Here is a 57,671-nt window from a genome sequence, read left to right as displayed (position 1 = left end):
CTACACCAGAAAAAGATAAAATAAGGGTATAAGATAATTTATCTTTTAATTTTTGTTTTAATTTTTCCTTGTTATCGATTTCTGGTTCGTAAACACCAGCTAAAATGGATCTAATAAAGAAGAATATCATATAACAGATAATGATACCAAGAGCTGTAGCCATTCTAGAAACGGTCTTTGTAAGTATACGCCCCTTATTATTAAATCTATGAAGGCTAGCAATAAAACCACAATTCCAGATTGGGCCCAAATTTTCATTTCAATTTGCTGAATTCTTTCATCTGAATGTGTACTGAGTGAAAACAAATTTTTTAGTTTTTCCATTCTATTTTTCCTCCCAAAATAATTCATCTAAAGTTTTATCGAGTGATTTAGCTATATCAATGCAAAGCTTTAAAGATGGATTATATTTATTAAGTTCAATAAGACCAATGGTTTGTCGAGTAACATTTACAAGCACAGCTAATTCTTGTTGAGTTAGCCCCTTTTCTGTTCTTACAATTTTTATTTTGCTTACTGACATTAAATACACCCCGTTTGTAAAGATAATCTTTATAGTTTCCATCTTATATTCTATATATTAAATTATAGTTAACATTAATGCAATATATATTTTGCATTAAGACGTATATAGATTGCGTTTATCCTTTCTTTTTTCCATTTCTATTATTTTTGTCTCTAAAACTATCTCACAAATATAAAAATACGCTATGCTTTCTGTAGAATCATTGGAAAGGATGGCGTTTTTGTATGTCTATTTCTGTCTCTGATGAATTACAACTATTTGCTCAAGAAGTTCAAAGCTTCTTATCTCCAAATATCTTACGAAATCTTGCTAGAGATGTTGGTTTTGTGCAACGAACCAGTAAGTACCAAGCAAAAGATTTAGTTGCTTTATGTGTATGGATGAGTCAAAATGTCGCTAAAACCTCTTTAACTCAGTTATGTAGCTGTTTAGAAGCATCAACAGAAGTACTTATCAGTCCGGAAGGACTGAATCAACGATTTAATGCCACAGCCGTGCAATTTCTACAACAAGTGTTAGCCGAACTTCTCAATCAAAAGTTATCTTCAACTAAGCTGATTTCTTCTCCATACACCTCTATTTTCAAACGTATCCGTATTTTAGATTCAACTGCATTTCAACTTCCCAATGTATTTTCATCTGTTTATCCAGGTGCAGGAGGATGCAGCCATACAGCGGGGATGAAGATTCAGCTTGAATATGATTTATTAAGTGGACAGTTCCTACATATTCATACAGGTCCGGGGAAACAACATGATCGGACCTACGGTTCTCTGTGTGCCCCAACTGCGGCAGCGAATGATTTATGTATTCGAGATTTAGGTTATTTTCATTTGAAAGACCTTCAATATATACAAGATAAAAAGGCTTACTATATCTCTCGTATTAAGTCAAATACACGTATTTATCAAAAAAATTCTACCCCTGATTATTTTCAAGATGGAAGAATCAAAAAAGGGACAGAGTATATACAGATAGATATGGAGGTCTTAATGAACTCTCTTCAGCCAGGACAAACATGTGAAATATTCGACGCTTTTGTAGGAATGACTGATAAAGTCCCAACTCGCGTGATTGTTCATCGGCTAACAAAAGAACAACAACAAAAACGATTACAAGATCAAACTGTAAGAGAAAAAAAGAAAGGAATGAAGTATTCTCCTCGTAGTAAACGACTCAGTGGTATCAATGTATATATGACAAACACCCCTACAGATATTGTCCCAATGGGACAAGTACATGATTGGTATTCTTTACGTTGCAAATTGAAATTTTATTTAAAACGTGGAAATCATTCTTTCACATTCATCATTGTAAAAAAATAAAACGAGAACGATTGGAATGCCATTTGTATGGACAATTGATTGCCATTCTACTCTGTTCCTCTATTATGTTTCAAATGCGGAAATTACTTCTCACAAAGAAGAAACAAGAGCTGAGTGAATATAAAGCCATATATATGATTAAAGATTATTTTCCTCTTCTGTTTCGATCCATACAAAAAGACACCCAAGAATTATCAAAGATTCTTCTTCGCCTGTTTAACCTCCTACAGCGAAACGGACGAAAATCGCATCGATACGAAAAGAAAACAGTCTTTGATATATTAGGTGTCGTATATAATTGCACTCTGTCGGCCAATCTAGCGGCCTAATAAAAAAATGAAACCCGTTAGGGTTTATTTGATATGCATAATTTCCAATAATCTATACTAGTTTTTTAGAAAAAGAAGAAGAGTTTTTCTGAAACTAACCTTTCCGAACCTTAGCTTGATAGCGATGTGGCGGTACCCCATACCCATCAAGCTAAGATTCTAAAGTACCCCCAAACAAAAATTTACTTATCTACAATTAGTTATGAAGATCCAGCTCATTTTGTACATCTAGCGGTTTATTCTTTGGTCCTTGTCTTACATTTGTATATAAATAAAGTATGTTCCATACAAAAACACCTCTAATTCCCATTATGTATAGGAAATCAGAGGTGTTTTTCAGTATATAAAACTTCGATTGTTCTATCATCACTTATTTTTTGAATAACGGTGCTATTTTGTCAATGCGGTTTGTCCAAATTCCACCTGTATAATCTTCAGGAAGGCGTTTTATATCTTCAGACGAATCAAATCCACTTGAAAATCCAAGCCCATTCCCTCCTACAACGATAACTCGAGTATCTGCTTTATCCATTCGATTAAGAAAACGATTTGGCCATCCCCAAAGCCAAGGAGCTACTTTATCTGGTATATGTAACTCTCCATGCTCCATGCTTGAAGGTATGTAGCCAGTCCATCCTATCGCAAGATAAGTCAGAAGATCCTTTTTCATGGTTGCTTTTGACATTGTTCGTAAACTAGGGAGACGATCTTTTATCGCAGCAATGGGTTTATCGCCGCCATATACAGTTAGTTGATCAAGGCGTTTCGCTGGAAGTTTCTTGAGGTAAGCAACCAATTGGATTCCCTCATTTTCATCATCACTTTTAATATGAATAAGAAAAGAACGATCTGGGAAATGGTTAAGTACTTCATCAAGTGTTGGCATAAGGTTAATCCCTTTGCCACGAAATGGGAACGTTTTACCCCCATCAGCTGTATAACCGTAACCAATATCAAGTGCTTGTAATTCTTTTGTTGTAAAATCTCTTGTAACACCTTTTCCATTAGTACGGCAATCAAGAGTCCAGTCATGAAAAATAACAAAATTTTCATCTTTAGTTGGTTGAACATCAAACTCTACTAGATCTGCTCCAGCTTTAAATGCCGCTTCCATAGATGGAATTGTATTTTCTAAATAAGGATGTTCAGGTTTATGTATACTTTCTGCTGTACATGTATCCCCCTCAATCCCTTCCATGCTAAAAGTCTGCGAAAGTCCTCGGTGAGCAAGAAGAATAGGAGTCTTTTCGTCCCTCTTAACAAAAAAAGAACTGTTATTTACATAAACAAATACGAATAGGATAAGAATTATCCAAATCGTTTTACGTTTTAATAACCTTTTTATTTTATTCATTATATTCTCCTCTTAAATATTGGTTAAAATGATTTAAATAATGTACTTTATTTAAATACTTGTAAATGTTATAGCCTATCTTATTCTTTTGCAATGGATAGGATTGGTAATTGTATATTGGTACTTGATATAAATTAGGAGCGACAGAAAGTATTTCGTAACTAGTATCCTAGCATAATTTAAAAAATGCCCCCCTCTAGATTTCTTTGGTATGCATAGTTTTGATGAACAAAAGTTCATTTTGTTTCCATTCTTAAGTTCATGGGCAAGTGGTGATTCCCATTGCTTTAAAGCTAAGTTTTTTCACTACTCATAAAGTAAAAAAGACGTGGGGTATGAACACGATTATAGGGATGAGGGGCGAATCTACAATTTAATTACAACTAAACAAAGAACTATTTTCAAGTTTTTTAATCAACATAGCCACTTTTTAGTACCAATTAGACCCTATTTAATAAGAAAAATAAGATTTCCAATACCCAATTAACATAATAATTTTTCTCGGGAGACAGCTCTCCCTCAAGCTATAACAAATAGATATGTCCTATTACACTACAATCATCGATTCAGTTTGTACAAAGTATGCAGTTCTAGAATTCCATGCTGTATTAAAGAATCTAATTAAACAACAGTTTAAATATTAAGGGCTGTTATTTGATTAAATTGTGGATATGATGATAGCTCAATAATAGAAATCAATTCAATAATCACTGAACCTTTAGTAAGAATAGTGTTGAAAGGTTTCTGTGAGAATACAAACTAAATGGGTATATAGGATATCCTATTATTTAAGAATCAATTTGCTATAGTTTTTATCGTTTTCCGACAGAAGACCCCTTCCCCAAAAATATGAATCTGAAACACCAATTTTAGGTGGGAGATAAATGTCGGTTGGCATTGGCCAACATGTTCGCTATCATTTTCTTGTACAGATTGCTCTTCGAAAACTGAAGATATGAGGTTGGTTGCAGAAAAACATTGCAACCGTAAAATCTTCAACGTTCTATCGCCCCATGCTTGCCGAATTTGTGAAAATTAAGCCAAAGTAGGTAGTGTGGTGAGTCAACGTACAAGATACTTATGTTCTCACCGTAGGGACTACGAGTATAGCCTGCTAAGATAACCGGTGTATACATCAGTGTTCGCAGGAATCTCCCACTTCAAACAGTCCGTAAGGACGTTAAGTAGTGAGTAATTCAATATCTGACAGTATCTTAATCATCTCATTGGAGAATAAGAGGCCTTCTAAATAAAAATGGATAATAAATTAATATCATACCCATAAATGAGCAGATTAAATAAAAAATAGCCTCATATTTTATTACTAGAGAAAAATTATTATCAATCTTTTTTTCATCACTTTTATATATCATTTTAAATAATACTCTATATAATAAATACCCAATAATTGTTCCCAGGGTGTTCATAGATAAATCATCAATATCTGTAATTCTACTATCTAGCAATTGACCTAACTCAATAGCCAATGAAAAACCGAATCCAGCATAGGCAGTATTTTTTATTGTTCTAAACTGTGGCCAAATAGTCGGCAATAAAAAACCTAATGGCATAAACAGTAAAATGTTTAAGACATAAGTAGTCATACCTTCAGAAGCAAATGGAATCAAGTTGATTTCATTTGCACGAATTAATGTTTCGTATCTCCCTATGTCCCATATAGTCCCTATCTGCGTCACCTTATACACTAGTGAAAGGTAGAACAGAAAAACATACACCCATAGAAAATGCCGAATAGATATATTTTTTTTCGTTTTAAAATAAAATCCAATTTGAAACACTATACAAAAAATAATAGTAAAAAAATAAGTATACAAATAACTAATTAAAACTCCTGAATACATTTAGAATCTCCTAACTTTACATTTTAATCTATAACTTTGTCATTTTTGAACATAATTCAAGAACAGGTGGTCACAATCACTCCACCAATATTATCTCCAGATATTTCATAATGTTCATCCGCTGGTATTTCAACTTCAAGTGTCTTGTTTTGAGACATGGGATAATATGAAATCGTATATTTTATCCTATCAATCCTAAAAGAAATGCACTCTTTTTCTTTTAAGTAATCCAGGTATTCTTCCAAAGCTAAATTCGTTTCTTGCATAATCGCACTGTGGGGCAAACCGACATAGCAAATATGCCAAGTTTCATATTGAATTCCTGTAACATCCGTTTTATCCGAGGGATAGCGTAAGATAAAGCCGTATTTCCAAGCATTTTTTCTATCCATTTTCCTTCAGGTGCTCGGTCCATTTTCGTTAAGCTTGATCCTACCCTACATCAAGTGATAAACCTGAATTATGTTCACTATAACCTGCTAGCAACGCATAATCAGCAACTGTTTTTTTGTAAAATCCACTTTGCTCATCAAAGTCACGATAGCCACTATTAATGAAAAATTGATTAACTCCTTTCTTTACAGCATTATTAATCATCTCTGAAGATTTTTTTGCTATTCCTTTTGATAGATAAATATTCTTATTAAGCAAACCGTATCTGTTTATCAATTCATTATGTTTAGATAAATTTACGATATCTGATTTCACACTTTCTTGGCGAATAGGGTATTTACTGTTGATTAAGAGCAGATTCCCTTGATAGATCTGTTCTTTTACAATCGCTTTCTTTTGGATACTTGAGGTGGTCCCTGTATTATCTATATTATCTTTGTGATTTTGATCATACTTTTAATCCTCTACTTTATTCTGAAAAAACAGTGATTTATTCATAAAAGCAAAACCTAAGCACAATAAAAATAACAATAAAAAACACCACTTCTTCTTTTTCAGTTTCCTCCTTAAGTAAGCGCCTTGATGATAATGTCACGCTGACTCAGCCCGTGGGATTTAGGATATGTAGCTCTTAACAATTACTTTCCGAAAAGCGATGCTAGATGTGGATGCTCTGCTCAGTGGTGTGTGCGGAAACATCCTAAACAGAAGATTGCTCATTTGATACAAACCGTAGCCCGATGCGGTAGTAAGTTTTACATTTTTCACCGCAAGCCCTCTCTTTCTATCCATATGAGGATATTTTAATCCACACATAACTTGACATATCCTTCTTTGACGAAACGAAAAAAGCTCGTTCTTACGGTTTAAGTCTACCGCATAAGAACGAGCCATTTTTTAATATTAAATTGTTAATTTATTAAGAAAAAGTAGAGATAACCTTAAGATTCTCTTAAGAAACAATGTTTTTTCTTAAGAACTCTCTTTATCAACCAAGTTTTGAAAGGCCGGAAGCTCTACCGTGAACGTCGTGGAATTATGATTACTTTCCGCGTAAATCTGTCCGTCATGCTGAACAATGATTTCTTTTGCAATCGCCAATCCAAGTCCCGCGCCGCCCGTATCAGAAGAACGGGCATTATCCAACCTGTAAAACTTTTCAAATATGGTAGCGAGCTTATCTTTTGGGATGTTTCCGGCGTTCTTGAAAACGATGGATACCACATCTCCGGAAAGGCTCGCCGTGATGTCAATGACGCTGTCGTCCTCGCTGTATGCAGCGGCGTTTTTTAAAATGTTGTTAAAAACCCTCGCCAACTTATCAGGGTCACCGAATACGGTCAAATCCTCGGAAGCATGGATGACCACCTGTTTTCCATTCGCGGCAAGCAGTGGATAAAATTCATCAGTCATCTGCACCAGCATATAGTATAGGTCTATATGTTTTTTCATGAGCGTAATCGTTTGGAGGTTATATCGCGTAATCTCAAAAAACTCGTCGATTAACTGTTCGAGGCGATACGCTTTGTCTAACGTGATATGCACATACTTTGCCTTTTGCTCTCTCGGCATGTCTGGTGCCTCATCAAGCAGGATCAGATAACCGATAACGGATGTAAGGGGCGTTTTAATATCGTGCGCCAAGTACATAACAACTTCATTTTTTCTTTGTTCGGCCATCTTTGCATCATGCTCTCGTTTTTCCAAAGTCCGTTTTAATGTGTTGAGCTTCTGTTCCATGAACTCCATTTCCGCAGAAAGCTCAATTTGTTTATCTTCGTTCTGAATAAGTATATCAATACTGGCATTTATCTCGTCAAAGTATTTTGCAAATTTTAAAAGCATGACGCGACATAGAATAAGAATACTAATGGCAACCGCCACATAAATAAAGATTTCTATATTGTTCCGTATAGTATACTGATAAATTATCATCGCGTCCCAGCGCTCTAAGTGATAACTGTTTTCCAAGAAACTTACGATCCACTCCCCAAGTGTCCCCTGGATAAATAGACGCAAAAACAACACGAACACAACTGCTGCCATAACAATCCCAAGGATATACAGATAGAGTTTTCGTTTTAGTTTGGAATAATCGATTTTTATATTCTTATTTTTATGTTTCAATTTTATAGCCAATCCCCCATACCGTTTTTATATACTTTGGATTATCAATGGTGTCGTTCATTTTTTCACGCAGATGTCGGATATGCACGGTGATGGTGTTATTGCTCTTGCTGAAATATTCGTCACCCCATATCTCATGAAATAGCTGCTCAGAGCTAACCACATTCCCCTTGTTTTCACAGAGGATGCGCAGGATTGAAAATTCGGTGGGGGTGAGGGATAACAGCTTCTCGTTTAGAAAACACTCATGCGTGTTTATATTAATGATAAGGCCGGAGTGGACAATTACATTTTTGTTCTGTGCTGTTACCCCATTGTATTTTTTGTATCGGCGTAACTGCGCCTTGACTCGCGCAATTAACTCCAGTGGGCGAAAAGGCTTCGTTATGTAATCGTCCGCGCCGATTGTTAGCCCTGTAATTTTATCTATCTCCGTATCTTTCGCCGTCAACATGATAATTGGATAGGTGTGCTTGTCCCTTATTTTTTGGCAGATATCGAGGCCGCTTGCTCCAGGAAGCATGATATCCAATATTGCAAGGTCTAGGTCAGTCTTGTCTATACATTCCAACGCTTCTTTGGCAGTATAGTATTTGAAAACCGTATAATTCTCGTTTTTCAGGTATAGCTCAACCAAATCGGCAATTTCGCATTCATCTTCTACGACAAGTATTTTATCGCTCATAAATATCAATCCTTCTTTATAAATTTGCTTTTCTCAATCCGAATCTTTTCCGAATAACGAGCCTATCATACCTACCACTTCAAGTAAAGTCCTATCTGAGTATATAGACACAACCGGTTACACAGAATAGATTTTCAGATTTAAATTTACTTCAAGGATAAGATATCTATCGAACTCAAAATTAAAAGGGGTACTGCCCTATCCCTATCAACATAACAAAACAAAATGTCCTTCTAAAATGAAAAAACATGCTAATCTTTCTGTAGAATCATAAGAAGGGATGGCGTTTTTTATGTCTGTGTCTGACGAATTACAACTATTTGCTCAAGAGATTCAAAGTTTTTCACCTCCAAATACTTTACGAAATCTTGCTAGAGATATTGGGTTTATACGACGAACCAGTAAGTACCAAGCAAAAGATTTAGTAGCTTTATGTGTACGAGTGAGCCAAAATGTAGCTATGACTTCTTTACCTCAGTTATCTAGCTGTTTAGAAGCATCAACAGAAGTACCCATCAGCCCTGAGGGACTGAATCAACGGTTTAATAAAACGTCCGTCCAACTTTTACAACACCTACTAGCTGAACTACTAAGCAAAAAATGGCCTCATCTATGCCGATTCCTTCTCCATACACTTCTATTTTCAAGCGGACTCGTATTTTAGATTCAACTACATTCCCCTAATTAATTTAATGTATTGGATAATAATACCGCTATCTACCTCATTGGCTAGATTATAATGGGGGCCGTACGTCTAATTATTATAAACAGGCTTTCTATATGCTAACCTTTTCTACCGCTTTTATTTGACGATACTAAGGCTTCCACATTGCTTCTTTTACTGCAATCTTGATATCGTTATCACTTAAGTTCTCTCTAGCAATAGCTTCTGCAACTAGCTGCTGCGAACATTCCATCTATCATAACGCTTGCACGTACAACAATTGTTCCAAGTCCTAGCTCTGGGAAAAAGAAAGCACCCGCATTATCCTTTCATTTTATATGCTTTTCTAAACTTCATGGAAATAAAAGGAATGAAATAACTGTTAAATTGGATGCTGGTTATAAGGAATATTCCAAGGGTACTTCATTTTAGTTTCCAAAGAAACTAAAATGAAGTATAATTATATACGTACAATAAATATCGTTTACAAATTTATTATTGTACACATTTTTGCATTAGCTCTTAATTACGAAAATAAATGGAGGGCATGAAATGGAAAATTATTATGATGTAGCGGTAATTGGTGGTGGTCCAGTTGGACTTATGACAGCATGTGAATTAGCTATTCAAGGTGTAAAAGTTGTCGTTTTAGAGAGAAGATTAAATCGGATAAGAAATTCTAGAGCACTCACACTTCACCCCCGCTCCTTAGAATTAATGGCTATGAGAGGTATTGAAAATCGATTTTTATCTAGAGGGAAGAAATCAGATACAAGCCATTTTGCTGCCCTAGATACAAGATTAAACTTTAAAAATTTAGATACTGATTTTCCATATACTCTTTTTATTCCCCAATCTATTACAGAAGAAATATTAGAAGAGCGTGCATTGGAATTAGGTGTAAACATTAAACGTGGTCATACTTTAAAAAATTTAAAACAGTATGATACATTCGTACAACTAGAAATAGAGCAAAGAGAAACAATATATGAAATAGAAGTTCCATATGTAGTAGGCGCTGATGGAGCAAGAAGCGTAGTTCGTGAGTTATCACATATACCGTTTAATGGAACAGATACAACAATTACTGCTATATTAGGCGATGTCATTTTAGAAGATGTACCAGATAACCCATTTTTATCTACATCTAATATAAATGGGATAATAATGATGGTACCTATTGCACCTAATGTATTTCGTTTTGCAATTGTAGATCCTAAGAATCAGACGATACCTGTTCATGTTGCTGTCACAGAAAAAGAGCTTATAGATAGTATTTATAGTATTACAGGTGAACATATTCAAATTAAAAGCTCAATATGGCTTTCTCGTTTTGGAAATGCAACCAAACTAGCAAATACTTATCAACATAAGCGTATATTCTTGGCAGGTGATGCAGCACATATTCATTTCCCTGCAGGAGGACAAGGTTTGAATGTAGGCCTACAAGACGCTTTTAATTTAGGATGGAAATTGGGACTCGCTATAAAACAAAAAAAATATGAAAGCCTATTAGAAAGTTATCATATTGAACGACATGCTGTGGGAAGACAATTTTTCAAGGAAGTACAAGCACAAGAACAATTAATGATAAACTTTTCAAATGCAGGTATAGAATTAAGAGAATTATTCTCGCATTTACTCACATACCCAGAGGTAAATCAAGATTTAGCTAAAAGAGTAAGTGGCTTAGGGGTTATATATTCCTCTATGCATACGAAAGAAAGGCATCCATTGATAGGGAAAAGATGCACAAATCTTACTATTTCTTCTCAAAATAAGAAAACTCATAAACTCTTTGAATTGATGCAAGATGGTAAATATATTTTATTAATACCTCCTTCTTATAAAGAAGAAATAGATAAAATGAACATTGATTCGCACATAAAGGTGGTTGTAGGTGAAATACAGGATTCTCAGTTAAAAAATATAGTTGTCATTTTAATTCGCCCCGATGGTCATATAGCTTACATTGAGTATGACGAAAGAGAAAAATGTAAAAAAACAGAAATAAAATTGAGTAATTTTTAAAAAAAACCCATTTATTAGCATAAATTTAGAGGTTTCTAGTATGAACTTTAAAACACTAGAATTTATAATGGCCCCCTCAACTATTAGTGGGGTCATTTTATATTAAATAAAGTGCATTGGAATCACTTTCTAACTAAATCTTTCTAATTAATTCTCTATTCCGGATATTAATACTGATATCTAGCCCGAATACTACATTCATATTTTTTTAACTCTAAATTTACCACGAATACTACACATTGCCTTCGAAATCCTTCATATATTCCAATAATATATGATATTGTTAATCAAGAGCATTCTCATCTGTTCCAATTGGTGATTTAAAAAAGAGTGAAAGATGTTCCATTATTTCTATTTTCCCTAACCAATTTTCAAAGTCAATCGTATCTGTGGTCGTGAAGTGTTCTTCTTTATTCACAAAACTTTTCCGATCAAATAAACGAATTGGGTAGTTATCGAGTACACCTCCGTCTACATAATAATCTTTATCCCATTCCACAGATTTAAAAAAGAATGGGGATGGACATCGAAATCCGCACAGCAACTACTAACGGGACATCAGGTGTCGTTTCGCGAGAAAACGTACGAAGCTGGTGTGTAGAAACGTTTGTTCCTTGGAAAAACACGTCTTTTCCTGTTTTGTCATACAACTGCTGAAAAGTTGTGTCCTTACTCCCTGTCCACTTTTCAACGATCTTTCCTACCCACTCAGTGAAGAAATCCCCTTTATAGATACCAAAACCATCAAAAAATAAACGAATGTTATCTTGTACAATCGAAAAATCATCATCTTTAAACGCTTTGAAATTCATGTCTTTGTGGATTTTTACAAGATCTGCGAATGGAATAGAAAGACCTAAAAGTAATGCAGTAATCGCTCCTGCTGAAGTACCCCCAAATCGTTGTATTCCTGGTAAAATCCCTTCTTCATTTAGTGCACGGATGGCACCTATATAAGCGCTTCCCTTTACCCCGCCACCTTCAAATACTAAGTTACGAAATGGATATGCCATTATATACCTCCAATAGAGAAATTTTCGATTTGTTATAGTATCGGAAGTATATTGAAATATATTCCAAATCGTATTAAGAAAGTTTCATGTCCTCCGATACGTATGGCCAAATTATCTTTATTCAATGGATGAATTGTTTGAAAGAGAAGGAATTTGCTTGGAATGGTAATTTAGTAGGATAGGAAACAGGAAACGGAGCGCATCTTTGGATACACTGACTAATATCCCCTTTTGAAATTGTATATAACGTAACTTCTTTTCCAATGCATCCTCCTAGTAAAATCACGAGTAAGAAATCAAGGAACAACCTACATTTCATAAAGCCCTCACTCTCTTTAACATGCAATCCAGTAAAATAATTTGTTTCAAATACGTAGAAATATGGTTTAACCAGTAATCAATGATCAGGTCTTCTTACCTTAAGTAAACCTAAATCTATTTGTCTTCATACAGAAAGAGATAAATAGCTTTGTTCCTATTCATGAAATAGTACAATATATGCAAAATTACATATCTAATTAATTGCTTTTAATGTTATATTTTAATAGCGATGAATGCTATTATTTCATAAGTTGTCAACAAGCGTTATGTATGTATGAGAAAAAGGAAGGAGCCAAATAGGCCCCTTCCTTTTTCTACTAATTAACTAAATTACTCTCTGGTAAAAATTTAAATAGTAATGCTCATTTACAGGCGTCTGATTATGCATTAAACATGCTAACTTTGCTTGCTGTCGGAAAAATTAATAATTCATCGATTACCCAACAATAGATAATATGGATAAAGAAAAAATACTAGAGAATATCACATTGTAGTAGTCTCTAGTATCTTTTCATAGTATTTTAGCGGCTATGCAATACGGAGGGATAAAAAAGGACCTCTTACGGAAAGATAAGAGGTCATCAAAAAGATAAAAATGTTGTATTTGAAACACGCGAGTTTCTAATTCACATCATAACACAATATATTCGTATATTCAATATATACATTAAAGATAAGGAATATTACATCATTGAAGATTACGGTGAACCAGGAGATAGTGTTGAAAATGAACCTACTTTGCGCAACATTTTCCCGAAAAAGTATGCGGATGTCGCACCTGCTAAGACATTTTGAATAATCTTTGCAGCTGCTACATCAACGGGTAATTTATTGTATTTCCAATCTAGAGAATCAATTGTCCAATCCCATACTTTTAAAACTAGTGAAATAGATCTTTTTAATTACATACTTAATTTATTTTTTAATGTCCAATATTTTTCTCCATTAGCTTCAAAAGAGAATTCTACCCATCCATTCGGATCTTCACGATAAATAAAGATGGTTGTTCCAGGAGTTACTGTACCAACTTTATTCTCCTCGACAGCTACATCTGGTCTACTTTTAATTTTTAATTTAAATGGATAAGGTACCTGATAGTAAGTAGCTGATGATACAACATTTGAGCTTGAACCGTCTGCATACATTTTATACGGAATTTCATTAGATAACGCGTCGACATCTAATGTTTCAGGATTCTTTGGTAATTTTTTTGCATATGTATAGTCTTCTACACGAAACGGTTTAATACGTTCCATAATACCCGCAATTTTCTTAGCCCAGCCTTTATCTGATGCATATTTCACGTTCATGCCAGTTAATGTTGACCCGTTATAATACATACCACTTTCTTCTAAATATCTTTCTCGTACATAATTAGCGTTATAAGCAATACTATCGCCGTAGCTTGGTAAATATTTCGCATATTTAAACGGATCTCCATCATATGCACGTAGACCGAATAAATTATGTTTTTGATATGCGATTTCTGATTTTCCGTATCCAGATTCTAAAATCGCATGCGCCGCTAAATAATGCGCACTCACGCCATATTGATTTTGCGCATTGATAAAATCTTGTCCATGTCCAACTAAGGGACTATCTGAATGATATTTTGCAATAAAACTATCAATCTCTTGAGCTGTAATTTTCGAAGCCACTGTTAAATTTAAATCTTCATATGAGGTAGCAGTAATAACCTCTTTTTCATCGTTTAAATTTTGTTGTAACATATCTGTTTTTGCAGTAAGTTGAGCAGCTTCAGCACGTGTTATAAATCTATTTGGTTGCCAACCGTTCTCGGTACCATTAGAAATTTTTAAATCTATTAAAATATTGGCATGTTTTTCTCCCCAATGCCCTTTTAAATCTTCAAATCTAACCTGCTCGTTATGATTTGCTGTGCTTTGTAGTTTATATGCATTTACTAGCATGGTAGCCATAGCAGCACGAGTTACTTTTCCGGATGGATTAAAGATTCCATTACCTTCACCTTTAACAATACCAGCTTTTTCAGCAGCAGCAATATAAGGAGTAGCCCAGTGATTTTGTGAATCTGTAAAAGATGGTTTTGCATTAGGATCAATTTGTATCCCTAAAACTTTTGTCATAATCTTTGTAGCCGAAGCTCTGTCTAAGGAATCATTTGAACCAAAAGTTCCATCTGGATAACCATTTAATACCTGTTTATCAACTAAATAGTTAACGGATTTATCAGCCCATGTAGGAACATCAGGGAATTTATGAGTATCTGCTAAAATATTAGAAGAATAGGATAATATAACTCCTGCAAGGATACCTGTTGCAATTAATTTATGCTTCATTAAAATAAACACCTCTACCATTGTATTTATCAAATTGAAATTTTCTATTTTTATATTTACATGTTTGTAATAATAATAAAATCGTATTATCACGCATTCAATTTAATGTAACGAGTATAGTTACTTATATACACAAGTGTCAATGAATTTCTTTTACAAAAATGCATAATCTTTACATTATTTTGCAATTGAATTATGTATAAATTTTGTAAAGGACCTTTTGATAGATTTTACCTGAATAAATCTCTTTAGTTGTTAATTTGCCAATCTTTCTTGTTTACTATTAATCAATTAAAAAAAGAATTTTTTTGTTTAAGAGCTACTTTAAAATCTTAAGTTGATGGATGTGTGAACGTACCGCTACTAAAATTCTTGCTTTTAAATCATTATTACTGTATTATATTTACGTATCAATATAAGGATTATATTATATAAAAAGGAATCAAATCTATAAGTAAGATTTAAATCCTTTTCGAAATCAAAAAGACTTTGTCAAAATCTAATATAATTTATGCTTGTCTTTTTAATATGTATCTAGTAAAAACATATTTTTTATCCATAGAATTCTGTTTTCAATGATAGGAATTAGTGTTCTAAACAAGAAACCGTACAAAGTGATCTGAAAAACCTGAGAGATATTGTATGTAGTTTGCTCATCTCCAGGTACTACAATAAAAGAGCCTTACCTTTCTAGGCAAGACTCTACTAGTTTAGTTGTATACTATTTACATGATAACTAAGAAACAGAAAACATATAACACCAAATAACAGCACCCTATTACTCCTCCTACAGCTAATACCTGTTTAACCCAACTCTTAAATTTTTGATTACTGTAAATCGCTTGCACTCTTTCCATATTTCCTCCTATTAAGCAGAACCCTTAAAGACTCTCACCTCGCTATAGTACCATTAAAAAATGAATAATAGAGATCTAATGTATAAATATGCAATATTGCATACGAAAATGTATTGTTATAATTGTAAGCGCTTACTATAATAAGGTTATAAAGATTTATTACATCTTAATACGAAAAAGAGGAGAGAATAATATGGAAATCGCAATGGCAGTTTTAAAATTTATAGGTGGAGCAATCCCATTAATTCAAGAACTACTAAAAGCATTTATGTAAATTCACTATTTAGCAATTATTTATAAAAATTATTATACAAATGATCTGTATATCAAAAATGAATTGGTTTACAGATCATTTGCGTGATCAAGGTCCCTTTAACATGACTAAGGGGCCTTTTTAAAATTTTTAAATAATTAAGGTTACGTCACATCACCATCAAGTTAGCAAAATAAAACGAAACTTTAACTTGATGGTGATGGGGTAACAGTTGTGATTTAGAGATAAGATCAGATTATACAAAGTTTTGCACGTCAGCGATACCGGAAATAAACTTCGCCTTTAGTAGCAAGAATCCCCAATAAAGATAGTCAACTTGCCTATTTAGGAATAAGAGTGTCAATTTAAATAATGCATTCTGAAACACTACTCTTCTTCTAAAATAGCGTAATAATATTCATCCCACCATTCATTCCCATGTGGTATACACTTCCTGAAATAGCCTTCTCTTCTCATTCCAATCTTCTCCATTACTCGATATGATGGGGTATTTTGTGGCTGACATGTAGCTATAATCCTATGTAATTTCATTTCCTTAAAGCCATATTCCAATGTAGCTTGTGCTGCTTCAGAAGCATATCCTTTATTGAAATATTTAGGATTGAACACCCAACCAATCTCATATGTATGCTCACCAAAATATTTATGAAAAACTATATGACCAATCAGAATATCTTTATGAATTAATACTACAGGAAAGTTCTTAGCGTTTTCACCAATGTTTTCATTCACAAAGTTTCTTGTATTTTCTTCAGTAAAAACCCCTTCAGGTATGTATTTCATAACATTGATATCTGATGTATACTCATGAACAGCTTGCCAATCTTTGAATTCAAATTTCCGTATTAATAATCTTTCTGTTTTTATAAACATTTACTTTTCCCCCTCAAAAAATTGCAACTATATTTTAAATCCACATTTAACCCTTAAAACAAAAAGAACTTGTAGGACTCTCTACAAGTTCTTTTTAGTTTAAGGTGAATATACGAGCCAAACAAACTATCTTACAGATTGACTGTAGAAACTTTAGGGGTAATGCTTTGACAAATATATTATATAACAAATATTAACATCCACAGGATTTATTTTTGAAAATTATGTGAATTAAGAAAGGAAGTAGTTTTTTCTTAGCTATTATTATTATTAACTGACGGTATCATTATATTTCATTCTGCAACTTATTTAGAAGAGCTATGTACATTTCGAAGAAGTTCTTCAATAAGTTTTGTTTTTTCATTTACCTTTGTGGCATATGTGAAATCACCATAACAATATGGATACCTAAAATTATTTTTATTTCCACCACAAGTATACATCGCTGGATTTTGATCAACTTTCATCTTAGAAAACTTTTTGGCTGAATCCTCCGAGTGTTGTTTAACTTCTTGACTAGCAACAAAATCAATATAACCTGGCCCCATATTATAGCTTTGAATAATTGTATCCATGCTAACATCCTTGTCCGTTCCATATTTGTACATTTTAGCAAAGTGTTTTACCCCTTGTTCAATGCTCAAGCTTGTCTCTTGAATTTCATTTGGCTTTAATCCAAGTGATTCGGATGACTGCATAGGATCGTTTCCCTCACCTCTACTCTCTTGGTACATAATTCCTAATAAAACTGCTGTTTTCTCTCCTAAATTATATTTTTCTAATTCTTTTTTCAAGGTAGATTCATATTGCAATACACGTTTTTCGGTGGCTAGCGCTTTATTTTTTTGAATATTGGTTTTATGATTAAAATATAGCATTCCAAGTATTATTCCTAAGCCTAAAATACTAATAAGGAACACTTTTATAATTTGTTTTTTACTTGTATCCTTCATATATTCCTCCTCGTATAAAAAATTTAATTTTTCAAAGGTAATTGGTTATTTACAAACTATGTAATGAACATCTATCTCCCGCCCTTTTTAGACTCAAACATCAATACTTTAAGGTTTTAAGTTTAATATAAAAATTTAAAGATAAGGTAAAGATAAGATAAAGATAAAATAAAGGGTATTTTTTAGCGTACTTTAAAAGATATTGCTACAAAGGGATATATGGGACAACTTGTTGATATGAATGGATTTAGTGATAATTGAAAGGTTATTGTACAAGTTATTAATTATGGAGACATCATTCCAGAAGATTTAATCCATCTTTTCAATATGCTTTATATAAAAACCACAACATAACATATAATAAAAAACGGCGAACCCTCCACCTAGGAGAATCCACCATCATAAATAACTGATTATTTCACACCTAGTTTTTTTGCTTTCTTAGGGATCCCGTCTTCCAGCACTTCCTCTCAAGCTGTTACACCTGGAATATGATGTGATTGCATTTGAAACAGGGCTTTGGGAAGCAGCAGCTGTTCAGCAAAATTTTGATAACTCAACCGCTACAGAAGCGATGAAACAATCCTTATACTCTGTATGGAAAACTGAGGAACTTGAACAATTATTTACCTATATGAAAGAACAAAAAGAAAAAGGAAAGCCACTCACATTAGCTGGTTTTGATATGAATTTGTTTTATAAATCTTCATTCCGCTCTTATGCAAAAGAATGGTTGCAAAAAGTAAATCCTGAAGTAAAGAGTGAATTTGATACAGCAGTGTCAGAGTTGATTGAACTGGATAGGTATTACAATAAAAATAAAACATATCCTTATGATCGGTTTAAAATGGAGATACAGCCCGTAATTAACAAGTTTGAAAAGGTTAGAATGTTTATTCAGAATCATAAATCTGAATTGATTCAAGTTACACCACATCCTACGTATGATGTGAAAGTCAGAGGTGGCATCTCCTCACCTCACCTAACCTGACAGACTATTCTTTTTATATCCGAGATCAAAAAATGGCACAAAACTTCGCATGGCTAACTGAAATGCAGTATGGAAACAAACTGGCCCCCTTTAACAAGTAATAATTTGTTCTGCACCCATGTTGATAATTCTTCTGGTAATCGGAATGTAACGGAACCATGTTGCTCTTTTATAATGACATAGGGATTGCGGAATTCTTCTTGAATGCCGATTCCAATCACTTGATACAATTTCCTGCACTGACTCGGAAACAATATATTTGGAATGTCTAATGGCTCAATTTCATGAAAAGAATGACGGAATCTCACATCCATTGCAAATACCATCACACCAACTCCCAGCTATACGTAAAACACAATTAGTATACCGATGAGATCTATGTTACGTGCAGAAATCCCCGTTTTCTCCCCAGACTTATCTACAAGAATAAAAAAGGAAACACAAGATATGTTCCCTTTTCACTATTTGTTTTCTACACTTTTAATTCCAATATTTCTAGATGCTGAATAGATCCGCCCCCTGGCAGGTAGACATCTTCCTCCTTCAGCAGGTATACGGAACTTTCCGTTTCTACTAGTGATGGAAGATTGCGCACGCCAAATAATAATACTTTTCCCCTATTGCCCAAATGACGTGGGGTATGCATGGAAATCGTAAGGTTGTTTATGCATGTAATTGTTCCTGTTCTTAAACATTTTCGGGTATCTATTTTTATTATGTTTTGCTTTTGTAGTATTTCTTATTTTTATTGTTTGATTGTTATAACTGGCATTTGCTCCTTGTCGGAAATTGTACTGTAACCATAATAAAGTAAAAAAAACAATAAAATAATTGTCCAAATAAATATAAAAACTTTATAACTATACTTCATATGAAAAACCTCATTTTCCCTATATAAGTGAATGTACATACACCCTATAAATCCAATCACATAAATTATTGGATATTTAAGTAATAGAGAATCATTAAGTATTAGAAATTGTTATTCATAAACATATCCAAGAATTCTTCAAAAAAAATATCATCTAGGCATTTTAACATTTCATCAAAATGCACAGATGATATTTTGTACGTTTAGCTTGGTAATGCTTTTTATGTAATGAATTCTTATCTCTATTTCACCTTAATGTTTATATGTACAAGAGTCTGTGTAGCAATTAGACTGTACTTTAAATATGTACTCAATTGTGTGTGGGAAAGGAAGCACATTTTATTTAAAGTGGTTACTTTAAAGCCCTTAATTAGTTGGTAGTCTTCTTCATTCAGACAAAAAGGAAATTTAAAGTGTGCACGTACTTTCAACTCAGACTTTTTACTACACACACTCCTATACACATAACAATATTTATAGTTTTTGTAACATTACGGAAATAACAAGAAATAATACCGAAACATTTATGATACAATGTAACAACTTAGTAACATTACTGTAACATAACGTGTATAATCGCACAATACTTTTTTAACTGAAAATCAATAAATTTATGTAAGTACCCATAACGTATTACATATTGTTTGTGAAACCTTTTAATGAACAAGTATAAGTGGATGGCGGGAATTGAACCCACATCAGAGGTTCTGGAGGCCCCTGTTTTACCCTTAAATTATACCCCCTCGTGGTCGGAATGACAGGACTTGAACCCGCACATTCAACGGCTACTAGATCCACAATCTAGCAAGTCTAGCATTTCGCCACAAACTCCATAAAAATAGAAAAAGACCACCGAATGTACTCGATTGTCTTTTTGCCATGCATATCTGCACAAAAAGTGTATACTTCAAACCCTTTAATATTTTTAGCTATGAGCATACTTATAAAACTCTAAAAACTATTTGATAATCTTTTAGAATCTAACTTTCTTTTAATACTATTTGCTATTTCTTCAATATTTTCATTTAGAAAGAAATGATTACCTTCAAAAGAATGAAAAGTACACGTTTTACTTGTGTATCGTTCCCATTTTATTACTTGATCATATGTAGTAAATTCATCATTTTCCCCATTAAATATAAGAAAATCAATATCACATGGTTGTGTATTTTTGTCATGAATATACGTCTCAACGATTTTAAAATCTGCTCTTAGAATAGGGAGAAAAATCTCCATTAATTCTTCTGATTGAAGTACCCCAGATGGCGTACCTCCCATTGCAATAACTTCTCTTTTAAATTGTTCGTTAGAAAGATTATATCGGATATTTTTTATTTTACTATTTGGATGGTTTCTACCGGACAAAACAAGAAATTCAGGTAATTCGTTATTAGAATCCTGTATTTTTCTGGCTACTTCATAGGCGATCAAACTTCCCATGCTATGCCCGAATAGAATGTAGGGCGAATCATCTATCTGCATAACTATTTTATTGTAGACATCATTTACTGCCTCTTCCATACTTTGGTACAAGTTTTCTTCAATTCTATATCCTCTACCAGCTAACTCTATCGGGACTACCTCAATATATGGATTAAAGTGATTTTTCCATTTTGCGTAACTAAACGCAGATCCCCCAGCATGTGGAAAGCAAAAAAATTTAGTCTTCTGCATTGATTTTCTCCTTACTTTCAAATTTGTATATATTTTGGCAAATTGCATAAATGTCTTTAATTATTATCTCTTGCGGAAATTCATCCCTTGTTGCACAAGCAGATAACTTATAATTTGGATCAATGTTATATTGTTTAAAGTAAAAGTTTTTAGGTATATTCTTGTATGAAATTAAAGTTCGTGATTCTTTTTTTATAGAGAATGAATTTAATGGGGTATAAAGCCCTTTTCCAATCGTTTTTATATAGCTTTCTTTTAATGTCCATAAATCAAAAAAACAATTAATTTGTTCATCAGAATTCATATTAGATATATCATAAAATTCATCCGCTGAAAAAAATTCTTTTGCTAATTTAAGAGCCTCTATCTCTGAAATCTTTTCTATATCAATACCCACATTAAAATTAGCAGTAGTACAAACCACCCATTCTCCTGAATGTGACAGATTAAAATGAAAGTCAGAAAAATTTTCAACAAAAGGTTTTCCATACTCATTATATTTAAATCTAATTTCTTCATTATTAATTTTATACTTTTGGCAGATTAGAGATCGGATTAGTAAATCCCCTATTAGGGTCCTATTAACGTCGCATGAATTTAATAAACGCTTCATTCGTTCTTTCTTCTCATTTGAAACCAAGTTACTAAGTTGCTTAAACAAATGACTTTCAATATTCTTTGGTATTTTCACAGCTTGAATTTGTATAATAAATCACTTCCTTTTTTAAAGAATTACTTCATATATGAACGTTACAGAAACTCAAATTAACTTTATTAAATTGCATATACAATAGAAAAGGTGCATATTTACATATCAATGAAAATATGCACCTTCCCTCAGTAATATCATCAGACATTCGCTTCTATTACAAAGATTTCTATGTCTCTACCAATTACTTTTTACATTATCCTCTTAAAAAGTAATACTCTTGATATGTTCATTATTGCCTACACTTTATTTGCAGTTATTGGGCTGCCCTTTTCGTTCATAGCGTTGCATCTTTTGCACTCTCTACTTTTCAGTTAATGAAAGGGATGTTTCTTTTATCCCTTCAAATTCATTTAATAGGTACTTAGCTATCTTTTCAACTGCGGGGAAGTCTACTATTTCCTCATGTGATCCAGGGACAGAATACTTATTTACTCTTCCTTTTAATAAAGGTCCCCAATCTGTAAACAACTCTTTTCCTTCCTCAGCACTAAAATAGAGAACTTCTCCAGAGTATGGTATTAAATCATGATCTGCCATTATGTTCAGGCATTTCCTATGAGCATTGATAACTTGCTTCAAATTCATAAGATCTGCATCAGGCGGGAGTACTCCTTCCATAATTAATCGCTCTACAAGCATATCTTGTTCATGGAAGAGGCCTTCCCCCCGCTCAGTAAAATCTCTAGAAATGAAATGCTCATATATATATGTGAGCATATCCTCCGTTGTTTTATAGTCCTGCTCTGAAGGTACTTTAGTATCCATTAGTATCAACAACTCAACTTCCTCACCTTGATTCTTTAGTACAGTTGCGATTTCATAAGCAATCGCACCGCCTAAAGACCATCCTCCAAGACGATATGGACCTTCTGGCTGAACACGTTTGATTTCTTCAATGTAAAGTTGAATTACTTCCGGCAAGGTCAATTCATCAATTTCTCCCTTTTCTATAAGAGGATTCTGTAAACCATAAAATGAACAATGGTTCTTAAGTAATCTTGCTAGTTGAATGTAACAGAATACATTCCCCATAAACGGATGAACACAGAAGAAAGGTCTTTTCTCTGATTCTTGTAGTGGAACCAGCGCTGATACAGATTTTGTCATATCATGCTTATCACGAATAAGGCATGCGATTCCTTCCAATGTTGGATTCTTAATCAATGTAGACACCTTAATCTCTTTTCCAAACTTCTCCTTAATTTTTGAAATCAATTTAATTACAAGGAGAGAATGTCCCCCTCTATTAAAGAAATCATCATTTACATAGACATCTTCTATCTGTAACACATCCTGCCAGATTTTAATCAACTGATATTCAATTTCATTCCTTGGAATGATTGGTGTAGACAAATTATTTTCTCTTTGAATTGTTAAACTGTTCAATGCCTTTCGATCAACTTTTCCATTCGGTGTAAGAGGGATCTTGTCTACCTTTATAAAGTATGCGGGAACCATATAATTCGGTACTTGTGTCTTGAGATATTCACGCCAGTCATGCATACTTCCATCTCCAACTACATAAGCAACCAATCTCTGCTCTCCTAATTTATCCTCTGTTACCAAAACTACTGCTTCTTTTACCAATGGATGCCTCTCTATACTCGCTTCAATCTCTTCAAGTTCAATACGAAAGCCCCTAATTTTCACTTGATTATCAATTCTTCTCAAGTAATCTAAATTACCATCAGGTAAATAACGAACCAAATCTCCCGTACGATATAAACGCTCTTCTTCATTAAATGGATGACGGATGAATCGCTCTGTTGTTAATTCTGGACGATTCAAGTATCCGCGCGCTATACCTGCACCACCAATATATAACTCACCTGTTACACCAACTGGAACAGGTAACAAATTTTTATCTAATACATAAGTTTGAACGTTCGGCAACGGACGTCCAATTGTAACTCTCTTACTATCTGTTTCGATATGATAACACGTTGCATCAACCGTACATTCTGTAGGACCGTATACGTTATAAAAATCAATTTTTTCAGTCTCTACTAGCTGTTTCCATAATGACGGCATGATTGCTTCACCACCGACTAATATCTTACTTGGTACATGAACATCAGCACTTGTTTCTAGTAATCCTCCATCTATAAGTAATTGAAGTAATGAAGGTGTCATATCAAACATTTCCAATTTATTCTCCCTAATATAAGACACAAATCGTTCCGGATTAGTGCGAACTTCACTTGGGATAATATATAAACTTGAACCATACAGCAGCATTTGTAATTGCTGAATAGATACATCAAAGGCAATTGACGCATTCAAACCGACGCGCATATTACTAGGTATGTCATGTGAGAAAACTTCTTTTTGTAAACCATAGGATAGGTTTATTACAGAATGGTGCTGTACTAAAGCCCCCTTTGGATTCCCTGTCGAACCAGAAGTATAGATAACATACGCTAAGTTTTCCCCTGTTACCTCACATATTGGTGAAAGTTTGCTTTCTTGAGAAAGCATTGCTTGGTCCCTATCTAGGCAAACTGTCTTGATGTCTTTAGGTATCCATCCTAGTAATACCTCATTTGTAACTAACACTCTAATTCCCGTGTCTTCTAAAATATATTGCAGGCGGCTTTCCGGATTCGATGGATCTAATGGAACATAGGCTGCTCCAGCCTTCCAAATTCCCATGAGACCAACAACCATCTCAACTGAACGCTCAAAGCAAAGGCCAACTAATGACTCTGTCCCAATTCCACATTTCTGTAAATGATGGGCTAATTGATTAGCTCTTTCATTCAGCTCTCGATATGTTAGTTGCTGTTTTTCATCTACCACTGCCAACGCGTCAGGCGTACGATTTACTTGCTCTTCGAATAGTTGATGAATTGCATTCTCACGTGGATAGGATATAGTATTATTATTCCATTCTTCCAATAGCTTTCTTTGTTCAGCTTCCGTAATATATACTAGCTCCGATAGATTTTGATCAATGTTTTTGAGCATTTGCATTAACACTTGGTGTAAATGACCCAGCATTCGTTCAATGGTTACTCTATTAAACTTACTACGGTCATACATTAACTTTAACGATAACTGGATTCCTGGAACTACAGCTAACCCTAATGGGTAGTGGGTTTGTTCTACCCCTTCCAATTCACCAATTTCCAGATTTTCTGAAGACTCCTCTTTCACTGGATAATTTTCAAACACATATAAACTATTGAACAGCGGTATTCCTCTAGGAACTTCACTCCACCCCTGAATCTCTGTCAAAGAAGCATACTCATATTGTCTTCTTTCTATCTCTTCCTCTTGTATCTTCTGCAACCAATCTATTAATTTTATATCATCCATCAATTGAATTCGCGTCGGTGACGTTGTAATGAAAGGACCTACGATGTTTTCAACATCAATAATCTCCGTAGAACGCCCTGAGCTTGTTACACCAAAAACAATGTCATTTTCTCCACTATATCGGCTCATGAGATATGCCCATGCACCTTGAATTACTGTACTCAAAGTAAGTTTATTGCGTTTCGCCCATCCTTGTAACGCTTGAGTCTGCTCTTCTGATAAATACGTAACCTTCTCTGTGTAACCTTTTTCTTCCTCTTTACTTTCTAAGCCCAGCAAAGTTGGCGCAGTAAAACCTTTTAGCTTCTCTCTCCAAAATTGTTCCGCCTGCTCCTTATCTTGCTCTCTTAACCATTGGATATATTTCTTATATGGTGAGGACTTAGGTAACTTCACAGCTTCTCCATTCATTCTCTTCTGATAGACTGTAAGTAATTCATTAAATACTAATGGTAAACTCCATCCATCCAGTAAAATATGGTGATGTGTCCAAACAATCCGATATTCTTCCTCACCTTCTTGAATGACTGTTACCCGCATCAATGGTGCTTCATCAAATTGGAAGGCTTGTTTTCGATCTAATGCCAAAAAGACTTTTCTTTTTTCCTCTATCTCTTCACTTGTCATTGTACGCCAGTCTTCTTTGTTCACTTTAAATGGGATATTTTCATACACCACTTGTACAGGTTCTTCAATTTCGTCCCATACAAATGCTGTACGAAAAATTTCATGCCGCTGAATTACAGATTTCCACGCCTGCTCAAAAGTAGGAATATCCATTTCCCCTTGAATCATAAAACTCAATTGCACTATATACGGTGCAACATGTTCATCCCCTTGATCATGCAATGTGTGGAAGATCATACCTTCTTGCAAAGGTGATAGTGGATATAAATCAGTAATCTGATTTTTCTTTCCACGATGCATTTTATTTAGTACATTTGTCAAACCTTCTTGGCTAAGATTAGCCATTGCAAAATCCGAAATGGTCAGTGCAGATTCTCTATCTGAAGATTGAATCAATCTACTCAGTTGATATAGCATATTCTGTGCAATACTTTGAATCGTTGATTTGGCAAATTGTCCAACATTGTATACCCAAGTGAACTGAAGTTTTCCATCCGTTACAACCCCAATTACATCAATTACATGCGATCGCTTGGAACCGGCAGCATGATCTAAACGCTTAAATTCGTTCTCTGGAATAAACATTGCATCGCTAGAAAACATTTGGTCAAATTGTCCAAGATAGTTAAAACTAATAGACGGTGTATATTGGGAGCTTAATGGCTCACACATTGTTGTGTTCATGTAACGCAACACCCCATAATCAACACCCTTATTAGGAATTTTGCGAACTTGTTCTTTAACTGCTTTTAATGCTGCAATTGGCGTATTAGCATTAGTAATATTTAAATGAACTGGGTAAATACTTGTAAACCATCCCACGGTTCTCGATAAATCAACATCTTCAATAATCTCTTCTCGACCATGTCCCTCTAAATCTACGCTTAATATCGGCTGCCCCGTACATGCTGCTGTAGCTTGTACCAATGCTGCTAATAATACTTCATTGATTTGGACACGGTGAGTGCTTAAAGTCTCTTGCAATAACATACGGGTCTCATTCTCGTTTAACACCACAGTAATTTCCTCAGTTACTGCGCTTACTGGATTACTTATAGTACCATCTACTGGCAGTATAACTACGTCTTGTTCAACCTGCTGCTCCCAGTAATGTAGCACTTCTTTTGATAGTTCAGTTTCAGCGTAATGATGTAATTTCTCCGACCATTCTTTAAAAGATGTACTCTTCATAGGTAATTGAATTTTTTGCCCTTGGACCGCTTGCGTATATGCTGTTTGCAAATCTTCCAATAAAATCCGCCAAGAAACACCATCCACGGCTAAGTGATGAATTGTCCAAAATAATCGACCAGTCTCCTCACCTTCATCAAAATACACCATTCTCATTAAAGGACCATCATGTAAATTCAATCTTTCTTGTGCAACATTAATCTCTTTTTGAATAACTTCATGCCAATCCGCTTCCGGCACTTCGTCTAATGAAATGACAGTCAGCATCAATTGTTCTTCAATTCCTTCATTCCACTGTTCCCAAGTCCCATTAGGTAAACGTTCATATCTTAAACGCAGGGCATCATGATGAAGTAGAAGGTTACGCGCTGCCTTTTCCAGTGATCCTATGTCCAATTTTTCTTTCGTTCTAAAGAACATGGATTGATTCCAATGATGTGGATTAGGATGATTTTGCGCAAAAAACCTTTGCTGAATAGGTGTAAGTATCGTCTCTCCAGTTATAATTCCTTGTTCAGCTTGTACACCTTGTTCTTCTTTGACTACTTGCGCTAACTCAGCAATCGTTTGGTGTTCAAATAGTTGTTTTGGTGTCAACTGTAAACCAGCTTGCTTTGCGCGAGAGACAATCTGAATGCTAAGAATTGAATCTCCACCAATTTCAAAAAAGTTATCATAAATACCAATACGTTTTGAACCTAGCACACGTTCCCAAATGATAGAAAGCTTATGTTCACGTTCATTTCTTGGTGCTGCGTAGCCTTCTTGTATTCCTTGATAATCTGGTATAGGTAACGATTTCCGATCAACTTTTCCATTTATGGTTAGCGGTAATTCTTTCATTTCGACAAAGTAGGAAGGTATCATATGGATTGGCAGTTTTGTTTTAAGATACTCTCGCCATTCTTCTACACTACCTTCGCCCACTACATAAGCTACTAACCTCTTATCTCCCGACTGATTTTCCCTAACTATTACAACTACCTCTTTTACCAAGTCATGCTCTTGTAAAGTCGACTCAATCTCCCCAAGTTCGATTCGAAATCCTCTAATCTTCACTTGATTATCCATTCTTCCTAAGTAGTCTATATTACCATCAGGAAGATATCTCACAAGATCGCCTGTTCTATATAACCTCTCGCCTTCTTTGAATGGATGAGAAATAAATCGTTCGGATGTTAACTCTGGACGATTCAAGTACCCCTTTGCTAGACCTACTCCTCCGATATAAAGTTCCCCCATCACACCAACTGGAACTAGCAACCTATTACTATCTAATACATAAGTTTGGACGTTAGGCAATGGACGCCCAATTGTTACTCTCTTACTATCTTTTTTGATATGATAGCATGTTGCATCAACCGTACATTCTGTAGGACCATATACATTATAAAACTGTATTTTATCAGTCTCTACTAGCTGTTCCCATAATGACGGCATAATTGCTTCACCACCAACCAGTACCTTACTTGGAACATGAACGCCATCGCACGTTTCTAACAATCCGGCATCTATAAGTAATTGAAGCAATGAAGGTGTTATATCAAAGATTTCTAACTTGTTCTCCCTAATATAAGCTACAAACTGCTCCGGATCACTTCGTACTTCATTCGGAATAATATACAAACTTGAACCATAAAGCAGCATTTGTAATTGCTGGATAGATGCATCAAAGGCAATTGACGCATTTAAACCGACATGCATGTTAGATGGTATCTCATGTTCGAAAACCTCTTTTTGTAAACCATGCGACAAGTTTAGTACAGAATGATGCTGTATCAAGACACCCTTTGGATTCCCCGTTGATCCTGAAGTATAGATAACATACGCTAAGTTTTCTCCTGTTACTTCACATTTTGGTGAAAGAATGCTTTCTTGTGAAATCATTGCTTGATCCCTATCTAGACAAACTATCTTGATTTCTTTAGGTATCCAGTCTTCCAATGACTCGTTCGTAACTAATACTTGAATTCCAGTGTCCTCCAAAATATATCGTAGACGACTCTCTGGATATGATGGGTCTAATGGAACATAGGCTGCTCCAGCCTTCCAAATCCCCATAATACTAACAATCATCTCAACTGAACGCTCAAAGCAAAGTCCAACCAATGATTCATTCCCAATTCCGCATTGCTGAAGATAGTGGGCCAATTGATTAGCTTTTTCATTCAGCTCTCGATACGTTAACTTCTGTTTTTCATCTACCACTGCTACCGCATCAGGTGTACGATTTACTTGCTCTTTAAACAGCTGATGAATCGTACTTTCCTGTGGATATGCTACAGCATCATTATTCCACTCCTCCAACTGTTTTTGCTGTAATCCTGACAATATAGGCAACTTAGCTAATGATTTATCAGGATTCTCCACGATTACATTCAACCAGTTCCCAAAATGTTCAGCCATGGATTCAATAGTTAAGCTGTCAAATAAATCAGTTCTATAAACAAAAGTAAGTAATAAACCCTCTTCCACTTCTGCAGCAGTTAAACTTAAATCAAACTTAGCGATAGGAGCATTACTTTCTATTACTTCTATATTTCTTCCATGTAGTTCTGGTAGCTTCTGTCCCGTATTTTGCAAAGTAAACATGGTTTGGAAAATCGGAGAATGGCTTGTATTTCGTTCAGGTTGGATAACCTCTACAATTTTCTCAAACGGAACATCTTGATACTCATACGCCTTCAATGCTTTTATCCTCACTTGAGACAACAACTCTTGAAATGCCGGAGCATTACTTAAATCAGCTCGATAAACCAATGTATTGACAAAGAAACCAATCAGCCCTTCAATTTCTCGATAATTTCGATTTGCAATTGGGCTGCCAACAATAATATCCGTTTGTCCCGTATAACGAGCAAGGAAACTTTGATACGATGCCAATAAGGTCATGAAAAGTGTGGCCCCTTCTTGACGACTTAGTTCGTTTAATTTATCCAGTAATGAGCGCGATAACAAAACATTATGAGTTAATCCATGGTGGGTTTGCACTGGCGGACACGGACGATCCATTGGCAACATTAAGACTGGTAACTCACCGGATAATTCTTCCTTCCAATACGCAAGTTGTTGATATAGTACTTCATCTTTCAACCATTCTCTTTGCCACTGAGCAAAATCGGCATATTGAACTGGTAGTGGTTCCAGCTCTGCTTGTTTTTCACCAATCGCATTCTCATAAAATGCCATCCATTCTTGAAGTAAGATTTCCATCGACCATCCATCTGAGATAATATGATGCATATTACACAGAAGAACCCATTCTTCTTCTGAAATTCTTATGAGTTTCCCACGGAACAATGGCCCTTTTTCTAAATCAAATGGAGATTCGACTTCAGTTTGAATCCATTGCTCCAACTTTCTTTCTCGCTCCTCTAATGAAAGCTTAGTTAAGTCCATTTGCAGAAGCGGACGGAAAACGTACGGTTGAATCCGCTGCATAGGATGGCCATCCTCTTCATAAAATACAGTCCGCAAAGATTCATGACGCTCTATCAACTGATTCCATCCCAACTCCAATGCCTCAGGTAACCAATTCCCTGTAAGACGGCATGCCATTGGCATATTATAAAGTGCACTATTAGGTGCAAATTGATCAATAAACCATAAGCGCTGTTGGGCATAAGACAGTGGAATATTTCCCCCTCGTTCCATCGGCATCAATGGTGGAATTTCTCGTTTTTCGCTCCCCTTACGTAACTGATCTATTCGTTTCGATAATGCCTCGACCGTTGAATATTCGAACAGTTCACGTACTGGCAATTTGATTTGAAAGACTTCCTGTAAGCGTGAGACCACTTGTGTAGCAAGTAGAGAGTGACCACCGAGCTCAAAGAAAGAATCCTGAACATCAATGTCTCTTATTCCTAGCACTTGACTCCACACTGAAGCAATAAGTTCTTCCAGCGGAGTTCTTGGGTATACAGTATTTTCAGCGGATTGTTCACTAAGTATAGGCAATGCCTTCAAATCAAGCTTTCCATTCGGTGTAAGTGGTAAAAATTCCATCTCAATAAAGTTTGTTGGAACCATGTAATTTGGTAAATGTGTTTGTAGATGTTCTCGCCATTCATGTACACTTCCTTCACCAACTACATAAGCTACTAATCTCTTGTCACCTTGATTATCCTCTCGTACCAATACAACTGCTTCTTTCACAGAAGAATGTGCCTGCAAAACAGCTTCTATTTCTCCCAATTCAATCCGGAAACCACGAATTTTCACTTGGTCATCTATACGGCCATGGAACTGGAGATTACCATCAGAAAGATAACTTGCTTTGTCTCCTGTATAATAGAGACGTTCTCCTGACTTGAAAGGATGTGGAATAAATTTTTCCTTTGTAAGATCCGGACGATTAGCATATCCACGTGCAAGATTCTTCCCTCCAATATAGAGATCTCCAATTACACCAATTGGTACTAGCTGAAGATGAGAATCTAACACATAAACTTCTGTATTCGCAATCGGTCGACCAATCGATGGCGTACCTGTTGTCACTCCTACAGGTACATAACAATCTGTGGTAACAACGGTATTTTCCGATGGCCCATACTGATTAATTACCGCAAAAGGAATATCGTTAGATGGATACTGCGTTAATTGATCCCCACCAGTAATGATAAAACGAAGATCCGTTTTATCTGGCCAAGATAATTTCAAGAGCCTTTCCAGAATAGGCGTAGGTGCAAAGCTAGCTGTTATTCGTGAATCAATGAGCCAGTCCCTTAGTGCTTCTGGATTAATTCTCAGTTCCTCTGTTGACAAGTAGAGTGCTGCGCCAGCAGTTAGATACGGCCAAATCTCCTGGACAGCCGAATCAAAAGCAACCCCTGCAATCTGAGTCGCACGATCCTCTGCTGAAATATGATAAACTTCCTGATGCCAAGAAACCATATTCATTAATGAGCGATATTCAACCATGACACCCTTCGGTTTTCCTGTAGAACCAGAGGTATAGACAATATAGGCTAAGTTCTCTGGATTTATTTGACGTGTAGGTGCGATTACGCTTTCCACCGTTAATTCTTCTAACCTCACCATTTCGACGTGTGCGAAATGTCCTTCTTGTCCTTCCGCCGTCACTACAAATTGAATTCCTGCATCTTCAATCATGTATTCTAACCTTGATTTTGGATACAACGGATCTAAAACGACATAAGCTCCACCAGCTTTTAAAATGCCCAGTAAACTTGCCATCAGCTCAGCTGACCTCGGAAGATAAACTCCTACCACTGACTCTGGGGCTACTCCCTTTCGCCGTAAAACATTTGCCAACTGATTTGCTTGTGTATCCAGTTCACCATAAGTCCACTGTTTTGTTTGATCAACTACCGCAATCGCATCCGGACGCCTTGCTACTTGCTCCTCAAATCTGTCGCAAATAAGACCCTGATGAGACATTTCCATTACAGTGTCATTCCATGTTTCTAATAACAAAGTACGCTCGGATTCTGATAGCATGCTCAGGTCATGCAACGGATTTTGTGGGCGATGAGAAACTTCATGTAGCCATTTCTCAAAGTGTCCTGCCATCCGTTCAATAGTAGTAGCATTGAATAAATCCTTATTGTACTCAAAAGTAAAAAGTAATCCCTCTTCCGTCTCAGCTGCCATTACACTTAAATCAAACTTTGCAATTGGACTATGGCTTTCTATCATTTCAATACTTCTACTAGATAACATCGGAAACTCTTGTTTCATATTTTGCAAGATGAACATAGTCTGGAAGATTGGCGAATGACTTGTACTTCGTTCCGGTTGTACAACTTCTACAATTTTTTCAAATGGAATATCTTGATATTCATACGCCTTCAATGCCTTTTGACGAACCTGATATAGTACATCTTGAAATGTCGGCCTACCACTCAAATTAGCTCGATAAACCAGCGTGTTAACGAAGAAACCAATTAGTCCTTCAATTTCTCTATAATTCCGATTCGCAATTGGGCTTCCGACCAGAATATCTTCTTGTCCCGTATAACGAGATAGAAAACTTTGATATGCAGCTAAAAGCGTCATGAAGAGTGTAGCCCCTTCTTTTCGACTAAGTTCATTCAATTTATCATGTAGCCTGCTTGGCAGAACCAGAGTGTATGTCGACCCGTGATGTGTTTGTATTGCGGGACGCGGGCGATCCATAGGAAGTTGGAGTACAGGAAGCTCCCCAGACAATTCTTCCCTCCAATATTGGAGTTGTTGATCAAGCACCTCCTCCTTTAGCCATCCTTTTTGCCACTGAGCAAAGTCTGCATATTGAACCGGTAATGGTTCAAGTTCCGCTACCTTTCCATCCGTTGCTTTCTCATAAAATGCCATCCATTCTTCAAGTAGGATTCCCATTGACCATCCATCTGAAATGATATGATGTAGAGTACAAAGGAGTATCCATTCTTCCTCTCCCACATGCAAAATACTTGCCCTGATTAATGGACCCTCTGTTAAATCAAATGGCACTTCTGTTTCTTGTTGAATCAAACGTTTAACTTCTTCTTCTCGGTCTTCAGAAGAAAGCATAGTTAAATCCGTTTTCGGAATTGATTGAAAAGCATACGGTTCAATTTGCTGTACGGGTTGACCGTTCACTTCGTGAAAGACCGTCCGCAGTGATTCATGACGTTCTATTAGTTGATTCCATCCCGTTTCCAATGCTTCAAGTAGCCAATTCCCTGTAAGGCGGCATACCATTGGTATATTGTAAAGGGCACTATTAGGTGTAAATTGATCAATGAACCATAAGCGTTGTTGGGCATAAGATAGTGGGATAGCTTCTCCTCGTTTCATTGGTATCAGCGGCGGAATCTCTCGTTTTTTATCTCCTTTACGTAACTGATCTAATCGCTTTGCCAGTGACTCCACCGTTGTATATTCAAATAGTTCACGTACTGGTAATTCAATTTGAAAAATTCCCTGTAAACGTGAAACTACTTGAGTAGCTAGTAGTGAATGACCACCGATTTCAAAAAAGGAATCCTGAACATTAATATTTTTTATTCCTAACACTTGGCTCCAAACGGAAACGATAAGCTCCTCCACTGGTGTTCGTGATGAAGTAATATCTTCACTTATGAACTGTTCTTCTAATTCCAGTAAGGCTTTCCGATTCACCTTACCATTTGGAGTGAGTGGCATACCTTCAATTTTGAAAAAGTATGCCGGAACCATATAATGTGGCAGTTGCTTCTTGAGATATTCACGCCACTCTCCAATATCCCCTTCACCCACTACATAAGCTACTAACTGCTTATCTCCTGGTCGATCTTCCTTCACCAACACGACTGCCTCTTTTACAGATGAGTGATCATGTAAAGCTGCTTCAATTTCTCCCAATTCAATTCGGAATCCTCTAATTTTAACTTGGTTATCTATTCTTCCAATATATTCTAAGTTACGATCATTCATATATCTCACCAAGTCACCCGTTCGATATAATCGTTCCCCATCCTTAAAAGGATGCGGAATAAAACGTTCAGTAGTTAAATCCGGTCGATTGAAGTAGCCACGTGCCAATCCTACTCCTCCAAGGTAAAGTTCCCCTGCCACACCAATCGGGACCACTTGTTGATATTGATCTAGCACATACAACTCTGTATTATCAATCGGACGACCAATCGGAATAAGCATTGCTTCTTTTTCTAAATCACAATCATAATAAGTCACATCCACAGTTGCTTCAGTAGGACCATACAAGTTAATTAACTTTGTTTGCTGAACATTGTAAAAGATCCCCTTAAACCGGCGAACCTGCTCAGTGTTTAACGCTTCTCCACTAGTAAAAACTTGAATTAAAGACGATACATCCCTTTTCGAATTATATAGTTCCATATAATCTAAGAAAGTAGATAACATCGACGGAACAAAGTGCATGGTGGACACACGATATCGTTCAATATACTCCTCAATCACCGCAGGATCTTTCTCTCCTCCTGGTGGAAGTAAACAAACACGTGCTCCTACAAATGACCACCAAAATAATTCCCAGACAGAAACATCAAATGAGAACGGTGTCTTTTGTAGGATTGTATCCTCCTCGGACAATGGGTATTTTTTCTGCATCCACTGTAGACGGTTGATAACGGAATGATGTTCAATCATTACCCCCTTTGGATTTCCCGTCGAACCCGAAGTGTATATGATATAGGCTAAGTTATTTGCTGTTACTCCACTTACCGGAGCTAAATTACTCTCTTTAGAAATCATCACTTGATCCCGGTCTAAACAAATTGCTTGAATATCTTTAGGTAACCAGTCCTGTAGTGTTTCTTTTGTTAACAGCACTTGAATTTGTGAATTCTCCAAAATATATCTCAGGCGGTTTTCGGGATAACTTGGGTCCAGTGGGACATAAGCCCCACCTGCCTTCAAAATCCCAAAGAGACCGATAATCATATCAGGAGAACGTTCAATACATATACCAACCAATGATTCAGGTCCGATACCTCGTTTTTGTAGAAAATGTGCCAATTGATTCGATTTTTCATTTAGTTCTTGATACGTTAGCTTTCCACCCTCATAAACTACCGCCACTGCATCAGGTGTCCGTGCAACTTGCTGCTCAAATAGCTCATGAATCATACAATCATGACCATAAACTACGTCCGTATCATTCCATTCTTCTAGGAGTTGTTTTCGCTCAGTATCCGATAACATTGACAGCTTTGTATATGATTCATCTGGATGATACGTGATTTCATTTAGCCAGTTCTCAAAATGTCCTGCCATACGTGCAATGGTACTACTATCAAATAAATCCGTGTTGTATTCAAATGAGACGAATAGACCTTCTTCCACTTCATAGGCAGTTAAGCTCAAATCAAATTTAGCAATAGACATATTACTTTCTACCATTTCAATACTTCTATCAGGCAAATCTAGTCGTTCTTGTTTTATATTCTGTAGCGTAAACATGGTCTGAAATATAGGGGAATGACTCATGCTTCGTTCAGGTTGCACAGCTTCTACCACTTTTTCAAATGGTATATCTTGATATTCATAAGCTTTTAACGCCTTTTTCTTTGTTTGGTTCAAAATCTCCCGAAAAGTAGGGGTGCCACTCAAATCTGATCGATAAACCAATGTATTAACAAAGAAACCAATTAATCCTTCTACTCCCTTATGGTTCCGATTTGCAATCGGGCTACCAACTAGAATATCTTTTTGTCCCGTATAACGAGCGAGAAAGCTCTGGTATGCGGCCATTAAAGTCATAAATAAAGTGGATCCTTCTTGTCGACTTATATCCTTCAATTGACTGAGCAATTTATAAGGAAAAATCACGTGATGCGCAGCCCCAGAGTAAGTCTGCTTAACCGGTCGAGGTCGATCCACTGGCAGTTGTAAGATAGGAAGCTCACCAGACAATTCTTCCTGCCAATACGTAAGCTGACGATTTAGTACATCACCTTGCAACCACTCCTTTTGCCACTTCGCAAAGTCTGCATATTGAATAGATAATGAACTTAATTTAGCAGGATTTCCGCCTGTTTCTTCTTCATAGAAAGCAAGGCATTCATTCATGAATATACCAATGGACCAAGCATCAGAAATAATATGATGCATCGTACACAGTAATAACCATTCATCCTTCTCTAATTGAACAAGCTGATTACGAATTAAAGGACCATTCATTAAATCAAATGGTTCTTGCGCTTCTCTCGCAATTAAACTATCTACCTCTTTTTCTTTTACTTCTAGAGGAAGTTGAGAGTAATCCCTTACAGGTAATGCGCTAGGAAGGAATTCGACAATTTGTTGCACAGGCTGTTCTCCTATTTCTTTAAAAACAGTTCGTAATGATTCATGACGTTCAATGAGTCGATTGAATCCCTTCTCTAATGCTTCAGGTATCCAATTTCCTTTTAGATGCCATACTGTTGGAATATTATATAAAGAACTGTTTGGGTTAAATCTGTCCATAAACCACAAACGTTGTTGTGCATAAGACAACGGGAGTGCTTCTTTATTCTCCTTTTTTTGCATTTGCTTCTGAAGCCATGCTCTCTTCTCAGGAGAAAGTGAACTCAGCTTTGCAAGTAAATCACTTCTCATTTTTTTACCCCTTCCTCAATCAAATTACTCTCGAATATCCCATGTGCTTCTTCCTCTGATAGCTCTTCTAATTGCTTAAGCAGTTCTAATAATTCTTCATCATTACTGACTTCTGCTTCTTTTTGAATATAGTCTTGAAGACTTACATTCTCCTTACTATCATTCTGCATTTCTTGATTTTTGTTATAGAGCAATTGATCAATCTGTTCTGCCAATTGCTGCACCGTATGAAACATAAATAAATCATGCAATGGTATCTCGATTCCAAAAGCCTCTTTAAGATTGGAAACAGCTTGCGTAGCGAGTAGTGAATGGCCACCAATTTCAAAAAATGAATCTTGAATTCCGATGTTTTCCATACCTAAAACTTCATGCCATATCGAAACAATTGTTTTTTCCGTAGACGTACGAGGAGCAATATAACCACTTGCTATCTCCTGTCTCTCTGGTGCTGGTAAAGCCTTCCTATCAATTTTCCCATTAGGAGTGAGTGGAAATGCATTTAATCCAACAAAATAGGATGGAATCATATAATTTGGTAGTTGATCCTTGAGATAATCACGCCACTTTTGAGCATCCCCGTCTCCTACAACATAGGCGATCAAACGTGGATCGCCAGGATAATCTTCCCGCACCATCACAATAGCTTCGTTAACTAGTGTATGCCTTTGTAATGCCGCTTCAATTTCTCCTAATTCAATCCGGAACCCACGAATTTTTACTTGATGATCGATTCGTCCAACATACTCCAAATTTCCATCTGGTAAATACCTTACTAGATCTCCAGTCCGGTATACTCGCTCTCCTTCTTTAAACGGATGCGATATAAAACGATTTTGCGTTAAGTCAGGGCGGTTTAAATATCCACGTGCTAATCCTGATCCACCAATGTATAGCTCACCAACTACACCAATTGGAACCATTTTTTGTTCGGCACTCAGTACATATACTTCTGTATTGAATATTGGTTTACCAATTGGTGGTACCCTATGCATGACCCCCTTTTCTAATTCCATATACGTGGAATATGTAGTATCTTCGGACGGGCCATATAGGTTGTACACCTTTTCAATCGTACTTCTCTCGTATAAATCTTGAACAAGCGAATATGGCAATGGTTCTCCAGCCAAATTCATCACCTTTACCGAAGAAGGGATTGTTTTTGCTCGAACCAGTTCCTTCGCTGCCGATGGCACAGTATTAACCAAAGTTACACCTTTGGAAGACAACTTCTCTAGATGTAAAGCATTTTCAGTGACAATCACCTTACCACCCATCGTTAAGGGAACAAATACTTCAAAAACGGATAAATCAAAAGATAGCGAAGTTGAAGCTAACACTCCCGCTAATTCCTTTCGGGAATACGTGTGATGCGCCCAATGAATCATTGTTACTGTATTCCTGTGCTCAATCATTACTCCCTTTGGATTTCCAGTGGAACCTGAAGTATAGATAATATAGGCTAAGTTATCAGCCGTCACTTCACTCATACATACCGTAGTTACTTCTTGTTCTATTTCTGCTCGATCACCATCAATACAAATCACGTCAATGAATTTAGGTATAACCATTTTTTGTTGTAACTTTTCCTGTGTCACCAGTACCTTTATTTGAGCATCTTCTAAAATGTACTGTAGTCGACTTTCCGGATACGCTGGATCAATTGGGACATATGCTCCTCCCGCCTTCATAATTCCTAAGAGACCGACAATCATCTCGGATGAACGTGTAACGCAAATCCCAACCAATGATTCGGAACCTACACCATTTTTTTGTAAATAATGTGCCAACTGATTCGAGCGTTCGTCCAACTCGCGATATGTTAGTTTTTCATCTTCGCACACTACTGCAATTGCTTCTGGTGTTTTTTCCACTTGTTCTTCAAACATTGTATGAATCGTACTTTCTTCCATATCTATAACACTCGATTTATTCCATTCTTCTAGTAGTTGCTTATATTCTACTTTCGATAACATATTCAGTTCTGATAGTACACATTTTGGATGAGAGACAATTTGATTTAACCAATGTTTAAAATGACTTCCCATCCGTTCAATGGTTGTATCATTAAACAAATCAGTATTATATTCAAAGGTTAGTGATAATCCTTCTTCCGTCTCAGAAGCAAATAAACTCAAATCAAATTTGGCAACAGAAGCATGGCTTTCCATGAGTTCCATTTGTCTTTCAGATAGCTGAACAAACTCTTGTTTCGTATTCTGTAAAGTAAACATAGTTTGGAATATTGGTGAATGACTTGTATTCCGTTCAGGTTTTACGGATTCTACCACTTTCTCAAATGGGATGTCCTGATACTCGTATGCTTTTAGCGCTTTTTTTCTTACCTGCGACAAAAGTTCTTGGAACGTCGGATTTTCACTGAAATCAGCTCGATAAACCAACGTGTTTGCAAAGAATCCTATTAATCCCTCAATCTCTTTTACATTTCGATTAGCGATTGGGCTTCCAACTATAATGTCGTCCTGTCCTGTATAACGAGAAAGGAAGCTTTGATACGCTGCCATCAATGTCATAAATAAAGTGCATCCTTCTTGCAGACTTAAATCTTTGAGCTTTTCCTGTAGGGAATTCGCCACTATTAAGGACTGACTTGCACCACGATGGGTTTGAACTGCCGGTCGAGGACGATCCATCGGTAATTGTAAAACCGGTAGTTCCCCAGATAATTCTTCCTTCCAATATTGAAGGTGCTGATTCAAATTCTCTTCTTTTTGCCATTCCTTCTGCCACATGACAAAATCTGCATATTGGATAGATAACTCCTTCAATTCCGCCGGTTTGCCGCTTAATGCTCCTTCATAAAAAGCCATCCATTCTTCAAGTAAGATTCCCATTGACCATCCATCTGAAATAATATGATGCATCGTACAAATGAGAATCCATTCTTCCCTGTCCACTTTCAATAATCGTGTTCGAATCAGAGGACCTTGTCCAAAATGAAATGGTTCCTCAGCTTCGTTTTGAATGAGTCGTTTCATTTCTCTTTCCCTATCTTCCAAAGAGAGATCTGTTAGATTCGTTTGAGGAATATGTCTGAATACATGAGATTGAACTTGTTGAAAAGGTTCACCCTCTCGTTCTAGAATTGTCGTCCTTAATGATTCATGACGCTCCAACAATTGATTCCATCCGACCTTCAATGCTTCAATTGACCATTCACCTGTTAAGCGACACGCTGCATGAATATTGTACATAGCACTATTTGGCATTAATTGATTAATAAACCATAGACGTTTCTGCGCATAGGAAAGTGGGATAACTTCTTCTCGTTTCATAGGTACAAGGGGAGCAACCTCTCGTTTTTTATCTTCTTTTCGTAACTGATCCACTCGTTTCGCCAATGCTTCCACTGTATCGTGCTTGAAAAGTTCACGTAATGGAATTTTAATTTGGAACAGTTCTTGCAATCGAGAGACGATTTGAGTAGCAAGTAGTGAGTGCCCACCACGTTCAAAGAAGGAATCCTGAATACTAATATTTTCTATCCCTAACACTTGACCCCAAACCGAGGCAATAAGCTCTTCCGATGGCGTCCGAGGTAGCACATTTAAATCTTCAATAGCTTGCTCATCAGGTGCTGGCAAGGCCTTTCGGTCAATTTTCCCATTTGGAGTAAGCGGGAAGTGTTCTAACTCTATAAAGTGCGCTGGAATCATATGAGTCGGTAATTGTTTTTGTAAATACTCTCTCCACTCCTCGGTATTTCCATCGCTTATTACATATGCAACCAATCGTTGATCACCTGGACGATCTTCTCTAACTAATACGACAGCCTCTTTAATAAACGAACATTTTTCTAAAGTCGCTTCAATTTCTCCTAATTCAATCCTAAAACCACGCATTTTGACTTGGTGATCCATTCTACCTATAAATTCTAAATTTCCATCAGTTAGATATCTTACTGAATCTCCTGTTCGATATAGTCGTTCCCCAAATCGATATGGATGCGAAACGAATTTTTCAGCAGTAAGATTCGGACGATTTAAGTATCCACGTGCTAAACCAGCACCACCAATATATAACTCACCCTCAGTTCCTATTGATTGCAAGCGTTGATTTTGGTCTAATACATATAATTGCGTGTTCTGTATTGGCTGCCCAATAGAAACAAATTCTTGATTAGGCTGAATATCAAATGTATTCACATAAATAGTGGCTTCAGTTGGTCCATAAAAGTTGGTTAATTTCACTTGTCCACTATAATTCCATTTCTGTTGAAATCGTCTAACTAACCCTGAACTTAGTTCTTCTCCACCAGAAAATACATGGCGTACGGACGAACAATTCATGTTCATTTCAATATGATTGAAGTGATCTAAGAAAACAGATAACATCGAAGGTACAAATTGAACTATAGTAACCTGATGTTGTTTAATCACTTCAGCTATAATAGAAGGATCTTTTTCTCCACCTGGAGGTAGGAAAGATACACTTGCACCAACATGAATGCCCCAAAACAATTCCCAAACAGAGACATCAAATGAGAATGGCGTTTTCTGCAAGATCACATCTTTTTCAGAAAGCGGATATTTATGTTGCATCCATTCTAGATAATTAATTACTGAATGATGCTCAATCATTACTCCCTTTGGATTCCCTGTAGATCCTGAAGTATACATAACATACGCTAAATTTTCTCCTGTTACACCACTTATACATGGGGTTGTTTCTTCTTTTTCAATTGCAGTATAATCTTTATTCATACAAATCGTTTCAATATTTTCAGATACAAACAAATTTTTAGAATTCTCTTCCGTCACTAGTACTTCGATTCCAGCATCCTCTAATATATATCGAAGTCGACTCTCTGGATAAGTAGGGTCAAGTGGAACATACGCTGCTCCTGATTTTAGAATACCTAATAACGCTATCATCATTTGTAATGAACGTTCCATATATACCCCAACTAGAGACTCTGGGCCTACACCATGCTTTTGTAAATAATGAGCTAACTGATTTGCACGCTTCTCCAACTCTTTATAGGTAATTTGTTCATTTTCGTAACTAGCCGCGATTGCTTCCGGTGTTTTTTTTACTTGCTCCTCAAACATCGTATGAATCATGCCTTCAGCCGAATAATTAACTTGAGTATGATTCCATTCCTCTAGTAACTGTATTTGTTCTTCTTCTGTTAAATGAGTAATTTCAAATAGTTTTGAATCTAGGCTCTTCGTCATCTGAATTAATATTTGCAATAAGTGATTCTGAATCCGATTTATTGCTTCTTCATTAAAATAGCTTCGATCATACATCAACTTTAAAGTAATTTTCTTACCGGGCATTACAATGAGTGTTAAAGGATAATTTGTTTGTTCCGTGCTTTTAACATCTAGTAATCTTAAATCATCATTTCTCTCACCTTGAATTGGATAATTTTCAAACACATACAAGGTATGAAATAAGGAGCAATTTCGCGGAACCTCACTCCAGCCTTGAATATCTATCAACGAATTATACTCATACTGTCTTCGTTCCATTTCTTTCATCTGTATTTTACGAAGCCAATCTACTACTGATGCATTATCCGTTAATCGAATTCTGGTAGGTAATGTGTTAATAAATAGCCCCACCATATTCTCTGCTCCTATTAAATCAGTAGGACGTCCAGCGCTAGTTACGCCAAATACGACGTCACTGTCACCGCTATACCTACTCATCAAATAAGCCCATGCACCTTGTACTAACGTATTCAACGTTAATCGACTATTTCGTACCCACTTTTGTAAACTCTCAGTAAGTTCCTCAGATACTTGATAAGCAAACTCTCCATAACCCTTCTCTTGTCCTTGATCCTTTCTTTCCATTGCTAATGGAGTGGGTGCATAGAACCCTTTTAATTCTTCTTTCCAAAATTCCTCTGCTTGACTTTGATCTTGTTTATTTATCCATTGAATATATTTTTTATAAGGAAGAGATTTAGGAAGATTCAACAATTCTCCCTTTATCATCTTGAGATAAACTTCCATCACTTCACTAAAGACCAATGACACACTCCATCCATCTAGCAAAATATGATGATGTGTCCAAATAATTCTCGTTTCCTCTTTTGCTTCTTTAATCGCAGTGACTCTCATCAATGGTGCTTCATCCAATAAAAATCCTTTCCTACGATCTGCAGTCAAAAACTGTTGTAATTTCTTCTCCTTCTCCTCATGCGAATAGGTACTCCAATCCTCTTGATGAATAGTAAAAGGAAGACGTTCGTAAACTGCTTGTAGAGGTTTTTCTACTTCTTCCCAAACAAATACTGAGCGCAGAACCTCATGTCGTTGAATAACATATTCCCAAGCTTTTTCAAAAGTAGCAACATCCAATTGCCCCCCGAGCAAGAAACCTACTTGTACAATATAGGAAAAAGAATGTTCATCATCTTGATCGTATAAAGTATGAAACAGTATTCCTTTTTGCAAAGGTGATAAACCATATATATCAATAACGTCTCCCATTTTTACACCCTCTTTTTTGTTAATTTAAGTAATACTTTGCTTAAGCTTTCTTCCGTAAGATCCTCTGCATCAGCAAAATCTGATACCGTAAAAGCAGACTCTGTTGTTGGTTTATTTATAAGTTGACGGAGATGCCTTAACATACCATCTGCTATCACTTGAATTTTTAATTTAGAAAACTGTTCCCTACTATACATCCAAATAAAATGTAACTTTTCATCTTTCACCATTCCGATAACTTCAATTAGATGAGATGGTTTGGAATCTGGAGCATGATCTAAAAATGTAAATCCTGTCTCTTGCATAAACAAAGAGTCCCTTGAAAACACCTGATCAAATTGGCCCAAATAGTTAAAGCTTATTGAAGGCTTTTGCTGATAAAACGGAAGTAATCCTTTATTCAAGTAACGTAAAATACCATAGTCAACTCCGCGATTTGGAATTCGACGTAATTGTTCTTTGACAGCCTTTAACCCTTCAATAGGTGTCTGAGTTCCTTGAAAATTGAGATGAACGGGATAAATACTCGTGAACCAGCCCACTGTCCGTGATAAATCAATACCTTCAATCATCTCTTCTCTTCCGTGTCCTTCTAGATGAATAGAAACGGTTTGCTGATTTATACAATCAACGATAGCTTGTCCTAATGCCGTTAATAGTACCTCATCAATCCTTGTCTTATGAGTGACTAGAACTTCGTGTAACAATGTTTGTGTTTCTTCTATTCCTAAAGTCCTCGTCACTTGATCAATCGATTCTTCTGTCGTTTCTTGTATTGGATAGTCCATTGGAATTTTCATCGTTTCTTTTTCTACTTGTTCATTCCAATAATTTTGTACTTCTTTTGAAATCCCCGAATCACTGTATGTCTGGAGTCGTTCAGACCACTCTTTAAAAGATGTACTTTTCGCAGGTAAGCGAACTTCTTGACCTTGTTTCATCTGGTTATATACCACCTGTAAATCTTCCAATAGAATCCTCCATGACACTCCATCTACTACTAAATGATGAATCACCCAGAATATTCGATCATTTCCAGTCAAGTTATCTTCAAAGTACACTACTCTCATTAACGGACCAGTAACTAAATTGAAACTAGCTTGATTAATGTTCATCTCTTCTTGTATTATTTTATTCCACTCTTTTTCATTAACTTGATTACGTTTTACAACATGGAGTACTGACAGCTCATCAGTCCCTTCATTTCTCTGCCTCCACGTTCCGTTTGGTAACTGTTCGTACCGGAAACGTAAAGCATCATGATGCTTCAGTAAATTTAATATCGCTCCCTCTAGTAATTTCACATTCAATCTTTCTTTTACTCTTAAAAGCATTGATTGATTCCAATGCTCTGTATGTGGATGTTCTTGCTCGAAGAACCAGCACTGAATTGGAGTAAGAGGCACATCACCTATCACAATTCCCTGCTCCGCTTGTACTCCCTGCGTTTCTATAGCCACTTGTGCCAGCTCAGCGATAGTTGGGCATTCAAACATTTGCTTTGGAGTAAGTTTTAACCCCACTTGACTTGCTTGAGATATGATTTGAATACTGAGAATCGAGTCGCCACCAATTTCAAAGAAATTATCATAGATTCCCACCTTTTTAACACCTAATACTCGCTTCCAAATGGTAGTCAGTGTCTGTTCGTTACTATTCCGAGGGCCAACCCATTCACTATTAATCTGCTTTTCCTCTGGCATAGGTAAGGCCTCACGATCAACTTTACCGTTAGCTGTAAGTGGAATAGCTTCCATCGCCACAAATCCCGAAGGAACCATATAACTTGGTAGTTTCGCTTTAAGATACTCTCTCCACGCATCTACATTTCCATCTCCTACAACATATGCTACTAATCTTTTATCGCCCGGCTGATCTTCTCTTACAATTACAACTGCCTCTGTTACAGATGCATATGTATTTAAAGTAGACTCAATTTCCCCAATCTCAATTCTGAAACCACGTATTTTAACCTGATGATCAATTCTTCCACGATAATCTAGATTCCCATCTGGCAAATACCTAGCTAAGTCTCCTGTCCGGTATAATCTTTCTTTCGGATTACTACTAAATGGATGAGATATAAAACGCTCTGCTGTTAATTCAGGTCTATTTAAATATCCACGTGCCAATCCTGCTCCACCAATATAAAGTTCACCATCAACACCTATAGGAACAGGTTGTTGATAAGCGTCTAGTATATACACTTCTAAATCGGGAATCCGCTTTCCAATATTACTTCTTGAAGCATGCTGCACATCATCTAGAGTAATTGGATAATATGTAACATGAACTGTAGTTTCTGTAATTCCATACATATTAATTAACTGTGGTTTTTTCTCCCCATACCTTTGAAACCACGGTAACAAGCCAATAGGTTCTAACGCTTCTCCGCCAAATATCACGTAACGCAGCTGCAAATTTTTATTCTTATCTTCTTGTTCACACACTCGTATTAATTGGCGGAATGCGGAAGGTGTCTGATTTAGAACTGTGACTTCTTCCTCCACCAATACTTGATAAAAATCCTTAGGTGATCGACTAATCCAGTACGGAACAACAACTAATTTCCCACCATATAATAACGCTCCCCAAATTTCCCATACTGAGAAATCAAATGCATACGAATGAAAAAGCGTCCAAGTATCTTTTTCATTAAACTGATACAAACAATCCGTCGATTTAAATAACCGTATAACATTGTGATGCTCTATCATAACGCCTTTTGGATTTCCCGTTGATCCCGAAGTATAGATTACATATGCCAGATTTTTGGGACCGACACTAGAAACCGGCAAAGTCTTACTTTCTTTCCCAATCTCATCTTGATCACGATCCAGGCAAATCGACTCAACATTTTCTGGTAACCAGTTCAATTCTTTTAAACTTTCTTGCGTTACGAATAACTGAATGCTAGCATCTTCTAAAATATATTGAAGTCGCTGCTCTGGATATGTTGGATCAAGCGGAACATAAGCCCCACCAGCCTTCAAAATCCCTAAAATACCTACAATCATTTCGAGGGAACGTTCAACGCACAGTCCAACTAAAGTATCAGGTCCTACTCCCTTTTTCTGCAAATAATGAGCTAACTGGTTTGCACGTTCATTAAGCTCCTTATAAGTAATTTTTTCTTTTTCATACGTAACTGCAATAGCATTTGGATAAATCATCGCTTGCCGTTCGAACATTTCATGAATAGTTACTTGAGGTGGGACATCCAGTTTAGGATTGTTGAACTCAACTAAACTTTTTCTTTTATCTTCCTCAGAAATGATTTCTATTTCAGCCACCTTCTGCTTTGGGTTTTCAAAAATATTTTCCAGTATCACTAGCATAACGTTAAAGAATCGTTCTATCTCTTCCTTAGAAAATAGCTCCTCACGATAATCAATATGTACATGTAAAGAGTCTATATCAATTAGATTTTCAATATGAACTGCAAAATCTTGTACTTCTTCACGGTTTGGAATCCATAGTGAGTCACCACTTTCATCACGATCCCTATAATCAATCGTAGTTCCGAAAAGTCTCACATTACTGTTATTCTCTTTATTAATCTGCTTTAATAACAAATCAAATGGATATTTCTGGTGTCTTAATGATTTACTTTGTTTTCTGGACACTCTACTAATAAATGAAAGTACTTCTTCTTCTGGATCAATATCCATTCTTAAAGGAACTGTACTCACCATCATTCCAATCAATTTTCGTTCCATTTTAGTCATACGGTTGCCGTAAGCCATTCCTAAACCAATATCAAGCGATGAGGTCCACCGATACATGGACAACGAAAAAGCAGCAACAAAAAGAGTATATAAACTATTTTTGTAATCTTCAGAAAATTTATCTATCTTTCTCTTCAAATGTTCCGTTAATATAAACGTCTCACGTGATGCTTTTGTACTAACTTGGTACGTATTATAAGGCTTCAATCCAGTCACAGATGGCAGTGTTTTAAATTCCTCTAACCAAAATTTTTGATCTTTTTGAAAGCGACTACTATTCAAGTATGTTTGTTCGTTGGTCAGAAATTGAACATATGAATTTTTAATTTCGCCTTCCTCATTCTCGTTATGCATGTCATAATAATATTTTGCAATCTGCTCAGTAAATATTTGAATTGATAAACCATCCATAATAATATGATGAACATTTCCAAAGACTGCACATTCATTATCGTTTAATTTTATTAAAGCGAAATAGTATAAATTTGAATTAAATAATGTAAACGTTTCTTTTGTTTTCTGCTCAATCCATTCCTCAAGCAAATTTGTATTCTCCACATTACTGAAATCAAAAAACTCAAATTCTTGTTCTTCATGTTTAGTAAAATATTGTTTCGGTTCCTGATGCCCATTTTCTTTTAACCTAATGCACAGACCGTCATTTTCACTGATAACGCGATTCACAACTTGGTTTAATTTTGAATAATTCATTTTTCGATGAAGTTTAAATAAAAATCTTAAATTACATATTCCTTTATCAGAATGAACGACTTCTGTATACCATATTCTTCGCTGCGGATGGCTTAATGGATAGCATTCCTCATTGGTCATAAAAATCTTCCCTTCAAAAATTATTTGCTCTTATAGGTTCGTGTTTATGTTTAGCCCATAAATATTTCTGCAGTGAAACTCCAATTACTCCAATAATAACAAGCCCAATCCCTCCATAAACATAGAGTTGAGTTACTCCAAACAAATGCACTAATGGACCACTCATAGCAGGAGAAATAATTAGAACTGCGTTTGTTAAACTGCTTTGTATACCAAATACTCTTCCTACTTGATCTTGATCGGATTCTATTTGTAAAATGACTTGATTAGATACAAGCATCAGCCCACTTCCGATACCAGCGATAAAACTAATTAAATAAGCTAAAACGAAGACCGTACCGGGCGTTATCAAACCAATCCCCCCAAAACCAATTCCCATTAAAACCATACCTCCACATACTACCCAGCCATATTGAAATTGTTTTAATTTCTGAGTTAGTAATGCACCAAGTATTCCGCCAAGACCAATAATAGAAATGATATATCCCATTTTACTTTTATCATGTGGGAATAAGCTCTTAAATAAAGTTGGGAATTGTGAGTCTACTAATTGTAATACCGCCATGGCTATTGTAACGAAAATCATGGTTGATAATATTATCCGATTAGATAACACATAACCCCACCCTTGTACCCAAGCGGTCCAAGTACTTTGTTTTTGCTGTTCAACAAATTCTTTCGATATAGTTTCTTTAAATTTTATTGTGGGTATGAGAACTAAGGTAGCTAATAAACAACTTATAGCTCTTATAATGAGGCAGAACTCTGGTTGAAACCAGCTCAACAACATGCCCCCTATAAGGGGGCCTACTATCTTGGTACCCTGCTCTACTATTCCGTTGATACTTACTGCTTTAGTAAGCAAGTCCGGGGATACAATCTGTCTTGTTAGTGTTTGCTGTGCAGGATAATAGAAAACAATAAAAATGGAACGAATCATTAATGCCACTAAGAGCCAGTGGATATCTTGTACAAATAAAAGAGCAATTGTTATTAGACCAACCATTAGATTACAGAACATCATAATTGGAATTTTTCTAAAACGATCTGCAATAACACCTGCCCATGAGCCAAAAATAATTCCAGGAAGTGCATATGCAACAGGAATCAATCCAATCATAGTAGGATCTACTTCCCATTCAAACCCAACTATAGTCATAATCGCTAACATATCAATAAAAACACCAAGCATAAGCAATGAATAGGCAGAGAAAACTTGTAAATAAACCCTATTTCCTAATAGGCCTTTTGAATCAGTAGTTTTCATAAAAGCAAGCTCCTTAGGTTACTAATATAAACGCTTTTGCGTATAAGGTACCTCTTTATTAAACCTAATTAATCATTATTGACATCTCACCTAGAATTTAACTTCGCCAAAACTCAAACCGGTCTTATTTTTCATATATTTAAAATAGTCAGACAGACGAAAGCGTACCTATTTCTTCATTTTTATATCAACTGTTACAAAATATATCTTTACCTTACACTAATAACAGCTAAACGTTGCCTTAATATAACCCTTTACAGTCGTTTACACATTCAATTCACATCCTTTTTAAAGTTGGCTTTTTTCTATCTCAAATACTATCACACAAATATTTCACCTACTATATTCATAAAGTTGAAATATTTGAATCAGAAAATTCGGATAAAAAACCAAATCCACAAATCATAACAAACTATTATTTATTTATATTTTCATTTTATAGATAGCTTTAACCATAAGGGTATCAAGAATTAAGTTTTTTAATTTTATTAACATAATAGTTTAAAGAGACCGTAAATCCTACTAAACAAAAAAATATACAATAAAGTATATTTTTTTCTTATCCTACATATTTTCTATGCAAATTAATTCCAATAACTAAACTTAATAATAAAAATATAATATTACCAATCACTAATGTACTCATAACAAGAATTGAATAATATAGTATTAATACTTCTGCACCTACTACCTATTTTATTTATTGGATATTTATACTTCAAAAAAATTACACATCATTCACAATTAGGATACATACCCAAAATATGTTTTGAACGTTTTATTATATTTTAAGATAATATAAAATCAGTTTTTCTATAAGAGAACTTAATTTTTATGTAGTACGAAACTGTTAGTAATACAGTATATACTAATTTAGTTATAAAAACATTTAAAGATCACCTATTTCCATAAGTGATCTTTCTTTGTGATTCTGTATTTGTGCACTACTGTAGAAATATATCGTAGAAACGCTTTGTTTGCTAAATGTTTAGTTCTTTCCATTTACTAAAAAACATAGCTTCATACACTTAATATCATATTCGTTACATTGCAAACTATCATTTTGTCTTCTGTACAGGCAAACTACTAAAAATTAGTTCAGCAACTTTTACATATCCTTTTGAGTTTGGATGAATTAAATCCTTAGACCAAAGCGTATTGTCATTAACTAAATGATGATTCCAAAAATCAACATGATGAAGCTTATACTCTCTGCTCAGTGAATGTATAACTTCATTTGCCTCTAATAATTGTTCTTTTATTACTTGTTTTTTTTCAGAAGCAAAAGGAAGCCTAACTGTAAAATCTGGAAGGTTTGCTATAATAATATCAGCCCCTGCTTTACTTAATGTATCTATCATAAATTCCATATCGTTCTTATATGCATCATGATTCCAACGTCCTTTTAAAACATCGTTTGCCCCTGCAATGAGACTAACCAAATCTGGATTAAAAGTTAGCGCCTTTTCCAATTGCTGCGATTGAATTTCTTTAGTTACTAACCCACGCTTTGCAAAATTGGCATATTCTATATCATTTTCACACAGTTGAACAAAATGATCTACCCAGCTTTTTAATGCAATTCCCTCAACTTCATCCCCTATCCCCTCTGTCAAACTATCGCCAATTGCTACAAATCGCTTCCACATTTGTATTCCCCCTTTATTGTTAACCATATCTATACTATACAATAGCTCACACCGTAATTGTTATTTCTAAGTGGTTTTCGATTTCGATTATATTCCACTTTACTATATTTACATTTAGAATCCAAAATTGACCGATTCCTAAGTATACTTAGGAATCGGTCATATTCATATATTTACTAAAGAAATACAATCTATCTAGGAATTATACTTTTTTCAAAAAATTTGTTGTTCTTTGTTTTGCCCAGTCGATACATTTCTTTTCGATTAAATGATATGAAACTATAGAAAAAAGTAGTGTCATTGCAATGCACAAAGTAAGAAGGAAAAAGATAGGTATCTTTGTATACAATAGTTTAAATAGTACCATCATGATTGGAAAATGACACAAATAGATACTGTATGAAATTTCTCCTAAATATACAAATACACTCTTATTTAGAAATGCTTTTACTTTTAGGTTACTCATAGCCATTATAATAAATATACTAACCCCCATTACGACACCCCAATCTTTTAATAAGAAAGTTGTATCATTACGGGAAAAACCATAAATTAAAATGGAATATAAATATAGGATAACCCCTAATGCAATAAGAAATCCTTTTTTAAATTTTTTCATATTCCTATATGAGTAGATAAGTTTTTCCTGATACTTAAAAAGTAACATTCCAACCATAAACATAGATGTAAAATGCAGTGTATCAGCATAACCATTATAAAATCCTTCAGCTTTCCCAATATGCAACATATTAAGAACAACACTAATTAATGAAAAGCTCAAAGCAAATAGTATCGTTTTCGTCCAATTCAGTTTATAAAAAAGAAGGAATAACAAAGGAAACACAATAGATATACGCATTTCTTGAGCCAATGACCAAATAACTGGATTATAATTTTCCGTAAAAAAGTTATTAAGAAGCACAAAGTGGTTTAGAATATCTAATTTCGTTATAGACCCTTGCCACCTATCATAGAACCAATCCCGTAGTCCTACCACTTCATACGACGAAAATAAAATAAATAAAACAAAGGTAACGATTATCCAAAAATAATAAGGAATATAGATTCTTACAAATCTCTTAATTAAATATCCCCAATAATTTGTTTTTGAATGATAAAGTGCCATAGATAACACAAAACCACTTAGTACATAAAAAACAATAACAGCTTCCCCACCCGCCCATAAAAACCTAAGCGGGGAAAATTTAATAGAATTAGGCAACGATGGTAGCATTAAACAAAAATGTCCAAATACCACAGTAAGTGCCGCTAACCCTCGTATGGAATCTAATTCTTTTATTCTCTTACTCATAAAATGTTCTCCTTGTAAAATATAAATCTTGCTGTTCATAAAGGCCACTATAAGAATGTAGTGTAGAATTGTACATATTGTTTCTTTAAATTTCTAATATAAGCAGTACAAAGTTAATTTTACCTCCATTTCTTTATATACATAATTTAAAACAAAACATTTAATACAAAGAAAAGATTTTATTAAATTTTTATAAAGTGAAACATTTAGTTGTATCCTATAAAATTAGCTTTTTATTATATCAATCGCACTATCCCACATACCACTAAAAAAAGATCCTGTTTTACGCATAAAACGTGTAAACCACTTTGCTTGTTCCACATCAGATTTTGTTACAAGGTCTATTTGTAATGATTTACCTGATAAAAACCCAGGATCTGTATTATCTTTAGGCGAGATAATCATTTTACTAATTGTTACACCTTTTTTAATAGGCACTTCTTGTTTTTTATTCAATACTTTAAATTCTTTTTTATAAATGTCTTTATTGCCCTTCGGCATTGGAAGTGAAACAGCTTGCTTCGTTTGAACTACTACATCTTTGTCTTTTGCATTTGCTACTCGCACTGTTTCATGCCCTTTTACTACTGAATCTTTTCTGTAGACATTCTTCACTTCAAAATTCGCAAATCCATAATCGTATAATTTCTTTGTTTCATCAAAACGTGCCGTATGAGATTTTGCTTTTATCACTACAGAAATTAGGCGCATACCATTTCTTTCTACTGTACCAGTGAAACAATCTCCCGCTTCTGGAGTCGTTCCTGTTTTCAAACCATCTACACCTTCATATTGCTTAATTAAACCTTTTAACATCCAGTTAAAGTTCGCCATATCAATTGGATATTTACCACCCTCTTGGAATGTTTTTTTAGGAATTTTTGCTGTATTTAATATTTGGGGGAAATCTTGAATAAGACGTTGTGCTAAAATTGCACAATCCCTTGCAGACATTTTATTTTTCTCGTCTAGAGTTGTCCCTTCTGGATGATATTCTTTTAAATCGTGATTTGTTAAGCCTGTAGAGTTTACAAATTTATAATCTTTCATTCCAAACTCTTTCGACTTATCGTTCATCATTTTTACAAAGTTGACTTCTTTACCAGCAATCTCTTCAACTAAAGCAATTGTTGCACCGTTTGCAGAGTAAATTGCCATTGCCTCATATAACTCTTTTACCGTATAAGAGCCACCATTTTCTAATGGAACGTTTGATAATGAACGATCTTGCGAAATCTTATGTGCATATTCAGAGATTTTAACTTTTTGATCCCATTTAAGTTTTCCTTTATCCACCGCTTCATGAACTAAGTATTCGCTCATCATTTTTGTCATACTAGCAATTGCCAATGATTCATCTGCATTTTTTTCATATAAAATTTTCCCGGAATTTGCTTCTATTAAAATTGCTGATCCTGCTTCAACCTCTATAGCAGAAACTGTTTCCGCTGCTGCTCTTCCAAATGTAACGAACATGCTAAAAAATAGTGTAAGCACTGTTACTATTGCAATAAATCTCTTGCAAAACATACCTTTCACTTCTGTTACCTCCAATATTTTTATACTCAAAAAAAGCGTTATTCTAACATAATCTCAAAAAAACAGACAGTGTTCTCAAATTGTATATACATATTAGACGTTAGGATCGCTTTCATATAGACCATCTCATCCGACACTTTTAGGTGCCCTACTACTTTGTATTCCCACACATATCACTATTTTTAATCCCCTTATATTTTTCAAAATGATTCGCACTTTCATATTTTTTAGGATTACAATTAATAGACAATCTAAATAATACATTTGTTCCACATTTACAAAAAATAAAGTGAAACTTTAATCAGTTGGGGTCTTACTGCCCGTTAATGCTTTATTAGCTATCAAGGATTTTAATTACTCAATTCAGCTATTTGCTAGACTTATATTAGAGATGAATTTTCTTTAGTCTAAACTATTAGTTTTTTGTAATAAAAAAACTACACCCTATACTGGATGTAGTTTTTCTAACTGATTTATTTATTTTTCACTTCATTTTTATAAAAAGCAAATAATGGTTCGATGGATGGACTGGATAACAGCGGAATTGCCTTCTCAATCAATTTCCTATCCCAATCAAACCAACGCATTTCCATTAACATGTTTATTTCTGTATCAGTGAATCGTTTCTTTATTTCCTTAGCAGGATTTCCACCAACTATTGTATACGGCGGAACATCTTTACTTACGACAGATCCTGCAGCAACAATTGCCCCTTCACCAATAGTCACGCCAGGCATTATTATAGCATTCATTCCAATCCAAGCATCACTTTGAATGACTGTATCGCCCTTTGGTTCATATGATTGTTTGATTTGCTCAGCGAATGGATATACTGTAATCCATTCTGAGTGATGATTATGATTACCACCCATTAAAATGACTACCCCACTTGCAATGCAAACATAATTCCCAATAATGAGTTTATCAAGATGCCATCCCATCTGTTCAATTGGATTGAAAAGTGCTTGAGACTTAGCATCCCCCCACAAATACCTTACACAGCCATCTTCAAAATTTTGATGGCTATAATAGCCTGAATAATAGGAGTACTCTCCTACTTCAATGAGTGGATTTGTTACTATATCTTTTATATACTTTGTTTCTGACCAATGATTAAATAATGGATACTTCATAACTTTATTCCTCGCTTCTAAGTATTATATATTTTGCTATTTACTTAGAAGCTTACTACGACTGCTACATTTTTTAGCTTTCTCAAACGACGAATCATTATCTTCAAGCCTTTCTTTTATACTATAAAAAAGCATAACGCAATATATTACACTAGTCAAATTGTGTAATTTTGAACACATCTTAAACAGCGTAATACTGCAATAAGAACATGAAAACACTCTAACTTTGATCCAAATAATATATTGATTACATTTAGTTTATATTTTGTAAAAAAATTTTAATTGCCATGACAAAGCAAACAATAACCACTATTGGTCGTATTAATGACGTCCCTTTTGTAAGCACCATCTTCGCTCCAATATACGATCCTATAATTTGACCAAGCATCATAATCAACCCAATTGTCCAATCGATTTGGCCAAAAATAATAAAATATAACAAAGCAGCGAAATTACTTGTAAAATTCAAGATTTTAGCATTTGCAGTTGCTCTCGTAGCACTATATCCACATAAAAGAATGAATGCTAAAGCAATTAAACTACCTGTTCCTGGGCCGAAGAAACCATCATAAAATCCAAGGAATGGAGCCACTGTTAACGCAAACAACAACATACTTATTTTTCTCGGTCGATCTTCGTTTGCTATATTTGGAGATAATAGAAAATAAAGACCAATAATAATAAGTAAAAAAGGTAATATCATGATTAAATATTCTGCTCGTATCTGTAAAACAAGCCATCCACCCAAAACGGATCCAAAAAAGGTCATTAAGATGGACAAACGCATTTCTTTAAGATTAATTTCTTTCTTCTTAATAAAAAACACTGTTGCCATGAGAGTTCCGCTACTCCCTTGTAGTTTATTAGTCGCTATCGCTACAGAAGGAGACATACCTACTAATAACATTATCGGGATAGTTATCATACCACCGCCCCCAGCAATCGTATCTATCCATCCTGCTAATACAGCTACTAAAAATAGTAGTATAAGTAATTCAATAGTAAAATCCATACAAAGAATATGGGGAGGCTTGAGCTATTATAACCCAAACCTCCCCATCGTCCCTCCTCTCTTTAAACTAGTTAATTAAATCTGTAAAGTAACTTTCTTTTTGATCACGTAATCGACTGGAAACGTATTGTCTGCAAACAATTCTTCTTCCATATTTATTGTTTCCAATCGGGATTTTATATTCTTCCTCAGATAACCTTTCCCTACCATGAGTTACATTTGTTTGTTTACCATAGTATGAATTTGGTATAAGTAATAAATCTTCAGATGTAAGTGGAACCTTATAAGTAGGCGTTGTTCGTAAGAGTTCTAAAAACATGTCAAATTTCAATTTTTCTTCTTCACTTTCTCCCACATAAATTAATCTATTTTCCGCTCCATTCAAACAAGTTGCAATAATATCACCATTATCATCTAAAAATATAATTTGGTTTATTTCTCCTACAAATCCCGATATTTCACCATCAGCCATTCCTGCGATATGAGCAATAGGCATTTTACTTACCGCCAATATGTCATCTTTACTGAAGAAATTTTCTTCAAGATGCTTTTGAAGTAATTTTGGGGTTCCAATATGAGTTTGAGTTTTTAAATTTAACACTCCTTTTAATAAAAGAGCATCAACTCTAGTAAATTTGCCACAAGTAATTTCAGACACTATTCGTTTCACGGATTTATTAAGTCTATTTGATACAATTTCTAAATTCGTATTGAATGTTTTCAATCTTGCTTCAATATCTGATTGGTCTTTCATATCTGTATACACTGTGGCATCGTTATGTTGATAAAAGTTCCCGCCACCGGTGCTTGCACCGACATTTCGCAAAACTTCATCGTTGTTTAAAGGTGAAATGAGATGAAATCTATTTTTCCCTGCATGTTCGGATGGGTGAATTAAAGCATCATAATTAAAAAGTGTGGCAAAAAGCCATGTGACCCATTCTGCATAAAAATATTTTTTCATTCTATCGTGTTCGTCTTCGCCATAATTAAAACCTCTGCGATTTTCCCCAGGTAATAGTGTTTCCATAGGATCACATGGAGTATTTTTAATAAGAGTAGGTGGTACGTTTCCACCACAATTCGCTATTTTTATTATATGTAGTAGGTTTTTCATATCTGAATTCGGATTTTTCTTTGAATAGTCAATCAAACAATTAAGCCACTCTTTTGAAAAATATGCTGCTATTTCTTGATCACAAGTATAAGGATTATGAGTTTTCAATTCATTTTCTATCAGATTCTTCATTTTATCCTTCAATACATTAGGAATGCTAATCTCTTCAATTTCTGTAATCTGCAGTATTCCTTTATTCATTATAAAACCTCCGTTGTTTTATTTTTTATACCCTATCTTCTATTAAACAAACTATCCATTTCTTTTTTGCTCCTTC

The 57,671-nt window shown here is 35.3% G+C and carries 23 protein-coding genes and 8 pseudogenes (1 of these 31 only partly in view); 6 read left to right on the top strand and 25 right to left on the bottom strand.

The annotated features are described in order from the left end of the window. Positions 1–324, bottom strand: a pseudogene (locus ACS2QP_RS19380) (DUF6773 family protein); it reaches 149 nt to the left of the window's first position. A gap of 1 nt (position 325) precedes the next feature. Further along, on the bottom strand, positions 326–523 hold the full coding sequence (locus ACS2QP_RS19375) for a helix-turn-helix transcriptional regulator (RefSeq protein WP_153581042.1): 198 nt from the start codon (positions 521–523) through the stop codon (positions 326–328). A 227-nt stretch (positions 524–750) separates the two neighbouring features. Here ACS2QP_RS19375 and ACS2QP_RS19370 point away from each other — a divergent pair. Beyond that, positions 751–2,180, top strand: a pseudogene (locus tag ACS2QP_RS19370) (IS4 family transposase). Positions 2,181–2,550: 370 nt separating this feature from the next. Here the strand turns inward: ACS2QP_RS19370 and ACS2QP_RS19365 are convergent. The 5 genes and pseudogenes from ACS2QP_RS19365 to vanR-A form a co-directional block, all read right to left on the bottom strand. Then, on the bottom strand, positions 2,551–3,534 hold the full coding sequence (locus ACS2QP_RS19365) for a glycerophosphodiester phosphodiesterase family protein (protein ID WP_153581043.1): 984 nt from the start codon (positions 3,532–3,534) through the stop codon (positions 2,551–2,553). Positions 3,535–4,757: 1,223 nt separating this feature from the next. Continuing rightward, on the bottom strand, positions 4,758–5,396 hold the full coding sequence (locus ACS2QP_RS19360; RefSeq protein WP_153581044.1) for a VanZ family protein: 639 nt from the start codon (positions 5,394–5,396) through the stop codon (positions 4,758–4,760). A gap of 56 nt (positions 5,397–5,452) precedes the next feature. Continuing rightward, a pseudogene (vanY, locus tag ACS2QP_RS19355) lies at positions 5,453–6,347 on the bottom strand (VanY-A/VanY-F/VanY-M family D-Ala-D-Ala carboxypeptidase). Between the two features lie 414 nt (positions 6,348–6,761). Next, complete coding sequence (gene vanS / locus ACS2QP_RS19350; protein ID WP_332283237.1) at positions 6,762–7,928, bottom strand: vancomycin resistance histidine kinase VanS; 1,167 nt, start codon at positions 7,926–7,928, stop codon at positions 6,762–6,764. Continuing rightward, the gene (gene vanR-A, locus ACS2QP_RS19345; RefSeq protein WP_153581047.1) at positions 7,906–8,601 is read right to left on the bottom strand and encodes a vancomycin resistance response regulator transcription factor VanR-A; all 696 of its coding nucleotides are present in this window, start codon (positions 8,599–8,601) and stop codon (positions 7,906–7,908) included. The genes vanS and vanR-A overlap by 23 nt, the downstream gene beginning before the upstream one ends. Before the next feature lie 292 nt (positions 8,602–8,893). Between vanR-A and ACS2QP_RS19340 the strand changes: the two are divergent. Together ACS2QP_RS19340 and ACS2QP_RS19335 are read left to right on the top strand one after the other, a co-directional pair. Next, positions 8,894–9,279: pseudogene (locus ACS2QP_RS19340) on the top strand (IS4 family transposase); the annotation flags it as partial. A gap of 538 nt (positions 9,280–9,817) precedes the next feature. After that, on the top strand, positions 9,818–11,296 hold the full coding sequence (locus tag ACS2QP_RS19335) for an FAD-dependent oxidoreductase (protein WP_332283239.1): 1,479 nt from the start codon (positions 9,818–9,820) through the stop codon (positions 11,294–11,296). A gap of 283 nt (positions 11,297–11,579) precedes the next feature. Here the strand turns inward: ACS2QP_RS19335 and ACS2QP_RS19330 are convergent. Next, positions 11,580–12,309, bottom strand: a pseudogene (locus ACS2QP_RS19330) (patatin-like phospholipase family protein). A 990-nt stretch (positions 12,310–13,299) separates the two neighbouring features. Between ACS2QP_RS19330 and ACS2QP_RS19325 the strand changes: the two are divergent. Continuing rightward, a pseudogene (locus ACS2QP_RS19325) lies at positions 13,300–13,407 on the top strand (peptidase M56); the annotation flags it as partial. Here the strand turns inward: ACS2QP_RS19325 and ACS2QP_RS19320 are convergent. Both ACS2QP_RS19320 and ACS2QP_RS19315 read right to left on the bottom strand, forming a co-directional pair. After that, positions 13,395–13,508: pseudogene (locus ACS2QP_RS19320) on the bottom strand (polysaccharide deacetylase); the annotation flags it as partial. The pseudogenes ACS2QP_RS19325 and ACS2QP_RS19320 sit on opposite strands and share 13 nt — an antisense overlap. A gap of 24 nt (positions 13,509–13,532) precedes the next feature. Further along, positions 13,533–14,951, bottom strand: coding sequence for an S-layer homology domain-containing protein (locus ACS2QP_RS19315; protein ID WP_332283241.1), 1,419 nt, complete (start codon positions 14,949–14,951; stop codon positions 13,533–13,535). A 945-nt stretch (positions 14,952–15,896) separates the two neighbouring features. Between ACS2QP_RS19315 and ACS2QP_RS19310 the strand changes: the two genes are divergently transcribed. Continuing rightward, positions 15,897–16,082, top strand: coding sequence for a hypothetical protein (locus ACS2QP_RS19310; protein WP_001987408.1), 186 nt, complete (start codon positions 15,897–15,899; stop codon positions 16,080–16,082). A gap of 366 nt (positions 16,083–16,448) precedes the next feature. Here ACS2QP_RS19310 and ACS2QP_RS19305 read toward each other — a convergent pair whose 3' ends face one another. Both ACS2QP_RS19305 and ACS2QP_RS19300 read right to left on the bottom strand, forming a co-directional pair. Next, a complete protein-coding gene (locus tag ACS2QP_RS19305; protein ID WP_000470150.1) occupies positions 16,449–16,955 on the bottom strand; it encodes a GNAT family N-acetyltransferase in 507 nt (168 codons plus the stop codon). A gap of 305 nt (positions 16,956–17,260) precedes the next feature. Then, positions 17,261–17,908 (bottom strand): lysozyme family protein, encoded by a 648-nt coding sequence (locus ACS2QP_RS19300; RefSeq protein WP_063536381.1) that lies wholly within the window; start codon positions 17,906–17,908, stop codon positions 17,261–17,263. A 469-nt stretch (positions 17,909–18,377) separates the two neighbouring features. Between ACS2QP_RS19300 and ACS2QP_RS19295 the strand changes: the two are divergent. Beyond that, a pseudogene (locus tag ACS2QP_RS19295) lies at positions 18,378–18,979 on the top strand (erythromycin esterase family protein); the annotation flags it as partial. Here the strand turns inward: ACS2QP_RS19295 and ACS2QP_RS19290 are convergent. The 13 genes from ACS2QP_RS19290 to ACS2QP_RS19230 form a co-directional block, all read right to left on the bottom strand. Then, positions 18,953–19,225, bottom strand: a complete 273-nt coding sequence (locus ACS2QP_RS19290) for a hypothetical protein (protein WP_002178056.1) — start codon at positions 19,223–19,225, stop codon at positions 18,953–18,955. The pseudogene ACS2QP_RS19295 and the gene ACS2QP_RS19290 sit on opposite strands and share 27 nt — an antisense overlap. 1,496 nt (positions 19,226–20,721) lie before the next feature. Continuing rightward, a complete protein-coding gene (locus tag ACS2QP_RS19285; protein ID WP_153582528.1) occupies positions 20,722–21,444 on the bottom strand; it encodes a thioesterase II family protein in 723 nt (240 codons plus the stop codon). Further along, positions 21,431–22,135, bottom strand: coding sequence for a 4'-phosphopantetheinyl transferase family protein (locus ACS2QP_RS19280; RefSeq protein ID WP_000701216.1), 705 nt, complete (start codon positions 22,133–22,135; stop codon positions 21,431–21,433). The genes ACS2QP_RS19285 and ACS2QP_RS19280 overlap by 14 nt, the downstream gene beginning before the upstream one ends. Positions 22,136–22,456: 321 nt before the next feature. Further along, positions 22,457–37,339 carry a non-ribosomal peptide synthase/polyketide synthase gene (locus ACS2QP_RS19275; RefSeq protein ID WP_438882742.1) on the bottom strand — a complete coding sequence of 4,961 codons (14,883 nt, stop codon included), beginning with the start codon at positions 37,337–37,339 and terminating at the stop codon, positions 22,457–22,459. After that, complete coding sequence (locus ACS2QP_RS19270) at positions 37,336–43,806, bottom strand: amino acid adenylation domain-containing protein (protein WP_438882741.1); 6,471 nt, start codon at positions 43,804–43,806, stop codon at positions 37,336–37,338. The genes ACS2QP_RS19275 and ACS2QP_RS19270 overlap by 4 nt, the downstream gene beginning before the upstream one ends. Before the next feature lie 2 nt (positions 43,807–43,808). Continuing rightward, a complete protein-coding gene (locus tag ACS2QP_RS19265; RefSeq protein ID WP_438882740.1) occupies positions 43,809–48,365 on the bottom strand; it encodes an amino acid adenylation domain-containing protein in 4,557 nt (1,518 codons plus the stop codon). A 13-nt stretch (positions 48,366–48,378) separates the two neighbouring features. Continuing rightward, positions 48,379–49,632: an MFS transporter gene (locus ACS2QP_RS19260; protein ID WP_000858621.1), complete on the bottom strand. Its 1,254-nt coding sequence runs from the start codon at positions 49,630–49,632 to the stop codon at positions 48,379–48,381. A gap of 1,058 nt (positions 49,633–50,690) precedes the next feature. Further along, positions 50,691–51,281, bottom strand: coding sequence for an SGNH/GDSL hydrolase family protein (locus tag ACS2QP_RS19255; protein ID WP_326265039.1), 591 nt, complete (start codon positions 51,279–51,281; stop codon positions 50,691–50,693). A 202-nt stretch (positions 51,282–51,483) separates the two neighbouring features. Further along, positions 51,484–52,632 (bottom strand): acyltransferase family protein, encoded by a 1,149-nt coding sequence (locus ACS2QP_RS19250; RefSeq protein ID WP_332283251.1) that lies wholly within the window; start codon positions 52,630–52,632, stop codon positions 51,484–51,486. A gap of 186 nt (positions 52,633–52,818) precedes the next feature. Next, positions 52,819–54,132, bottom strand: a complete 1,314-nt coding sequence (locus tag ACS2QP_RS19245; RefSeq protein WP_438882739.1) for a D-alanyl-D-alanine carboxypeptidase family protein — start codon at positions 54,130–54,132, stop codon at positions 52,819–52,821. A gap of 473 nt (positions 54,133–54,605) precedes the next feature. Further along, a complete protein-coding gene (locus tag ACS2QP_RS19240) occupies positions 54,606–55,265 on the bottom strand; it encodes a CatB-related O-acetyltransferase (RefSeq protein WP_000876938.1) in 660 nt (219 codons plus the stop codon). A gap of 253 nt (positions 55,266–55,518) precedes the next feature. Further along, positions 55,519–56,277 carry a TSUP family transporter gene (locus ACS2QP_RS19235; RefSeq protein WP_119683388.1) on the bottom strand — a complete coding sequence of 253 codons (759 nt, stop codon included), beginning with the start codon at positions 56,275–56,277 and terminating at the stop codon, positions 55,519–55,521. A gap of 67 nt (positions 56,278–56,344) precedes the next feature. Next, positions 56,345–57,595, bottom strand: coding sequence for a hypothetical protein (locus ACS2QP_RS19230; protein ID WP_098771904.1), 1,251 nt, complete (start codon positions 57,593–57,595; stop codon positions 56,345–56,347). Positions 57,596–57,671: the final 76 nt, after the last annotated feature.

This window comes from Bacillus cereus group sp. Bce019 (assembly GCF_051781745.1).
In the GTDB taxonomy this organism is placed as follows: Bacteria; Bacillota; Bacilli; order Bacillales; family Bacillaceae_G; genus Bacillus_A; species Bacillus_A cereus.
The sequence above is the reverse complement of the archived record's forward strand: the minus strand, read 5'-3'. Positions and strand labels throughout refer to the sequence as shown.

What these genes read in the sequence shown, in the direction of transcription:
- ACS2QP_RS19375 (WP_153581042.1), bottom strand. Translation starts at nt 523, where the DNA reads ATGTCAGTAAGCAAAATAAAAATTGTAAGAACAGAAAAGGGGCTAACT.
- ACS2QP_RS19365 (WP_153581043.1), bottom strand. Translation starts at nt 3,534, where the DNA reads ATGAATAAAATAAAAAGGTTATTAAAACGTAAAACGATTTGGATAATT.
- ACS2QP_RS19360 (WP_153581044.1), bottom strand. Translation starts at nt 5,396, where the DNA reads ATGTATTCAGGAGTTTTAATTAGTTATTTGTATACTTATTTTTTTACT.
- vanR-A (WP_153581047.1), bottom strand. Translation starts at nt 8,601, where the DNA reads ATGAGCGATAAAATACTTGTCGTAGAAGATGAATGCGAAATTGCCGAT.
- ACS2QP_RS19335 (WP_332283239.1), top strand. Translation starts at nt 9,818, where the DNA reads ATGGAAAATTATTATGATGTAGCGGTAATTGGTGGTGGTCCAGTTGGA.
- ACS2QP_RS19315 (WP_332283241.1), bottom strand. Translation starts at nt 14,951, where the DNA reads ATGAAGCATAAATTAATTGCAACAGGTATCCTTGCAGGAGTTATATTA.
- ACS2QP_RS19310 (WP_001987408.1), top strand. Translation starts at nt 15,897, where the DNA reads ATGCAATATTGCATACGAAAATGTATTGTTATAATTGTAAGCGCTTAC.
- ACS2QP_RS19305 (WP_000470150.1), bottom strand. Translation starts at nt 16,955, where the DNA reads ATGTTTATAAAAACAGAAAGATTATTAATACGGAAATTTGAATTCAAA.
- ACS2QP_RS19300 (WP_063536381.1), bottom strand. Translation starts at nt 17,908, where the DNA reads ATGAAGGATACAAGTAAAAAACAAATTATAAAAGTGTTCCTTATTAGT.
- ACS2QP_RS19290 (WP_002178056.1), bottom strand. Translation starts at nt 19,225, where the DNA reads ATGGTATTTGCAATGGATGTGAGATTCCGTCATTCTTTTCATGAAATT.
- ACS2QP_RS19285 (WP_153582528.1), bottom strand. Translation starts at nt 21,444, where the DNA reads ATGCAGAAGACTAAATTTTTTTGCTTTCCACATGCTGGGGGATCTGCG.
- ACS2QP_RS19275 (WP_438882742.1), bottom strand. Translation starts at nt 37,339, where the DNA reads ATGAGAAGTGATTTACTTGCAAAGCTGAGTTCACTTTCTCCTGAGAAG.
- ACS2QP_RS19270 (WP_438882741.1), bottom strand. Translation starts at nt 43,806, where the DNA reads ATGGGAGACGTTATTGATATATATGGTTTATCACCTTTGCAAAAAGGA.
- ACS2QP_RS19265 (WP_438882740.1), bottom strand. Translation starts at nt 48,365, where the DNA reads ATGACCAATGAGGAATGCTATCCATTAAGCCATCCGCAGCGAAGAATA.
- ACS2QP_RS19260 (WP_000858621.1), bottom strand. Translation starts at nt 49,632, where the DNA reads ATGAAAACTACTGATTCAAAAGGCCTATTAGGAAATAGGGTTTATTTA.
- ACS2QP_RS19255 (WP_326265039.1), bottom strand. Translation starts at nt 51,281, where the DNA reads ATGTGGAAGCGATTTGTAGCAATTGGCGATAGTTTGACAGAGGGGATA.
- ACS2QP_RS19250 (WP_332283251.1), bottom strand. Translation starts at nt 52,632, where the DNA reads ATGAACAGCAAGATTTATATTTTACAAGGAGAACATTTTATGAGTAAG.
- ACS2QP_RS19240 (WP_000876938.1), bottom strand. Translation starts at nt 55,265, where the DNA reads ATGAAGTATCCATTATTTAATCATTGGTCAGAAACAAAGTATATAAAA.
- ACS2QP_RS19235 (WP_119683388.1), bottom strand. Translation starts at nt 56,277, where the DNA reads ATGGATTTTACTATTGAATTACTTATACTACTATTTTTAGTAGCTGTA.
- ACS2QP_RS19230 (WP_098771904.1), bottom strand. Translation starts at nt 57,595, where the DNA reads ATGAATAAAGGAATACTGCAGATTACAGAAATTGAAGAGATTAGCATT.